The organism is Thermoflexibacter ruber (genome assembly GCF_900113045.1).
Classification (GTDB): Bacteria; Bacteroidota; Bacteroidia; order Cytophagales; family Thermoflexibacteraceae; genus Thermoflexibacter; species Thermoflexibacter ruber.
Window position 1 is genome coordinate 45,786 of the sequence record NZ_FONY01000015.1, and the last position, 57,671, is coordinate 103,456.

The 57,671-nt window shown below is 36.1% G+C and carries 43 protein-coding genes and 1 tRNA gene (1 of these 44 only partly in view); 32 read left to right on the forward strand and 12 right to left on the reverse strand.

Annotated features, from left to right (window positions below; translation table 11 throughout):
• Positions 1 to 7,880 (reverse strand): malectin domain-containing carbohydrate-binding protein (locus BM141_RS09600; protein WP_177217327.1); only part of this gene is annotated, 7,880 nt, incomplete at its 3' end.
• An 818-nt stretch (positions 7,881 to 8,698) separates the two neighbouring features.
• On the opposite strand from BM141_RS09600, the gene BM141_RS09605 reads away from it, so the two are divergent.
• From BM141_RS09605 to BM141_RS09615, 3 genes are read left to right on the forward strand one after another with little or no spacing between them, the layout of a single operon-like run.
• Positions 8,699 to 9,436, forward strand: a complete 738-nt coding sequence (locus tag BM141_RS09605; protein ID WP_091544577.1) for a glycosyltransferase family 2 protein — start codon at positions 8,699 to 8,701, stop codon at positions 9,434 to 9,436.
• Positions 9,433 to 9,825 carry a GtrA family protein gene (locus BM141_RS09610; protein WP_221407659.1) on the forward strand — a complete coding sequence of 131 codons (393 nt, stop codon included), beginning with the start codon at positions 9,433 to 9,435 and terminating at the stop codon, positions 9,823 to 9,825. Before BM141_RS09605 ends, BM141_RS09610 begins: the two co-directional genes overlap by 4 nt.
• Positions 9,826 to 9,840: 15 nt before the next feature.
• Positions 9,841 to 11,112, forward strand: a complete 1,272-nt coding sequence (locus BM141_RS09615) for a cation:dicarboxylate symporter family transporter (protein WP_091544580.1) — start codon at positions 9,841 to 9,843, stop codon at positions 11,110 to 11,112.
• 6 nt (positions 11,113 to 11,118) lie between these two features.
• Here BM141_RS09615 and BM141_RS09620 read toward each other — a convergent pair whose 3' ends face one another.
• Positions 11,119 to 11,601 (reverse strand): lipocalin-like domain-containing protein, encoded by a 483-nt coding sequence (locus BM141_RS09620; RefSeq protein WP_091544583.1) that lies wholly within the window; start codon positions 11,599 to 11,601, stop codon positions 11,119 to 11,121.
• Positions 11,602 to 11,816: 215 nt separating this feature from the next.
• Between BM141_RS09620 and BM141_RS09625 the strand changes: the two genes are divergently transcribed.
• Positions 11,817 to 13,517, forward strand: coding sequence for a hypothetical protein (locus BM141_RS09625; protein WP_091544587.1), 1,701 nt, complete (start codon positions 11,817 to 11,819; stop codon positions 13,515 to 13,517).
• On the opposite strand, the gene BM141_RS09630 is transcribed toward BM141_RS09625, so the two are convergent.
• The 4 genes from BM141_RS09630 to BM141_RS09645 all read right to left on the reverse strand — a co-directional run bounded on the left by BM141_RS09630 (position 13,514) and on the right by BM141_RS09645 (position 18,285).
• Positions 13,514 to 15,697, reverse strand: coding sequence for a tetratricopeptide repeat-containing sensor histidine kinase (locus tag BM141_RS09630; RefSeq protein ID WP_091544589.1), 2,184 nt, complete (start codon positions 15,695 to 15,697; stop codon positions 13,514 to 13,516). The genes BM141_RS09625 and BM141_RS09630 overlap by 4 nt on opposite strands.
• A 324-nt stretch (positions 15,698 to 16,021) precedes the next feature.
• The gene (locus BM141_RS09635) at positions 16,022 to 16,825 is read right to left on the reverse strand and encodes a hypothetical protein (RefSeq protein WP_091544592.1); all 804 of its coding nucleotides are present in this window, start codon (positions 16,823 to 16,825) and stop codon (positions 16,022 to 16,024) included.
• A gap of 108 nt (positions 16,826 to 16,933) precedes the next feature.
• Positions 16,934 to 17,009, reverse strand: a tRNA-Gly gene (locus tag BM141_RS09640).
• An 88-nt stretch (positions 17,010 to 17,097) separates the two neighbouring features.
• Positions 17,098 to 18,285, reverse strand: coding sequence for an FG-GAP repeat domain-containing protein (locus BM141_RS09645; protein ID WP_245764036.1), 1,188 nt, complete (start codon positions 18,283 to 18,285; stop codon positions 17,098 to 17,100).
• A gap of 217 nt (positions 18,286 to 18,502) precedes the next feature.
• Between BM141_RS09645 and BM141_RS09650 the strand changes: the two genes are divergently transcribed.
• The 3 genes from BM141_RS09650 to BM141_RS09660 are packed head-to-tail and all read left to right on the forward strand — an operon-like array spanning position 18,503 to position 21,118.
• Positions 18,503 to 18,985: a hypothetical protein gene (locus BM141_RS09650; RefSeq protein ID WP_091544594.1), complete on the forward strand. Its 483-nt coding sequence runs from the start codon at positions 18,503 to 18,505 to the stop codon at positions 18,983 to 18,985.
• Between the two features lie 35 nt (positions 18,986 to 19,020).
• Positions 19,021 to 20,139, forward strand: a complete 1,119-nt coding sequence (locus BM141_RS09655; RefSeq protein WP_245764037.1) for an outer membrane beta-barrel protein — start codon at positions 19,021 to 19,023, stop codon at positions 20,137 to 20,139.
• Between the two features lie 22 nt (positions 20,140 to 20,161).
• Complete coding sequence (locus BM141_RS09660) at positions 20,162 to 21,118, forward strand: glutamate--tRNA ligase family protein (RefSeq protein WP_091544601.1); 957 nt, start codon at positions 20,162 to 20,164, stop codon at positions 21,116 to 21,118.
• Positions 21,119 to 21,124: 6 nt separating this feature from the next.
• Here BM141_RS09660 and BM141_RS09665 read toward each other — a convergent pair whose 3' ends face one another.
• On the reverse strand, positions 21,125 to 22,060 hold the full coding sequence (locus BM141_RS09665) for a phosphoglycerate dehydrogenase (protein ID WP_245764038.1): 936 nt from the start codon (positions 22,058 to 22,060) through the stop codon (positions 21,125 to 21,127).
• A gap of 69 nt (positions 22,061 to 22,129) precedes the next feature.
• Positions 22,130 to 22,795: an arginine-tRNA-protein transferase gene (locus BM141_RS09670; protein ID WP_091544606.1), complete on the reverse strand. Its 666-nt coding sequence runs from the start codon at positions 22,793 to 22,795 to the stop codon at positions 22,130 to 22,132.
• A gap of 94 nt (positions 22,796 to 22,889) precedes the next feature.
• Here BM141_RS09670 and BM141_RS09675 point away from each other — a divergent pair, with 94 nt between their 5' ends.
• Positions 22,890 to 23,696: a hypothetical protein gene (locus BM141_RS09675; RefSeq protein ID WP_091544610.1), complete on the forward strand. Its 807-nt coding sequence runs from the start codon at positions 22,890 to 22,892 to the stop codon at positions 23,694 to 23,696.
• 26 nt (positions 23,697 to 23,722) lie between these two features.
• Here BM141_RS09675 and BM141_RS09680 read toward each other — a convergent pair whose 3' ends face one another.
• Positions 23,723 to 24,751 (reverse strand): Gfo/Idh/MocA family protein, encoded by a 1,029-nt coding sequence (locus BM141_RS09680; RefSeq protein ID WP_091544613.1) that lies wholly within the window; start codon positions 24,749 to 24,751, stop codon positions 23,723 to 23,725.
• Positions 24,752 to 24,811: 60 nt separating this feature from the next.
• Positions 24,812 to 25,807 carry a GRP family sugar transporter gene (locus BM141_RS09685; protein ID WP_091544616.1) on the reverse strand — a complete coding sequence of 332 codons (996 nt, stop codon included), beginning with the start codon at positions 25,805 to 25,807 and terminating at the stop codon, positions 24,812 to 24,814.
• A gap of 485 nt (positions 25,808 to 26,292) precedes the next feature.
• On the opposite strand from BM141_RS09685, the gene BM141_RS09690 reads away from it, so the two are divergent.
• The 4 genes from BM141_RS09690 (at position 26,293) to BM141_RS09705 (ending at position 35,425) form a co-directional block, all read left to right on the forward strand.
• Positions 26,293 to 29,121 carry an outer membrane beta-barrel protein gene (locus BM141_RS09690; RefSeq protein ID WP_091544619.1) on the forward strand — a complete coding sequence of 943 codons (2,829 nt, stop codon included), beginning with the start codon at positions 26,293 to 26,295 and terminating at the stop codon, positions 29,119 to 29,121.
• 433 nt (positions 29,122 to 29,554) lie between these two features.
• Entirely contained in the window at positions 29,555 to 31,996 is a 2,442-nt protein-coding gene (locus BM141_RS09695) for a TonB-dependent receptor (RefSeq protein WP_091544622.1), read from the forward strand.
• A 243-nt stretch (positions 31,997 to 32,239) separates the two neighbouring features.
• Positions 32,240 to 33,454 (forward strand): PepSY-associated TM helix domain-containing protein, encoded by a 1,215-nt coding sequence (locus BM141_RS09700; protein WP_091544625.1) that lies wholly within the window; start codon positions 32,240 to 32,242, stop codon positions 33,452 to 33,454.
• Between the two features lie 657 nt (positions 33,455 to 34,111).
• Positions 34,112 to 35,425, forward strand: a complete 1,314-nt coding sequence (locus BM141_RS09705; protein WP_091544628.1) for a TraB/GumN family protein — start codon at positions 34,112 to 34,114, stop codon at positions 35,423 to 35,425.
• 60 nt (positions 35,426 to 35,485) lie between these two features.
• Here BM141_RS09705 and BM141_RS09710 read toward each other — a convergent pair whose 3' ends face one another.
• Together BM141_RS09710 and BM141_RS09715 are read right to left on the reverse strand one after the other, a co-directional pair.
• Positions 35,486 to 36,646: a pyridoxal phosphate-dependent aminotransferase gene (locus BM141_RS09710; protein WP_091544631.1), complete on the reverse strand. Its 1,161-nt coding sequence runs from the start codon at positions 36,644 to 36,646 to the stop codon at positions 35,486 to 35,488.
• 55 nt (positions 36,647 to 36,701) lie between these two features.
• Positions 36,702 to 40,013 (reverse strand): efflux RND transporter permease subunit, encoded by a 3,312-nt coding sequence (locus BM141_RS09715; protein WP_091544634.1) that lies wholly within the window; start codon positions 40,011 to 40,013, stop codon positions 36,702 to 36,704.
• 324 nt (positions 40,014 to 40,337) lie between these two features.
• Between BM141_RS09715 and BM141_RS09720 the strand changes: the two genes are divergently transcribed.
• From BM141_RS09720 to BM141_RS09820, 20 genes are all read left to right on the forward strand, one after another.
• The gene (locus BM141_RS09720) at positions 40,338 to 40,532 is read left to right on the forward strand and encodes a hypothetical protein (protein ID WP_091544638.1); all 195 of its coding nucleotides are present in this window, start codon (positions 40,338 to 40,340) and stop codon (positions 40,530 to 40,532) included.
• A gap of 87 nt (positions 40,533 to 40,619) precedes the next feature.
• Positions 40,620 to 41,861 (forward strand): DUF4221 family protein, encoded by a 1,242-nt coding sequence (locus BM141_RS09725; protein WP_091544641.1) that lies wholly within the window; start codon positions 40,620 to 40,622, stop codon positions 41,859 to 41,861.
• Positions 41,858 to 42,316, forward strand: a complete 459-nt coding sequence (locus BM141_RS09730; RefSeq protein WP_091544644.1) for a hypothetical protein — start codon at positions 41,858 to 41,860, stop codon at positions 42,314 to 42,316. Before BM141_RS09725 ends, BM141_RS09730 begins: the two co-directional genes overlap by 4 nt.
• A gap of 240 nt (positions 42,317 to 42,556) precedes the next feature.
• On the forward strand, positions 42,557 to 42,769 hold the full coding sequence (locus tag BM141_RS09735; RefSeq protein WP_091544648.1) for a response regulator transcription factor: 213 nt from the start codon (positions 42,557 to 42,559) through the stop codon (positions 42,767 to 42,769).
• Between the two features lie 181 nt (positions 42,770 to 42,950).
• A complete protein-coding gene (locus BM141_RS09740) occupies positions 42,951 to 43,211 on the forward strand; it encodes a hypothetical protein (RefSeq protein WP_221407660.1) in 261 nt (86 codons plus the stop codon).
• Between the two features lie 96 nt (positions 43,212 to 43,307).
• The gene (locus BM141_RS09745; protein WP_091544654.1) at positions 43,308 to 44,504 is read left to right on the forward strand and encodes a DUF4221 family protein; all 1,197 of its coding nucleotides are present in this window, start codon (positions 43,308 to 43,310) and stop codon (positions 44,502 to 44,504) included.
• 6 nt (positions 44,505 to 44,510) lie between these two features.
• A complete protein-coding gene (locus BM141_RS09750; RefSeq protein WP_091544657.1) occupies positions 44,511 to 44,975 on the forward strand; it encodes a hypothetical protein in 465 nt (154 codons plus the stop codon).
• Positions 44,972 to 46,339: a glycosyltransferase gene (locus tag BM141_RS09755; RefSeq protein ID WP_091544659.1), complete on the forward strand. Its 1,368-nt coding sequence runs from the start codon at positions 44,972 to 44,974 to the stop codon at positions 46,337 to 46,339. Before BM141_RS09750 ends, BM141_RS09755 begins: the two co-directional genes overlap by 4 nt.
• Positions 46,340 to 46,621: 282 nt before the next feature.
• Positions 46,622 to 46,816, forward strand: coding sequence for a hypothetical protein (locus tag BM141_RS09760; RefSeq protein ID WP_091544662.1), 195 nt, complete (start codon positions 46,622 to 46,624; stop codon positions 46,814 to 46,816).
• 220 nt (positions 46,817 to 47,036) lie between these two features.
• Positions 47,037 to 48,077, forward strand: a complete 1,041-nt coding sequence (locus BM141_RS09765; protein WP_221407661.1) for a DUF4221 family protein — start codon at positions 47,037 to 47,039, stop codon at positions 48,075 to 48,077.
• A 503-nt stretch (positions 48,078 to 48,580) separates the two neighbouring features.
• Entirely contained in the window at positions 48,581 to 49,927 is a 1,347-nt protein-coding gene (locus BM141_RS09775; protein WP_221407662.1) for a glycosyltransferase, read from the forward strand.
• A gap of 289 nt (positions 49,928 to 50,216) precedes the next feature.
• Complete coding sequence (locus tag BM141_RS09780) at positions 50,217 to 50,450, forward strand: hypothetical protein (RefSeq protein WP_143090874.1); 234 nt, start codon at positions 50,217 to 50,219, stop codon at positions 50,448 to 50,450.
• Between the two features lie 32 nt (positions 50,451 to 50,482).
• Positions 50,483 to 50,707 carry a hypothetical protein gene (locus tag BM141_RS09785; protein WP_091544674.1) on the forward strand — a complete coding sequence of 75 codons (225 nt, stop codon included), beginning with the start codon at positions 50,483 to 50,485 and terminating at the stop codon, positions 50,705 to 50,707.
• Positions 50,708 to 50,817: 110 nt separating this feature from the next.
• Positions 50,818 to 52,029, forward strand: coding sequence for a DUF4221 family protein (locus tag BM141_RS09790; protein ID WP_091544677.1), 1,212 nt, complete (start codon positions 50,818 to 50,820; stop codon positions 52,027 to 52,029).
• 31 nt (positions 52,030 to 52,060) lie between these two features.
• Positions 52,061 to 52,501, forward strand: a complete 441-nt coding sequence (locus BM141_RS09795; protein WP_143090875.1) for a hypothetical protein — start codon at positions 52,061 to 52,063, stop codon at positions 52,499 to 52,501.
• A 661-nt stretch (positions 52,502 to 53,162) separates the two neighbouring features.
• On the forward strand, positions 53,163 to 53,366 hold the full coding sequence (locus tag BM141_RS09800) for a hypothetical protein (RefSeq protein WP_091544682.1): 204 nt from the start codon (positions 53,163 to 53,165) through the stop codon (positions 53,364 to 53,366).
• A 180-nt stretch (positions 53,367 to 53,546) separates the two neighbouring features.
• The gene (locus BM141_RS09805) at positions 53,547 to 54,677 is read left to right on the forward strand and encodes a DUF4221 family protein (protein ID WP_091544685.1); all 1,131 of its coding nucleotides are present in this window, start codon (positions 53,547 to 53,549) and stop codon (positions 54,675 to 54,677) included.
• Between the two features lie 13 nt (positions 54,678 to 54,690).
• Entirely contained in the window at positions 54,691 to 55,158 is a 468-nt protein-coding gene (locus tag BM141_RS09810) for a hypothetical protein (RefSeq protein ID WP_143090876.1), read from the forward strand.
• Positions 55,155 to 56,561, forward strand: coding sequence for a glycosyltransferase (locus tag BM141_RS09815; RefSeq protein ID WP_091544691.1), 1,407 nt, complete (start codon positions 55,155 to 55,157; stop codon positions 56,559 to 56,561). Before BM141_RS09810 ends, BM141_RS09815 begins: the two co-directional genes overlap by 4 nt.
• Positions 56,562 to 56,637: 76 nt before the next feature.
• Positions 56,638 to 57,671, forward strand: the 5' portion of a protein-coding gene (locus BM141_RS09820; RefSeq protein ID WP_091544695.1) for an efflux RND transporter periplasmic adaptor subunit. 46 nt of this gene lie beyond the right edge of the window; 1,034 of the gene's 1,080 nt are visible here — the first part of the coding sequence; its start codon is at positions 56,638 to 56,640; its stop codon lies off the right edge, out of view.

The window sequence follows — 57,671 nt, forward strand, 5'->3', positions numbered from 1 at the left end:
TTAGTACATTGAGTAAAAGCAACTGCCCCTGCGCCAAAACCGTCATTATCGTTGTCCAGATACCATTGTGTATTTGGATTAATAGCAGCATCATTGTCGTTGCAATCTGTATTGTTTGCTACGTAGCCAGTAGGCTTGGTACAACTTGTCTGAGTGATAGCAGAATTACCAAATCCATCGCCGTCAGCATCACGATACCATGTAACAGGGGTATCGGTAATGCTTGCATCATTATCGTTGCAATCTGTATTGTTTCTTACATAGCCAGTAGGTCTGGTACAACTTGTCTGAGTAATAGCAGGATTTCCAAATCCATCGCCATCTGCATCACGATACCATGTAACAGGGGTGGTAGTGATAGTTGGGTCAGTATCGTTACAGTCTTGGTTATTATTTACATAATTACCCACAGGCTTATTACATTGCGTTGCAAATACTGCCCCTGCACCAAAACCATCTCCATCATTATCCGCATACCATCTTGTATTGGGATGAATGGAGGCATCGTTATCGTTACAATCCGTGCTATTAGCTACATAGCCACTTGGCATAATACAAGCGATTATTGAGTTGCTCGGATTGCCAAAGCCGTCCCCGTCTGCATCACGATACCACATCGCAGTAGGTCTATTATTCGCATCATTATCATCACAATCTCCCCCTTGTCTGATGTAGCCAGTAGGTTGAGTACATTGTATTCTCGTATCAGCATTGTTACCAAAGCCGTCCCCGTCTGCATCGCGATACCATACCGTTAAAGGATTGATACCTGCATCATTGTCGTTGCAATCTGTATTATTTAAGACATACCCCGAAGGTTGAGTGCAAGACTGCACTCTCAAAGTAGTACTTGGATTACCAAAACCATCTCCGTCTGCATCGCGATACCAGAAAGTCTGCGGGTTAATCGTCTGATTTGTGTCATCGCAATCTAAGTCATTGTCCACATATCCAGCAGGGGCTTCGCAGGATTGTACACTCATAAGTGGATTTCCGTATCCATCATCATCATCATCTAAGTACCAAATCTTGTTGGGGGTAACGGCAGCATTGGTATCATCGCAATCTTCATTATTTTCTACATACCCGTTTGGCTTGATACAAGCTCTTACGAAATCACTGCTACTACCAAAGCCATCGCCGTCTGCATCACGATACCAGACTGTTTCTGGATTTATTTCAGGGTCGTTATCGTTACAATCTGTATTGTTAGCTATGTATCCATTGGGTTTTGTACAGGATTGTATTGATTGACTTGGATTGCCAAAACCATCTTCATCATTGTCAGCATACCAAGTAGGTATTACCTGCGAAGGATTATAGACATCAGGACAGTTATCTGTTCCATTGGCTACATATCCAATAGGCTGAAGACAATTTGCAACAGAATTATTAGGGTCTCCAAATCCGTCTCCGTCTTGGTCTCTGTACCATACAGGAATGGTTTGACTTGGGTTAAAAACTGTAGGACAGTTATCTACGTTATCAGCAATACCGTCGCCGTCTGCATCATTGGGAGCAGTAACTGTCAGTGTAAAGTCAGTAAAAGCAGACTTACCACCGGGGTCGGTTGCGGTTACCCTTATAGGATACGCGCCTACTACACTTGCTATACTTACATCAAATCTTCTTAATGCGCCATTAAAAGTAAGCCAAGCAGGGAGAGGATTACCATTAGTAAGTGTAGCTGTGTAGATAAGCGGGTCGCCATCTATATCCGCAAAAGTATTAGCCGCGAAAGTAAAGTTAGTAGCTGTCCCTTGTGTTACTGTACGATTAGGAATAGGATTGGACACAAAAGGCGTATTGTTCACTGCGGATTGGAATGAATGAATTTGTATAGCATTAATAACAGGATTATCCCTACTTCCCTTAACAAAGCTAATATTTAGCTGTCCATCTGTTACATTTACATAAAAAATCCTGCGAATGGCGATATGCCTACCCCCAGCGGTGGCAAACATATCAAAATTATTTAAGACTCTTTGCCCTTCTATGTCCACATGAAAGACACGTGCATTAGTAGCATTGTGAAACATTTCTGCAAAGTGCAATACTACTATGTACCTCCCGTTAGTAACAGTTCTGTTAAAGTGGAAAGTATTTGAACTCCAAGAATATCTTTGATATATAGCTTGGTCATATCCACCCGTATTACTAACCGCTGCAGTTTGGCTACTTCCCGAGATAGTCGCAGGGCTGGTAGGAGTAAAACTTGAGGCATTGCCAGGGGAGAAACTTACTCCATTCGTATTGATTGCAGGACCGTTAGCATTCAAAGCAAAAAGCAGAGGATGGTCTAATGGATTAGGACATGGAGAAGTTCCTATCGCTACGTTACGAGTAGTGCTACAGCCAGTTGCATCGGTAACCGTAACAAATATATTGTTAGAGGCAGGCAATCCAGAAGCTATTGTACCCGTTAAGGTCTCATCGTGACTCCATGTTACAGTGTAAGGAGATACTCCACCTGTGATGTTGCTTACCATAACACTGCCATCATTACCAAAGCAAGTAGCATTAGTAACAGTGGTTGTGAATTGTATGTTAGATACTCGTTGTCCAATAGTAAATACATTAAATACCTCACAGCCATTAGTAACATTTTCTTTTACATAAAAGCTATAAGTTCCAGGAGGGATATTGGTAAATATTGGAGAAGTCTGATACGCTCCAAATTTCCCCATTTTGTATAGTAGTGGATTACTTGTATTATGTGCCTGTAATTCTAATGAACCACCCACATTTCCAGAGCAAGAAGCTAAAGTAATATTGTTAGCCGTCAGAGTTATAGAAGTATTTGTATCGAATCTATATATTTCTACACCACTAATAGCAGGGCGATTCACTTGTGATTTTACTTCCAGATTAAGTGTCCCATCGCTTACAGGAACGATAAAATCTTTGACCAAGGCATGTTTGAATCCAACTTCTTTGAAAATATCAAAACCCGTGAGTACAGGATTGTTTTCAAGGTAAATGTCATTGACCCTTTGACCACTCCTGCTAAAGAAGTTTTCAGCAAAGTGTATCCTCACCCAATATACTCCATTGGGGAGATTTTGGTTAGTAGGAGTTTTAAATTCGTACCTATAACCTACCAAGTCAGTATTGGTCGACATATAAGAGCGATAGAGCGCATCATCTTCGGTAGCGTGTATTTGAGTGCTTACATCGCTGACGTTATCCAGTTTAAAATTGGTACTTTTTCTGAAAGGTTGGTCTGGCACCCACGTTTTGCCATTAATTACCATATTGCCATCGGCTGTATTTCTTGCGAACTTAATCCTATGAATAAGATTAGCATTATAACAATTTGTCTTGGCTATGCCATACAAAGGCACGCGCAAAGGAGAATTAGCACTGTTATAATGTATCAATAAATCCGCATTCTTCAGCCCAATAAGTTTAGGGTTAAACCTCACACTCATAGTAGTAGTTTCTTGAGGCACCAAAGTCGTTTTTACAGGCAGGGAAGTACCAAACTCATCTGCAGTTGCTCCAACTATCTCAACGCGCGAAATAACAATATTAGGGTCCGAAGAACCATCAGAGTAACCAGATAGACCTCCATTTTTAAGAGTAAGATTGATGGTAGTACTGCTTCCTACATCTCTGGCAATGTCATTGTTGCTAAAGTCTATATGCTGAACATTGGTAAGTAAAGGAGAAGAGTGAGCCGAGCCAAACTCAGGACGAATGTTAGAAACTACAAAAGCATCATCATTGTAGTCAAAATTGGCAGTAGCACTAAGATAGTCATGCGACATGATGAAGGTATTAGGCACTATGTCACCTTTGGCATTTCTAAGTTTCCAAACTCTTACACCCACTAATCCTCCATAGTTCAACGTTCTATCTGTATAGTCATTAACAAAACTCATAATAAAGGGGACGTCATCTCCATTAAAAACAGGATTGAAGGTAGCCTCTGCTGGGTCACCAAAATTGCCTTTGGTAGCATTGTAAGTCGTTACATTTCTTCTTGGTAATAAAGACTGACCATCTGCTGCCACATGGCTGGTCAATCGAGTCCTTGTTGTTCTTGGCTGCCCTTTACGATGCCAAAAACTACTCGCCCCACTTGTGCAACAATTATGAAAAGCGGCAAGTTGCCTAACATACACAGGTTTATCTTTATCTACTCTAACAAAAGTAGCTGATACTACCTCGTCTGCAATGGGGGTGTCAATGTTTCCATGTCTTGTTGAGGTGAAACCTGTTGCTGTTTTTAATCCAAAAGCATCAATAATTTCATTGATGTTGGGTTCCATGTTATTTTCATCAAAAAGTTGCCATAGCCCATGCAAATAGATAGTCTTCTCAGGCCACTGTTCTACATCATTAGACTCTATTTTCAGGGTTTCATGCATAACCATACGCTCATAATCTCTATTTGAGGGATTTGTACCGCCTTGAGTTGCGATAAATCTGATTTGTACATTGATAAATTTATCTGGAGCAATGCTTGCTGGCAAGTGCGTATTAGGATTGAATGGCTGTTCATTAAATCTAAAAATCTCGAATCTGGTGGGGTCAGAGATAGTAAGTTTTGAAATAATTAGATTGCCAACCCCATTGTTATGCAATCTAAGTGTTACGATATCATGCATTCCGCCGGGTCCTGTTCCAAAGTTAGGTACAAAGTTTTGTATCCTTGAGAAAGTCAAGTGGTCGTCTTCGGGGAAACCGTCCATATTTTGAGCATAAAGCTTCGCTCCATTAGAAGGCACTCTAATCACAATAACGGTATATTCGTGAGTACTAATAACTTGATTAGTAGCGGTAGTTACCCTTCCAATTAGCTTATACGTTCCCGGTTCGTCAATGATGATAGCCCCTAAGTAATCCCTAAAAGCACCTCCATTCACACTATATTGTGTAGAAACTACATTCAGGCTCGGGTTTAATATATTAATTCTTGCGGTTACTCTATTGCGATATACATTAGGCTCTTGCATAACGCCTTCAAATGTAATATTGATATTTTGAGGGACTCGCAGAAGCGTAATAGTCGCAATACCATTATTATCTCTATCATATTCAGAGACATACATATTCCCTGTTACAGGGTCTTCTGTCACTTCCAATGGATTGTCAAAGGAAGTCATGCCTTGCAAACCCGTAGTTGCTCTAATAATATCTTTAGTGGTTGCATCTGGTTCTAAAACAATCAAATCGCTACCACCGCTAAATCTCGCTACAATAATTTTATTTTTTAGAATACCGCCAAAAGCAATATCATTTTTATATTCTATCACTCCATTAGGAGATTTATTAAATTCAAAATCAAAAGCTGCCCCTCGGTAGTTAATATCTGGAATAATACCCGTTGGAAGTTTAGGGTTATCAATAGAACCCCTATTCATCACATATTCTCCTCTAAGCGGATTAGGATGTCCGTAATAACCTACATATCTTTGCATAGGTGTAGTACCCGTTTTGAAGGGAAGTTTGAATAGCCAATCTCTTTGAACTGGTGCGCCAGTAGTAGCTGGGATAGCAGGTCCGCTGTAAAATGTTCCATCTGGTCTTCGCATGCCTGTTTCAGAGGCAGGGGTATTCCCTCCTGCCGCAGTTCCGTTAGTTGGGGCGTATAAAAAGCCATTGGAATGCCACAACAAATCATAAGTATTACGCAAGCCACTTGCATAAATCGTCAAAGGAGAATCATTTGCATACGGGTTGTAAGTGCCATCTGACATAGTAAGCGAAGTAGTACTTGCCGCATTGATTATACTCCTATTGGAGGTAGTTCTCGCATCAAGTGGCTTTACTGTCAGTTTTTGCAAGTCCAATCTAAGAACAGCCCCACTCAATAGATGCTCGGGACGCATTCCCCATACTGCATCAGGGTCGCCTGCAGCGTTATTGCTCCCTTGTCCAATATACAAAGCTCCATCCGGACCGAAAACCAAACTATTAGTAAGGTGGTCTTTGGTTGCTCTGGGCAAATTAATTACCAAGTCTTCTACTACCTCTAAATCTGCCCCAGAAAGTTTAGTGATTTTTCCATCCCACTCGGGACCGTTTTCTATGGTAGGAGAACTATGAGTTACATAAGCCACTAAATTGGTAGCTGTAGCATCAGGGGCGAAAGTCAAGCCCATAATGAATCTTGCACTATTCCCATTGGCTTTATAGATAGAATTTAATACCTGTTTTTGATAAAGTGTACCGTCTCCATTGACTGACCAACGAGTAATGGTACCATCCATACCTGATGCGTAAAGTTTACCATCAGGACCAAAGGTAAGTGTAGGGTATCTACCTAAGGCAGTAGAACCTAAATTTACTTTATCGAACTTCACCGAAGACAAATCTGTTCCAACAGAAGGAGGGGTTGGAGGAACGCCTACTCTAAACAAGGCATTAAAAGGTACAAATGGAGTTCCCTTAGTAGTAGTTACTCCGTCTGTGATTACAAATCTATACCAAGTATTAGATTGTAAAGGGTTAGCGGCCGTAAATGTAATAGCATCTCCACCACCTGTGTCATTGATAGAAGAAGCCACCACATCTTCTACCTGATTCCCAATACCATCTAATCTGTATAGTTTTATATTAGTTGAATTAACAGAAGAAATTTCTATTTGTGCATCTGCATTGTCTGGATAGATAATACTATTAGCTGATACAGAAAAAGGGAATATAAGGCTTACATTAGTTTGCCCGCTCGCAGGAGAGGATGCCGCTACATAAGGTCGATTTCCTCCTACTATGTCCAAAGTAACATTCATCACGGCTGATTGGTAGCCACTGGCAGAGAAGGTAACTGTACTGGTATGTTGCCCAACAGGTAGCCCTGTACCATCTATTACAAAAGAAAACTCCGGGCTCCCTCCCATCACATGCGAATAGTTATTTAGTGGATTGCCTCCTTTCTTTATCCATGAAGTTGTTGTATTATTAGGATTCCTTGCATCAACATTTATTGTTATTGATTGATTGTTTGAAGTTCCTATATCTATACTACTATTAATAACTTGGTTTTGTGGAATAGAAAATGAAAGATTACTGGAGGATAAAATAATATTAGGGTTAATTGTATTGATGGAAAAATCATCAAAGTTATATACTCTTTGACTGTTGGCGCTTCTATGAGAAGCATAAATACCCGCAAATAACGCTCTATTTGTACTTCCGTTAATTCCTGTTACTATTTTACCATTTAAAATATTATCACTAATGTTATTTATTTTTGCTAATTGACTAAAAGTAACACCATTATTGGTACTATAAAATCCTGTAATGCTCTTTTCTGTTGGATTAATTAACATTCTAAAAATAATACTCCCTCCAGCCGCCACGACATTATTTACTGCACTTCCTGTATTCGTATTGGCGTTGTTCAGTTCATACACTATTTCTACATCATGAGATAAATTACCATCTCTTGAGGTAACATCTAATTTGATATAATTCCCTTCGTCTATGCCAAACCATATTCCTGCCTGCTCAAAAGTATTATTAGTAATGGTAGGAAGGTTCACCAACTTGGTAGTTATCTCGATATTATGACTCGAAGAAGGTTCTAAAGCTACTCCAAGTGCATTTATCTGACTATTTACTGAGTTGATAGCCAAACCGTTAGTGGTAGTGATACTTAGTAATCCACTATTTAAGCTAATTCTTGTAGGGTCATATCCCTTAGCATTAGGCACCGTATTTCCACCATTGGTAGGTCTATCCACCATAGTAAAACCCGTATTGCCCATTCCACCTTCACTCCCATTAAAAGTGAGAGTATAGGGCGTACTCACTTTGAGTTGATTACAGTTTAGGGTACTGATGTCTGGGCATTGAGCAAGAGCGGCAAATCCTGATAAATAAATTATCAGTGATGTTAAAAATGATACTCTAATTGTAAAGTTTTTCATATCAAAAAGATTTAGCACCATTCCATTTAGGTTTAGAAAACAGTATCGTAATATGTAGTAAAATGATATTTAGATGTAGAAACAGATATCGTATTATCTCATTATTTTTTAATATTAATTAGAAAATTTCATAGTAAAACCTGAAAATTCTAAACAAATATAATACATTATTTTTCTTGTAATAAATTTATGAGAAGTTTTTTTGCTGACTGCCTAAAAAAACTTCTGTAAATTATACTTTATATAAAAAAAGTCTAATTGCAAGAATGAGTTTTGAAAACTTACAATTACATAAATTATTAGATATTTACAAAATAAAATTTCTCTATCCTGATGCTATGATAAAGATATTTCTTGTAAACTCATGCTAAGTAACGTAAAAAGCAAGATTATGGATTCATTTTATTAGCAATTTTATTTTAAAAATATTAACATTATAAAAAAAATACAATTACATACTTAGATTAATACAATTAAAGCATAGAATAAAAATTGCATTTTTCTAATTTATAATATAAATAAAATAATAAGAAGTATACTTCTAATTATGTTATCATTACTTGTTTAACAAGTAGTGATGAGATAAAAAATATTCATAATTATAAAAAATATTACTTGCGTCTGATAAATTTTGGGCAGGATATTAAAAATATGATGATACAGAAAAAAATGGTATTTATTTGGAGAGAATGGAAAGAAAATAAAACTAATTGATGAGCTATCAATCTATTTTTGCAGATTATAAATTTGAAATCAATAACTTTGCCTGTTTTTTTACCTATTTTTAACCTTTACCTAAATTTAAAGTAGCTTAACTAATGACTATTCAGAAATTATCTATTGTTATTCCTGCCTATAACGAAGGAAGAACTATTCATCTCATTCTCAATAAAATCAAAGAAGTAAACTTAATCAATAATATTTCCAAAGAGGTAATCATAGTCAATGACTGCTCGAGAGATAATACAGAAGATGCTATACTAAAATATATATCAGAGAATCAAGAACTTAATATCCAATATTTTAAGCATGAAAAAAATAAAGGCAAGGGAGCGGCACTTCATACAGGAATTTCAAAAGCTACAGGTGAGTATCTCGTTATCCAAGATGCAGACTTAGAATACGACCCACAAGAGTACAATATTCTGCTTCAGCCTGTCATGCAGGGAGTTGCAGATGTGGTATATGGCTCGCGATTCATGGGAGGGAATCCACATCGAATCCTATTCTTTTGGCATACGATAGGGAATAAATTTTTAACCTTCCTCTCTAACATGTTTACCAACCTAAATTTAACAGATATGGAAACTTGCTATAAGATGTTTAAAACAGAAATTATCCAAAGCATTGATTTGCAGGAAAAAAGATTTGGGTTTGAGCCAGAGATTACGGCAAAAATTTCTCGTGTACCTAAAATCCGTATCTACGAAGTAGGCATTTCTTATTACGGTCGTACTTATGAAGAAGGGAAAAAAATAGGCTGGAAAGACGGTTTTCGCGCTATTTACTGCATACTTAAATATAATTTATTTAGCAAAAAAACTTTTAAATCATGAGCGAAATCAGCATCACTATCTTGGTCAAATTTATCAAGTTTATTGTAGTGGGTGTGAATGGAATGATAGTAGATTTTACAGCTACTTACTTTGTCAAAGATAAATTGCAGTGGAATAAATATATAGCCAATACTATTGGTTTCTTTATGGGAGCAACCAATGTATATTTTATCAATCGAGTGCTTACTTTTGAAAGCAACAACCAAGATGTTTTTATAGAATACAGCAAATTTATTTCTATTTATGCTATTGGTCTTATTATCAACAATTTGGTAGTTTATCTTGTGCATGGAAAACTCAACATAAAGTTTTACATCGCCAAACTTATCGCTATAGGAATTACTGCATTTTGGAATTTCTTTGCTAATTATTATTTCACTTTTAACTAACAAAAGTTTTATCTGATGAAAAAAATCCTCACCAATCTCACTTTTTGGGTACTTACTGCCATTACCGTTGGCGTGCTTTTAGGGCATTTTAGACCAGATTTAGCACTTTATCAGGTGTTAGACGCTCCTATCAAAGGCAAATTTTTAGGGCAAGAGTTTGAGATTGGAGCAACCTTTAGCGAGTTTTTGGGTAAAACTTTTATCAGTATAGTCAAACTTTTCATCAATCCAATCATTTTCTTGACCATTACAGTCGGTATCGTAAGCATGGGAAACCTGAAAAAGGTAGGGAAAGTAGGTGCAAAAGCCATTTTGTACTTTGAGGTAGTTACTACTTTTGCCCTTATCATAGGAATCATAGTTGCTAACTTGACTCGTCCCGGAGATGGAGTAATCACGGAAAGCATCAAAGGTGGAGATATTTCCAAATATACAAAAACAGCCCAAGAATTTAGTTGGTGGCAGTTTTTCATGGACAATTCTACCTTGCAAGTCTTGGTTTTTGCTATTGTCTTAGGCATTTCACTAAGCAACTACCCCAAAAGGCAGTACATTTTAGATTATCTTGCCCCCATTTCCAAGAAAGTTTTTTGGGCATTGCACAAAGTCATGCTTTTAGCTCCTATCGGTGCATTTGGCGGCATGGCTTTTACCATTGGGAAGTATGGTATTGCGGCATTATTTCCTTTGGCAAAGCTCATGGGTACGGTCTATGCAACTATGGCAATATTTATCTTTGCAGTATTATGGTATATTTTGAAAATGTATAAAATCAAGCTCCTTGATTTTCTGAAATATATCAAAGAAGAGTTGTTAATCGTGCTGGGGACATCTTCCTCAGAAGCTGCTCTGCCCTCACTCATGGAAAAATTGGAAAAAATGGGCTGTTCCAAATCCGTAGTAGGTTTGGTCGTCCCCGCAGGCTACTCTTTTAACTTAGACGGCACGACCATTTACCTCTCTATGGCAGTGATTTTTTTGGCACAAGTCTTTCATGTTCATTTAGATATTGCTCAGATTTTTACTATCATCGGAATACTCATGGTTACTTCCAAGGGAGCGGCAGGTGTAACGGGAAGCGGTTTTATCGTTTTAGCCTCTACGCTTACTGCTATCAAAGTCATACCCGTAGAGGGTTTAGCATTGCTCTTGGGCGTGGATAGGTTCATGTCCGAAGCCAGAGCCATCACCAATTTCATAGGCAACGGTGTAGCCACTATTTGGCTTGCCAACAATGAAAAAGAATTTGATAGAGAGAAAATGGAGAGGGTATTTGGACAATCTTAGCACCTACTACTCCATAGAAACCAGTCTTAGCGAGCTATCATTCTCTGTAGTCGCTACTAATTTATTGTCCGTGAGTTTATTAATAGTGATTACATCTTCTATCTCATCTGACAGATGCAGAGTCAGTGTTTTCCCCTCCAGTTTCCACTTTCCTCTGGTAATTTGCTTACCTTCCCAAACAATGACCAAAGTTCCATTTTTTTTGAACTCAAAAGTGGTACTCCCAATGTGAGGAATAAAGTGCCACATTGCCTCCAAGCCGTTCCGTAGGTTTTGGTAGTGTGCTTTTTCTGAATTGGTGCCTGCGTTTTCTGTTAGAGAGTCTAAAACGAGAGCAGAGGAGTTCATTTCTTTGACTATTTCTACTAAATCAAACTTCCATTTCTTATCCGTAAGTTTGCGAGCCTCTTGGGCTTGGGCGAGAGAAAAAGTAACAAAAAGGAAAAAGAAAGATAAAAAAATAACATTAAAAAGTTGCTTCAGTTTCATTGAGATAGATTAGTTTTTTTAATGCAGGAAAAATTTTAAATCGTAATTGATACGAAGTTCCTGCAAAATTTGTTGCAAAACTACGCATTAATTCTTAAAAAAATTGTACGATTGTGCAAAAAATAAGTAAATTTGGATTAGTCTATTTTATTGGTTACTTACCTTCATCATTTATACTATATTTTTATAAAACTTAGAGAAAAGCGTATTTTAGAATGAAAAATAAAGCCTCATATACTTCTTACATACTTTTTGTACTTTCATCTTTTTTTCGCAAATACCAATCGCCTATTACTTTTTTTATCGTTGTGATTTTCGTATTTTCTTTTGATTTTTTGCTGTACTCTACTCATGACAATATTGCTTCGCAGGAATTAATAAATTTTATCAAAGATACTAAAACAAAACACAACGTGGACCCTCCTGAAATCTGGCTAAGCCTTTTAGCCTTAGTTTTAGGAACGCTCATCATCGTTATTTCTATTGCTTCTCAAAGCACTCCCAAATTGATAGACATTTACCTCAAAGATAGCTACAGCCTATCTTATGTATGGTTTATTACCGTAGGTGCATTGCACAATATTTTTGTAGATTTTTTTGTTACTATATTTTTTATCGAGAGCAGTGAAGGAGAGTATATAAGTCAGGCTAATATAGCTATGCTTAAAAACATCAAATTCAGTGCTTTGCTCAATTCTTACGTCATTTTACCCATAGCACTTATTTTAGCAGTCCCTTATATACTGTATATCCTTCGCTACACACAAACTAAAAATGTAGTAGATAAAATTTACAGAGATAATCACCGCCGTATCCAACGCTTGAAAGTTCGCACTAATTTTGGCTTACTCTCTCGCCCTAAAACTGTAGCAGAGTATCAATTTTGGCTTTTTGAGGGTTTGAATCAACTTGATGACTTGCTCAAATATGTAGATTTCAAAGAGCCTAAAAGTGATATTATTAACAAAATCAGCCTTTTGATGCAAGAATACCTACATATTAAAAAATCCATTAATCAACTTTTTTTCAAAATTAGTGGAAAAATCAGAGGAGACATTTCCTTTAAAACTATTACTGAGCAGTTTAGAGAAATAGAAGAGAAACAGATTTTTTACGAACATAAAACATTTAGGCAGTTTAGCAATGCGTATTGGCACTTGATAGACAAGGGTGAGTTTGACTTGGCTTCTCTATGTGTGTATGAGATTTTCCAATGCGGGAAAGTAGCTATTGACTACAAAGAAGACGAGGTAGTGAGGCTGACGTTGATTCGCTTCAATACGATTCTTAGATTTGGCATCAAACATGGCTTAAAAGAAAATGAAGCCCGAAATATTTATAATGCCGTTTTCTACTATGGGAAATTTGTAGAAGCACTCATCGGCTATCAAAATATAGAACTTATCAAAGAAGGAGCAAAATATCTCAATATCTACCTCAATGAAATTCATCGACATAGTCAAAACAACGATACTTTTGTTTTTTTAGTAGATGTTTTTGCTTGGGAGTTTAAAAGAATACTCATTCGCTTGCACGAAAATCAGGTATCTAATGAATTAGAAAAGAGCATTTTAGCTAACTTCTTAGCCGTTGATAATTTGACAAGCGATAAAAAACAACTATTTAGCTTTAACATTCGCATTTTGCAAGTAGGTCTGGCTTTGTATTATCTTCGTAAACAAACCTTTGAATTGTTGGATACTATCATAGAGGATTTAATCATGGACACGGAGTTTATGAGCAAAGAACAACTTAGAAATCATGTAGAAAGCGTATGCAAACGAATAGAGTCCGCTGAACTTAACTTCTGGGAAGATACAGATAGAGGCAATCTAAACTTGTATTATTCGCCCGACAAAGAACTTACAAAGAAATTCTTAGAACGACTTGATGAAAGACTTAATGCATCATATTAAGCTAAAGGAACTGTAACTTTAAAATTCGTTCCTCTGTTTATTTGGCTTTGCACTTCTATCGTCCCTTTGAGTTTCTCTACTGCTTTTTTGACAATGTAAAGCCCTAATCCGTTCCCTTTAGAGTTTTCACTCCCTCTAAAATACATATCAAAAATCTTAGAATGTAAGACGTCTGGAATGCCCTCCCCATTGTCCTTTACATTGATAATTAGTTGATTGTTTACCTCTTTAATATCAATGTAGATAAAGGGAACTTCTTGTCTTTGATAGCAGATGCTATTTTCTACTAAGTTTTTGAGAATAATAGAAAGCAAATAATGGTTTGTGAAAACAGAAGAATAAACATGATTAAAAACTTGATAATCAATATTTTCTAATTTTTTAGAAAAACTTTTTCTTATTTCATCTAAAAGTATATCCAAATCTACCAAAGAATCTGGTATAGCATTGGCGTAAATGTCATTGATTGCCTGCATTTTATGTAGCATATTGTCCATTTTGCTGGCTATTTGACCCACCAAATCAAATAGATAAAGGGAATCAGCATCTCTAATACTTATTTTCGCTACTTCTACTACTCCAATAAAATTTACCAAAGGCTGTCTAAGGTCATGTGAGGTATGATATAAAAAAGTATCTAACTCATGATGAATACTTTGCAACTCATTTGCCTTTTCTTGCACTGCTACTGTCAGGTCTGCATTAGTAGCAGAAATGACCGAATTTGCCTCTCTGAGTTCTTGTGCCTGAGTTTCTATTTGCGTCTTTTGTTCTGTAATGATTTGATTTAAGTTTCTTAGTTCCGCATTGGTCTTTTTGTCTTTGAGGTGTATCCTATAAAAAAGCCCTGCCAAAAACAAAGTTGTTAGAAAAGCCCCTAAGATAGCTATTCCTATAGCATACTGTTCCTCTATCTTGGCTTGCTGAAGAGCTTTTTCTTTAAGTAAAATCTCGTTTTGTTGCTTATGCTCCAGTATCTCTCTTTCTTTAAGCGTTATCTCAAAAGAAGCTTCTATGTTAGCAATGGTTCTTGCTTTCTCATCATTGATGAGGCTATCTTGGTAGGCGGCACTGAGCTTGTGAAAGTGTAAAGCCTGCTTAAAATCCTGCATTGCCTCATAATTTTTGTAAAGCAAATCGTAACAGTGGGCTATGCCTCTTTTTACACCATTTTCGATAAATGCTTTAAGCGATTTTTGGGCATAGTCAATAGACTTAGCATATTGCTTTTGGTGAAAGTAAATATCGCTCAAGTAAATGTCTAAATAAGCAATATTATACAAATCATTATTTGCCTCCCTTATGGCTAAGGCTTTATTGAAAAATGCTATTGCATCGTTAAAATGCTTTTGGCTTTGATAGATTCGTCCAATCACTGTATAGGCATTGGCTATACCAGATTCGTCATTATACTTTTTCCTTATTGCTAATGTCCTGTTAGCGTATTGGAGGGCTTTATCATACTCTTTGTTGTGCATACAGACCATTGCCAAATTGTTGCTACTACTTCCCTCCATTTTCTCATCTCCGACTTCCCTAAAAGTTTCTATAGATTCCAAAAGAAACTCCTTCGCTTTTTCATAGTTTCCCTGCTCTGAGTAGGCTATCCCTATGTTTTTCAATATATTGGCTGTTTCTGTGTCATTATTTTTATTGATAGCTAAGGCTTTTTTGTACAATTGTAAGGCATTGGCATAGTCCCCACGCATAAAATAATTAAACCCCAATTTTCTGGTAAGGGCTACCTCGTCACAGATTTGATGACCTTGCATAGACAGGTCATAGGCTTCTTTGTAGTGAACAAAGGCTTTGAGATAGTTGCGTTTAGATTGATAAAAATCTCCAATTTGATGATTGGTGATGATAATTCCACTATCGTAGTCGTGCTGCTCAGCTATTTCAAGGGCTTTTTGAGCAAAATAAAGGGCGGAATCTGAATGAGCTATTTCATAAATATGACCAATCTGGTGCATAACCAGCACGCTTTGATAAACCTCAGCGGAAGGAAGCAGTTTTTTTAAGCTATCTATTTGTTTGTAGTTTATCTTGTTTTGAGCAATAGAAAAACTTATTCCTGAAAATAATAGTAAAGTAACTAAACTTAATCTGAGCATTTTCTGCATATCTTGGTGTGCCTTATGATAAAAAAAATATTTATCCTCAACGTAATAATAATTCATTGTCCCAATAGTTTTCAGTAAGGCAAATCCATTTTTCTAAATGACGTAATTTACTTGGGGTGCAAAATTAGCAAGTGCAAAATATTATACAATTTTTATCTATTTTTTAACAGTTCCTATAAATGATTTTCAAATATATGAAAGGGAACATTAAAATTTACTAATTTGTAAATCAAATTTTTAGAATATAAATTAAGTACAATAAAATTCTTAAATAAATGAAATATTACATTAATCAATGGAAGGAAATTAAGCAAAAAGTGCGATATACAAGACCAATGTATATCGCACTCTTTTTGCAAAGGATTTTATTAAAAAATACTTCTATCTCCTGCGGCGAGAAACAGAGCGTTTTGGCGTTGAGGTAGATGGCTTCCTTGATGAACTCGAGGAGGTAGCCTTTGTCTTATCTGAGCTTTTACTTCCAAAACTATTGCTCTTAGTTACTCGGTTAGCTACTCTTTCCTTAAAAGAATTAGCCCCGCCTGTACGCTTGTAAAAATCTGGATTGGCTTTTTCCCCATGCGAAGAGTAAGTACCAAATACGGGTCTGCCATCAGAAAGCTGCCCGTAGTAAGGCTGTCTGCCCATATACCTACCGCGATAGTCGTCATAATAACTGCGGTTCATCAGGTTAGAAGCTAAGCCAAACATAGAACTCATAAAAGCGTACTGCCCGTAAAATTCCCAAAATGAAGTGCCGTTACTTCCTGTTGTCCAGTGACCGTACTGAGGATTGCCCACATAGCGATTGTAGCCGGGAGGGGCTGGCACTTTGGAAACTACACCGTTATTTTTAGAAGCGATTTCCATACCCATATTGTTCTCATTTTGGAGAAAGAAGCCCTTGCTTACCTCGTACCAACCTGTAATTTGTTGCTGAGGGATAGAGTCTTTCTCTGTAATTATTTTATACTGGTGCTTGAAAATGTCTTCTCCAAATGTCTTCTCCTCTATGTCCATGTCATACAAAATAATGCTGAAGTTTTTTTCGTTATCCATTTGCTTAATAATCTCATCTACAGGAGATTTAGTAAATTTCTGCTGGTCAGAGGAGCAGGATACCAACAGAAAAATTAAGCCGATGAACAAAAGATTTTTAAGCAGATTCTTTTTTAGTGATTTCATGTCTATTTCGTTTATTTATTCAAAGTTAAGAACGTAAACCTAATATGAAAAGTTTGTTTTTAATAAATTTAAAGCCACTACAAAGCAAAAACTCTGTAATGGCTTTGTTGGAGCGGGAAACGAGTCTCGAACTCGCGACCTTCAGCTTGGGAAGCTGACGCTCTACCAACTGAGCTACTCCCGCTTTTTTTGATAATTGACAGTTCAAATTTCTACACTTTTTTTCAATAATACAAGCAAAAAAATGTGAAAAATCATAAAAACCTCTTATCTCATCTGTTCCAATAAATGATTAAATTATTGGTGGCTCTTCCTGCCGCAATGATGTCTAACTTGCCATTTCCATCTAAGTCAGCTAATTGCAAGTCCTCACAAGCCATGGTATTATCATCTATGGTGATTACTTGCCAATTTCTCCCATTTTTATCAGAATAAAACAACTTAATTCCTACCTTATTCTCACTATTGGGATTGCGCCAACCTGCCACAATCTGGTCGTAGCCCAGCCCGAGCAAATCCCCACAAGCAAGCGCATGTCCCTGATGGAAGTCTTTGTATAGGCTTTGTCGTTCTTTCTGATTATCAAAAGCATATACACTTAGCTCATTGCCGTGCATGGGTTCTATCCCTGCCACAAATCTTTTTTTCCCACTCAATACACCAGAACGCAGCTCGCCAAATCCATACCCTTCCACTTGCCAGCCCTCATTTTTCCATTTCCCCTCTTTGCAGGTAATTCTTTTAATCCCCTCTCTCCCTCCTAACAAGATAAGCGTCTGTTTATCAAACTCCAACACTTCAAAATTATGCGTAGCGTGCAGGCTCTCATCTAAGAGTGTGTACTCCCATTTGTCTGTTTTAGGATTTTTAGGCACTGAATATGCCATTACTTTTACTCCTGCCTCTTTAGTCGTAGCATCTCGCATCGCTGGTGGAGCATTGACATTATTATTCCTTCCATGCAGAGGAACCACTATCAGCGTGTATTGAGTTTTTCCCGTTTTTACCCAACGCATTCTGTGTGTAGTAGGCTCATGATGTAAGCGTACTGCTTCCCAAGTTTGAGAAGTAACATCTTGGGGACGCAACAGGTAGAATACGCTTCCAGACTTCTGGTCATCTTTGGTTTCAGAGGGATTCCACTGTGCCCCTACTGCTATCTCCACCTTTCCGTCTCCGTCTATATCTCTTGCGGCTATGCACACATTATCAAACTCTGTCAAATTCTCAGCTATCAAAAATCTCTTCCAATCGCCATTCCTGTACCAAACAAATTGCTTCTTATCGGCTAAAATAATATCTGCCTTTCCGTCGCCATCTACGTCCCCTATAGCCAAGCCATACCCAATAGCTACTTGTTTATCAATCGTCTGTGCCTCAAATTTCTGAGCATAAATCGGAGAAATTAATACAAAAAAGGTTAAAGCAAAAAAATAAATTAGCTTAGAGTTCATTTTCATATTTTACTGCGTTTTAATATTTCAGTTATAAAATTACATTTTTTACGGAGAAAGAGAAACGAACAGATAAAATTTTGGGAAACTAAATTTGTAATCTCTATCGGAGTTTCTTTGGAATGTCGTAAATTTCCTAATTTTAGGAAGTTGAATTGAGATTTGCTCGTGAAGCCTAATTAAAAATTAAAGCTATCCTTACAATTTTAACCTTTTCAAAACTATGAAATTTTTGGCTTTTATTTTTATCCTGTTATTTTTTGTCTTTGTTATTCCTTTAAAAGCACAAGAAAACTCGCTGAGAAACAGTATGTATATAGAAATAGGCGGAAGTGGCTTGTTTGCTTCTATCAACTATGAAAGACAGCTAACTAAGCTACCTGCATTAAGCGCAAGAATTGGCTTGGGTTTTTATACAGAGAAGGCTCTTTACACAACTTTGCCCATAGGAATCAACTATTTACTGAAGCTCAGTAAATCTCATTCTTATTTAGATGTGGGCATGGCTGTAAGCTATGCAAATCGTAATCATAGATTTTTTATCCGAGAAAAAGGAAATACAGAAGTTTTTACAAGTTTTATCCCAAGTATAGGATACAGAAAAGATGGAAAAGAAAATTTATTTTGGAGGGTCAGCTTTACACCTGTTATCAATGAGTTTTCTTTTGTTCCTTGGTTTGGATTTAGCTTTGGGAAGAAGTTTTGAGATTCGCTATTCAAAAATATGATAGAACACAGCTTATGCAAACTTTCTCTCTACTTAATTATATGCTGGTCTTTCTATTTTATCTCTTGTCTAACAGCAATTTATATGCTCAAAAAGCATCTCTTGCAAATATAGACACTGTAAATAGTAAGTTCGTCGTAGGTGGCTACATCGATGTTTATTACGGCTATGATTTTAGCCAGCCTAAGGACAAGGACAGAGCCTATTTTGTCAATTCAGCAAGGCATAACGAATTGAATATCAACTTGGCATATATTTCCGTTGAATACACATCTTCCAGAATGAGGGCAAAATTTATTCCCGGATTCGGAACTTACATGAACGCTAACTATGCGGCAGAGCAAGGTACACTAAAGAATATAGTGGAAGGCAATATAGGTATTAAATTATTCAAAAACAAAGAGATATGGTTAGAACTTGGGGTATTAGGCTCTCCCTATACCAACGAAACTGCCATTTCCAAAGACCAACTTATGTACAGCCGTTCTTTTGCCCCTGAGTACGTGCCTTATTATCTGGCAGGAGCCAAATTAGGGATTCCTCTCAGCAAAAAAGTCCATTTTTCTCTTTACCTGCTCAACGGTTGGCAACAAATTAGAGATGTAAACGAAAGCAAATCCATAGGGACACAGTTAGAATATCGCCCTCATAATAGCCTGCTTATCAGTTGGAGTACATACATTGGCAATGAAAACTCTGTCATCAGACCCGATTTTGGAAATCGCTATTTTACAGATGTTTATTTCATTTATAAAAAAGGTAAATTCACTGGAACATCTTGCTTTTATGTAGGTTCGCAAGAAACCAAACATGCAGCAGGGAAAACAGAGCATCAAATTTGGTACAATGCCAATCTGATAGGGAGTTATAAGTTTGCACCCAAATTTTCACTTTCAGGGCGTTTAGAATATTTTAATGACCCTAAAAGTGTGCAAATTTCCCCTATCAACCCAGTCAATGGGTTTTCTTCCGCAAGTGCCTCTTTGTGTTTGAATTATAGTATAGAAAAAAATATTTTAGCACGTTTGGAAAGCCGAAGTTTCTTTTCTGATAAAACAGTTTTCCAAAACTCAGAAAGTAATCCTATGAAAAACAGTCAGCTACTTATTGGAAACATCACGGTTTGGTTTTAGATTAGATTTGTACTAAGCAGCGATGAACACTTACAAAGATAATCATTTTTTTTCTCTTCGCTCTCGGCTTGCCCCCACGCCAAGTGGCTTCTTGCACTTAGGAAACGTTTTTTCTTTTGTGCTTACTTGGCTCATAGTTAGGCAACAAAAAGGCACTTTACTTTTGCGAATAGATGATTTGGACAGTCAAAGAAGAAGAATTGAGTATTTAGACGATATTTTTCAAACTTTGGAATGGTTAGGCATAGACTATGACGAGGGGGCAGGCGGAACAGAAGATTTCCTAAAGAATTTTTCTCAAGAACACAGAATTAGCCAATACGAACAGTTGTTAAATGGACTTCTGAATATTTCTCCACCTTTGGTCTATGCTTGTAGCTGCTCTCGTAAAGAAATACAAAATAACTCGCTAAATGGCTTGTACACAGGATTTTGTAGAGATAGCAAAATCTTAAATCGGCATCTGGTTGCTCAAAAAACAGAAACTGCATGGAGGATAGAAGTCCCTCCAATACCTATTCGTTTTCAAGATGTATTCAAAGGAGAAATCAGCATCAATTTAGCAGAAAAAATGGGAGATTTTATCATTAGGCGCAAAGACCAAATTCCTGCTTATCAAATAGCTTCCTTGTCCGATGACCTCGAGTACAGAATCAATTTTATAGTAAGGGGGGAGGACTTGGTGAACTCTACTGCCGCACAAATCCTTTTAGCTCAATTTCTTAAAAAAGAAAATTTTACAAAAATTCCTTTTCTTCATCATCCATTGCTGTATGAAAAGGGAGAACAAAAAATGTCTAAATCACATGATTCCCTGTCTATCAAAGAATTGAGAAAAAGTTTACTCTCTCCCCAACCTATTTTCCAATGGATAGCAGAGCAGTTAGGCATTAAAAGCCGTATTTTTACTTTACAAAACTTGTTAGACGAGTTTGCACTAAGTAACATCTCCTCAAAACTTTATTTCCCTCGTTGGTAAAGATTTTTACTCTATCCCCATAAATTCAAAAACTAAACTCATAGCTTTTCTACTTGCCCTGATGACTGCGTCTATAGTATTAGAGCCGTTGTGAGAACCAAAAATGGTGTTATCAAACTGTCTTAGGGGGGAGTCCATAGGCAGAGGCTCCACCTCGAAAACGTCTAAGGCAACCGAGTGTACTTTCTTACTTTTTAGTGCTTCTATTAAAGCATTTTCATCTATCAAACCCCCTCTGGACACATTGACGATACGTACTTCATCTTTCATTTTAGCGAGGCTATTTGCATTGATAAGGTGCTTATTTTCAGGGGTCAAAGCACACGCAAGTACTACAAAGTCAGCTTCTTCTAACTTCTCTGGGAAGTTGAAAAAATTATAGTTATCATATCTTTCTCTATCTTTGGCGTATGGGTCATAGATATTCAACGCCATGTCCATTGCCCAAAGACGCTTGGCTACATTTTTGCCAATATCACCAAAACCTATAAGAGCTACAGTTTTCCCTGCTAAAGAAATGCCTGCGGGCTTTGCCCAAACGCCTGCTTTTACTTCTTTATCAATGAGATGCGTATGGCGAGCAAGGGCTATGACGTAGGCTACAGCGAGGTCTGCTACCTCACTCCCAAACATATAAGGGGTATTAGAAAAAGGAATATTTAAGTCTTTTACTGCCTGCAAGTCCACATTGTCCACCCCAATTCCCCACCTTACAGTTCCCTTCAATTTGCCTTTTTTCCCTGCCTCCAGCACTCGTCTGGTTACAGGGTCATCTCCAATAATCCATCCATCAAAATCAGGTAGTACTTGCACAAGCTCTTCTTCTGAAAGTTGTTGCACAAAATTTTTAGGCACGATGACTTCCACTCCTTTTGCCTCGAAGGAAGGTTTGAATCTATGCAGTTGCCCTATCATCGGAGGGCAGGTAAGTAATACTTTCACAGTAGTTTATGGTATTAAAAGGATTTTTAGATTTTTCTTATTCGTAATTTTGCCGTAATAATAGCAAATTTATAAGTCATTCCAACTGCCTTGCCAGTCAAAACCTTGTAATCCCTTAAATTTTTTCTTGTAATCATAAAAGGAAGGAATATCAAAGCAATAGCCATGATAGTAGTACTTACAATCAGTTTTTACAGCAAAATCTATTTCTAATAACATAGTGTAAATTCCCAAACTGCGATTTGCCAATGCAAAATCATACATACCGTAAACACTTGAAACAGCCTCTTTCCCTACATCTAAAAAACTCATGGCTACTAACCTGTCAGCCTGATAGACCCCAACTTCTATGGCAGGGCAGGGAACTTTGGCAGGATTTGTAGAAAGAAAAGTGTAAATACTTTCAGGCATGTTTGCTTTGAACTTTACTTTGTGTTTTTCAAACAAATCTAATACGTTTTGGGTTATCTGGATAGGCTGGACGAGAACACTTAAATCTTGGTTCTTTTTCCAAATTTTTTGCTGATTTTTTGAAAGTGTAAATTTTTGTAAGTCGACTCGCAAAGGAATCACATTGCAAAACTGTCCTTGATAAAAACTTACATTGTAGCGGAAAAAGTATGTACCAAAATGCCTCCACCCATTGGCTAAAACACTATCTAACGTTTCTGCTGTTATTTTCCTTGTGATAAAATATTCATTAATAAGGAAAGGCTTATACGTCCATTCAGACATAGACACTGAAGTATTAAATTATTTTTAAATTTTGAGGAATTTTATTTATTTTGCAAGAACTTTTTATAAATTTATTGAGTAGATTAAAGTTAAGATGAACAAAGATGCCGTCATAAAACTTAGTGAGAGACTTCAAGAAACCACAGGAATCAGCCTCTTGCCTTTGGACAGAGAAGAAATTGCCTTAAAGATAAGGAGTTTGATTCAGTTTCCTAATTACTTTGCTAAGACCATTTTTATTCCTACAGCTGTACTGCTGACCTTAACAGTGTTAATTACGACAGTGTTTTGTTTTCTCGGTCAGTATCTTTTAGGTACGATATTCTTTGTATTAGGAGGAACATTGGCTTCGCTTTGTGGGCTACTGTTTGGAGTAATCTTATTTATTAATCGTCTGTCAAAGGAAATAGAGTCTATTTTTACAGAAGTTCTCAAACAAGTACGTCTGCTTTTGCTTGAGGTTGGGGTAGCTGATGAGGATATGATAGTGGGCTGCATGGAAATTCCCGCACTTACAGAAGTCATAAAAGCAACAACCTTCATGGTAGGTATTTCAAACATAGAAAAAGACATTCAAAAGCGTTTACCTTATCTTTATTATCCTGTTTTCAACCTTATAGAGGGTTTATTTGAGTCGCTTCTCCAACGAGTGGAAACATATCTTGATTATGTAAACACCTCGAGTGAGTACAATCTTATGCCTAAAGCCTCAGGTATCTCCTCCTCCATTCAAAATTACAGCCAAAAAGGTATTTCAGATATAGACCGCTTATTGAGAGAGAGAACACAGCTGGTAAAAAAAGCAACCTATAGAATTAATAAAGTACTGAAAATCATTGTTTTTATTCTTGCAAGTATATCCTTTTTGCTCTGTTCTATCTTTTTAAGTTTAGCGATTTAATCCAATTGACCTATTTTTTACTTAGACTATACTATAGGATAATCTTTCATTCTTTGAACTTGTCCTGTTTTTGCAGATTCGTAAGAAGCAAAAACTAAGTTCAAAGTTTTGATGTTATCCTCTGCCGTAGTTTCACAATTACCACCATTTAACCCTTGCAATATATTCCTGTTGGTATCTACCGCACTTGAATGCGCTACCGCATAGGCAGGGTCAAGCCAAGAATACATCATAGGGGTTACTGTTTTTACAGTAGTCCCATTTTTAGTCGTAATGCGAATTTCACCATCCAAACCAAGATACATACTTCCTTTTTCTGCTTCTACCAAGACAAAAGTTTGCGGAAATCGCTCATTTTCAAGGATAGAGGCATAGGACATCTCTGCGTAGCAGTGCAAGCCACTTTCCATTTCCATAAAGACATTGGCGACGTCCTCGCCTTTGATAGTAGGATTTATTCGCATGGTTTTTGCATAAAGCGTATTGACCTCCCCAAAATAAAAACGCACAAGGTCAAGGATATGTACCCCTAAGTCTGCAATGATGAACTGCTCTAACTCTCTCAGGATAGGTTGGTTATCAAAAACAGGAAAGCTACAACAAAATCTCAGATTAGCTTTGAAAGCCTTTCCAATAATCTGAGTATCTAAGAGATTTTTCAACTCTCGCAGCGGTGCTTGCCAACGGAAGTTTTCGTGTATAAAAAAACGGATAGAAGCCTCTTTCGCCGCTCTAAGCATCTTCAACGCATCTGCTTGATTTTCTGCCATAGGTTTTTGGCAAATAGCGTCTATTTTGTACTTGGAGGCAAGTAGTACTAATTCACAGTGAGTGTTTACGCTTGAGATAATGTCGACAAAATCAAGTTTCTCGTTGCGAAACATCTCCTCTGCCTGAGTGTAAACTGTTGGATTGCCAAACTTTGTCGCTAATGCTTTGGCTTTACTTATATCCTTGTCGCAGACGGCAACTAATTTTACGCCTTCTAACTCGTGCCATGCGGCTACTTGGAAGTGCGACCAGAACCCACAACCTATTACTGCAAAGTTTTTCATTTTCAATGTATTTACTAATTTAGAAACAAACTTAATTAGATAGTTTTTTGCTCTTGATGCCTACTTAGCCAAAATCAGTAATACCAAGCCTATAAAATAAAAGCCAAACATTCCCGCTAATAGTTTGGAAGTACCTGCGGGAGCATTTGCAAATTCTTTCCAAACGAAAATTCCCCAAAGAGCCGCTACTATGGGAGCAGAATTGCTCAATCCGTAGGAAATAGCAAAGCCTGCTTGGTCTGCCGCCATAAAGCTAAACACCATTCCGCAACACCAAATCATACCCCCAAGTATGCCTATAAGATGTTGCTTAGGCGTGCCTTTGAGGTAATCTCTCATACTGACAGACTCTCCTTTAACAGGTTTTTTCATAAAAATAGGATTCAATACCCATGTGCTTAGGTAAGCCCCTACACAAAAGAAAAATACCCCTGTCAGCGGAGTTAGTTTGCCAATTTCAGGATTGGCATAGTCAGAAATCAGGGAAATAGCAACAAAGCGATAGAAAAAGGCAATGAGTACCCCTGCGATAAATGCAAGTATGACTCCCTTATAGGAAACTTCTGCTTTCCCTTGCTGTAGGCGTTGGTAGGCTAAGGTGCAAAGATAGATAGCCAAAGCAATCGCAGTCCCTCCCGCTAAGAGATAATAAGGATTTCCTTCGGGCTTGCCAATGTAATTGACCAAAATACCTAATAGCCAAGCTAAACCTCCACCTATTGGGAAGGCAGTTGCCATGCCTGCTAAGGAAATACCTGCAACTAAAAGCAGGTTTCCAAGATTCCAAATTACTCCTCCGAGCATGGCATAAGCGATATAGGTAGGCGTAGCCTGTGCGAGGCTCTCCCAAAATGTCTGCCCTGTATCACCCATACTACCTATGGTGATAGCCGCTAAAAAAGATAAAAGCAAAATGCCTAAGGCACAGTCCCAATAATAAAGCTCAAAACGCCATGCTAAACCTGCCCAATTTCGAGTATTTTGCCAAGAACCCCAGCAAATCATTGCTAAGATGCAAAAAATCACTGCTAATGGATAATTTTGAATGACTATCATAGTAGAAATGTTATTGATAGAGTAAAAAATCAGGAACGAAAGGCTGTATGACAAATATTAGTTTTTTTGTTTAAAAATTTGTATAATTAAGAAAGAATTTTTAGCAGTTTATAATCAGGTGTTGCTTTCAAATGTATGATAATTTTATGTGTTTAAAAAAATCCGTTCTCATCGGTACAATCTGTGTCATCAGTGTTCCAAAATAGAACACCGATAATACGGATTGGGCTGATAAACACAGATTTTTATTCAAAAAAACACTTTTCTCATCAAATTGATAACAGCAGATAAAATACCATCATACAATTGGAATCATCACCATCAGTACTTTATCAAATTTTTCAAAAGTTTGTGCCTTACCCTATTTGGATTGTAGATTCTGCTAATCAAAAAAATTCGACAAATTTTAAACCTTTCTGAGTTTAGTTAGTCTAAAAGAAATATTTTACTTTCTTTAGACCAACGACTTAACCACTTAAAAAACCATGAAAAAAATTTACTTCATTCTCATTGGCTTGTTTTTTTTGGCAAGCACCTTACAAGCCCAAAATTTAGAACTAAAAGGGACAGTATCGGATAGTTTAGACAAATCTCCCCTGATTAGTGCCAATGTAATCCTTACGGGTATCAGAGATACTACCAAAAAGTTTTTTACCACTACCGACTTAGAAGGCAACTTCAGCCTCAAACCTACTCAAAGACAACCTTATAAACTGAAAATCACCTTTATAGGTTATAAAGACATTGATACCACTATCTTCTTTCGCCAACCTGTGCTGGACTTAGGCAATATATACCTCGCTCCCAAAGTATCAATGCTCAAACAAGTCGAAGTAGTTGGGCAGGCGGCACTCGCCCAGCAAAAAGGAGATACAGTAGAACTAAGCACCAAAGCTTACAAAATGAATAAAGATGCTTCTGCGGAGGACTTGATAAAGAAAATGCCGGGTTTGACCGTAGAGGGAGGAGTAGTACAAGCACAAGGAGAAAACGTAGGGCGTGTATTGGTGGACGGGAGAGAATTTTTTGGGGACGATGCCGTTATTGCTTTGCGGAACTTGCCTTCGGAGGTCATAGAAAAAATCCAAGTTTTTGACCGACTAAGTGAGCAGTCCCAATTTAGCGGTTTTGATGACGGAAATACTATCAAAACGATTAATATCGTTACCAAAGCAGATAGCCGCAACGGTCAATTTGGGCGAATCTACGGGGGCTACGGTACTGATGACCGCTACCAAGCAGGCGCAACGCTCAACTATTTCAAAGAAGCTCGCCGTATTTCTTTGGTGGCTCTCAGCAACAATATTAACCAACAAAATTTTTCTTCTCAGGACTTAGCAGGAGTTTCGGGCAACCAAGGAGGAGGTAATCGCGGACAAGGAGGCAGAGGGCAAGGCGGAGCGGGTAGAGGTGGGCAAGGTGGCGGAAATTGGCAGGGGGGAAACAACAATGCCAATAATTTCCTAATAGGTCAGCAAAGCGGAATCACCAATACACATTCCATTGGCTTGAATTACAGCGATAATTGGGGAAAGAAAGTAACAATTACGGGTAGTTATTTCTTTAACCGCAGCACCAATGTCAATGCCCAAGACTTGGCTCGTACTTTGTTTTTAAGCAATAATACCAATCAACTCTACGACCAAAACAGCCTTTCGGAAAGTGCTAACCAAAATCACCGCTTGAATGCTCGCTTGGAGTACAAAATAGATTCTGCAAATTCTTTGCTGATTACCCCAAGATTGAGTTTCCAACTCAACGAAGCCTCTACTAATCTGACAGGAGCAAATGCTTTAGCCAATGGTGCTTTACTGAATAGAACACAAAATTTGAATCGCAACAATGTTTTTGCGTATAATTTTGGTAATGAGATTCTCTTTCGTCATGCTTTTAAAAAACGAGGACGCACCTACTCCGTTAGCCTTAATACTAATTTTAATAATCGCGACAACGAATCTTTCTTATTCGCTCAAAATGAGTTTTTCCAAGGGAATATCATCAATACTACTAACCAAAACCAGCGCACCGACCAGCTTACTAATGCTTACACTATTGAGGGCAATTTATCTTATACTGAGCCTATCAATCGCCAAAGCGTCTTGCAGTTAGACTATAATATTTCCTACAACAACAACTATTCTGACCGCAGAACCAATGCTTTCAATGAAACAAGCCAAACATTTAATATTTTGGACACTTTGCTTTCCAATACTTTTGATAATGACTATGTTTCTCACAGAGGGGGAGTAAGCTATCGCTATAATAACAGAAAAACGCAGTTTACGGCAGGTATGTCATACCAAAATGCCCAGCTTATTGGGGAACAGCTTTTTCCTATCAACAATACCGTTCAACGCAATTTCAATAACTTATTACCTAATTTTAACCTACGGTACAATTTTTCTAATACCAAAAATATTCGCCTTTTTTACCGTACTTCGGTCAATGCCCCTTCGGTAAACCAGTTGCAAAATGTAGTCAATAATACCAATCCTCTTTTCCTGACCTCAGGAAATCCAGATTTGGTACAAAGCTACAATCACCGCCTTGTTCTGCGCTACTCGGCAAATAATCCAGAAAAAGCCACCACTTTTTTCACCTTTTTTAATGTAAACTATACTCAAAATCCAATTAGCAATGCGGTTACGATTGCTCAAAGAGATACAATCATTGCCAACGAGATTGTCTTAAAAAGAGGTTCGCAATTCTCCCAACCTGTCAATCTTGACAATCAGTTGAATCTGAATTATTTTAGCGTCTATGGGCTTCCTATTAAAAAACTCAAAATTACGGTAAACTTCAATACCAGAGTAGGCTATACCAGAACCCCAAGCCTGATAAATAATACTACGAACATTTCTGATAGCTACGTTATCAGCCAAGGGCTTACTATTGCCAGCAACATCAGTGAAAACATAGACTTTAACCTTTCTTACTCAGGGAATTACGGTATAGTGAAAAACTCTATCCAAGCCCAGTTGGACAATACCTATTACTCGCAAACAACCAACCTCCGCACCAATTTTCTTTTCAGAAACTTTCTCTTGCAAAGCGATATAGGGCATACTTGGTTCACAGGTTTGGCAGGTGGCTTTAACCAAAACTTCTTGCTTTGGAACATGAGCATAGGGCGAAAGTTGTGGAATCAGAAGGGAGAAATCAAACTGAGTGTGTTTGACTTGCTAAACCAAAACAACAGCATAGTGCGAAATGTAAGCGAATCTTACATTGAGGACGTAAGAACCCAAGTGCTTCGCCAATACTATATGCTCATATTTACTTACAATATTCGGAATTTTGGAGGGAAAAAGTAACCTATGACCTATTACTCTGCTGAGGGTAATTTATCTATATCAAACACCAAAGGTGTGCTATATTTGTAGCCACCAAAGTGATTGCCTGACTAAACTCCGAAGAAGTGAAACCTGACTTACACGGCGTATTTGAAGTTCTTTAGGGAGTTTTCTTTGGTAAAGTTTATCTTTACTTATTGGTAACACATTTGTAAAATATAATCTTGTATGTAAATGTCCATAATTTTCTGCAGAGTTCATGTTCCAAAATTAGAATATTAAGCGTCATTCTATTCACCTGCTAAATATGAACAAGTAACAAGCTCAAGCTAATCAGAGTCGCAACAAAAATTTATTTAGAATTAATCTAAATAAATTTTTGTTTTTATAAGTTTGATATTATTTTTGCGAATATAATTGGAATTAGTCTAAATAAAAACAAATAAATTGACCTATGAAAAATTGTTACTATATATTAATATTTTTGATACTTTCTGCTGCTCCCTTTCTTACCTTAGCTCAGTCTATCAAAGGCAGCATCAAAGACCAAAATGATAAACCTGTACCTGCCTTAAATATCGTTTTAGAAGGCACGGGCATGGGTACAATCACTGATACGGAAGGACAGTTTACTATTACTAATATTCAAGCAGGAAAATACAAACTTGTAGTTTCTGGTATAGGCTACCTTAGCCAAAGGCAGAATATTGTTCTTAAAGAGGGTGATGAGTTAATCCTAAACCTTGTAGTAACAGAAAACATCACCGAACTCCAAAGCGTGGAAATCATAGGACGTAAGGAAACAACATATAAAAATGAAAGTTCCTTTATCGCAACCAAAACTGCTACTGCTCTCAAAGACATTCCGCAGTCGGTTAGCTATGTAACCAAAGAGCTAATCCAAGACCAACAAGCCATTCGTACAGGTGAAATTATCAAAAATGTAAGCGGTGTCAATCAGTTTTCTTTTTATGATGATTTTACTCTACGCGGTTTTCGTAGCAATGTACAGCTTATTAATGGACTACGAATTACAAGTGGATTCTGGAAACAGCCTTTAACTATCAACTTGGAGAGAATGGAAGTCATAAAAGGACCTGCTTCTGCTCTTTTTGGGAATACCGACCCAGGAGGCACCATTAACCGAGTTACCAAAAAGCCTTTGGACGAAAAACGTCAGTCATTAAGTTTTACTACAGGTAGTTTCCAAACATTTAGAGCTTTGGCAGATTTTACAGGACCTATGAATGAGCAAAAAACCTTGCTTTATCGGCTCAATTTAGGTTATGAAAATGCAGAGAGTTTTCGCAATATGCAGTTTAATAACAACATCGTTATAGCTCCTTCTATTTCTTTCTTACCAAGTGAAAAAACAAGAATCAATTTTGACATGGTATATAACCGTTCTAAAAGCCGCTTAGACAGAGGACAGGCGGTTTTTGGAACAGGCGACCTTTACTCTACGCCTATTTCCTTTGCCACAGGAGCAGTAAATGATTTTTTAAATGAAGATAACTTATTTATTACTGCTTCTTTAAACCACAAATTTTCTGAGAAAATTACTTTTAATACTTCTTACATGAAGTTCGCTTATGCAGAGGATTTATTAGAGCATCGTACTGCCAATAGATATGCCAAAGATGGAACGGGAAGGGATATTCCAACACTTTTAGAAATGCAAGTTTTCCTACGCCAGCGTAAGCGATTTGTAGATAATTTGACTACTTATTTTACTATTGATTTTAATACAGGAAAGAGTGTAAGCCACAAACTATTAGTAGGTTATGACTACATCCAAGAAACTGTACCTTTAGGCGGTGGCTTCTCTGTAGCAAGTGGCTATCGCAATGCCGCTAATACAGGAATCATCGGGACATTCAATCCTGCTAATGCAAGGAATTATTTGTTGGACAGTCGTGGGAATCCTATCCCTAACGTACCTCATTTTGACTTGGCAAGTGGAAATCCTTACCGAATAGCCGACATAAGCAAGTATTTCTTTACACAAAGTGTAATTGTGCCAAGTTTTTATAGCATTAATGGTTTTTATCTCCAAGACCAAATCAAAATAGGTAAATTACAAGCTCTCATTGGCTTGCGTCAGGAATACTACAATGACTTGTTCAGTTATAAAACAGCAGACGAGCAGAAAATACAGCAAACAGCCCTTATTCCCCGTATAGGTTTGGTGTATTCGCTTACGCAGCATATCAATACGTATCTAACTTACGTAGAAGGTTACAATCCTCAAACGGCTAGTTCTATTGCTAATCCTAATGCAGGAGGTCCTTTTGACCCTTTGACTTCTAAAATGATAGAAGTAGGAGCAAAAGGTGAATTTTTCGATAAAATGTTATCTGCAAATCTGGCAATCTATCAGATTACACAAAATAATATTCTTATCAATGCAGGTAGCCCCACCAATCCCGACCTGCTTCGTCAAATAGGGCAAGAAAGAGCAAGAGGCTTTGAAATTGACTTCATAGGGCGAGTATTGCCAAATTGGAGTGTAGTGATAAACTATGCCTATAACAATGCCATCATCAGCAAAAGTAGTAATGAATCCGAAATTGGAAATCAGAAACCCAATGCTCCCAAACACCAAGGCAACTTTTGGACTAAGTACGTAATAGACCGAGGGAAATTGGAAGGTTTAGGTTTTGGCTTAGGAGGGAATTTTGTAGATGAAAGAGTACCTTCACTGAACAGAGGGCAACGTCTCCCTAAGTATGCTCTGCTTAATGCAGCTTTATATTATAGTTTTAATAAATTTTTGATTTCATTGAATATCAATAATATAGGAAATAAAGTGCACTGGGTAGGAGGTTACGACTATATCAGGCTTTTCCCCGGCGCGCCACGCAATTTCTTAGCTACCGTAGCTTACACCTTTTAATCACAGAATTAAAGATACATACTTACTATATTATGTTAATTTTAGATATTGAATGAATCTCAATATCCAATTACATTGAAAAAACTACTCTGTTTTATGGGGTAGCTTTTTATATTCAAACAAAATTAGTTTGCGAATTTATTTGATTGAAAAAGTATTACTATCCATCTTTTACATCTTACAGGTTTGCGAAATCTATCAGGTGTGAGTATAACTTTTGAATCCAAAACTTATATAACAATTATGAAAAAAATTATTAACAAAGTTCATTTGATATTAGGTTTAACCTCTGGATTAGTAGTCTTCATTGTCTCACTTACAGGCTGCTTATACGTTTTTGAGGAGGAAATCAGAAACCTCACGCAGGCGAAATACCTCTATGTAATACCTGAAAATAAGGAAAAAATAAATGTCAGTCAGGCAATCAGTATCGTAGAAAAGCACTTTCCCAAAGAGAAAATTACCCAAGTTCGTTGGAAAACTGCTCCTGAAAGCACCATCATGGTTCGCACCAAAAGCAACAAAATGATTTCTATTCACCCTTATTCGGGTGCGTTAATAGGTGTTCGGGATATGGAAACTGATTTTCTAAATGCAGTAGAGCATATCCATACCTCTTTGTTGTTAGGGGATATTGGTTCTGAAATCATAAAGTGGAATGTGTTAATTTTCTTTATTTTATTGATTACAGGACTTGTTTTGTGGTTTCCTAAAAATGTACAAGTCCTCAAACAAGCCCTTACAGTTAAGTGGTCAGCAAAATGGAGGAAAGTGAACTACGATTTTCATAGTATTTATGGCTTTTATATGTCTTGGATTTTACTACCTATTGCTCTAACGGGGATTTGGTGGACATTCGACTCGGTCAAGGATTTTGTCTATTGGGCAAGCAATTCCAAGCAGATTTACAAAGAAAAGATAGTTTCAGAAGTTCCCAAAAGTTTGCAAAATATTGATATTCAAAAAACAAACTCAAATATAAATCAGCTCCATGATTTTTTTGATGAAAAAATTATGGAAAGAAAATCTCTCATTCAACAATGCTATCTTCACGCCGCCAAGCAGGGCGAGGGTTTTAATCAGGTTTTTATTAACTTGCCGCAAGACAGTTTGGCTACGATTCGGGTACTTTTCCGATATCCTTATACAAGTTTAGTGCGCAACCAAAGCAATTTTTATTATGACCAATATTCAGGTAAATTACTTAGAGTAGATTTGTACCAAAATTACTCAACAGGCGATAAAATTCGTAGCTCAAACTACGACCTGCATACAGGTAAAATGTTTGGCATAGTAGGTAAGATTTTGGCATTTCTGGCAAGTTTATTTGCTACAAGTTTACCAATTACAGGATTTTTAATTTGGTATAATAAACGTAATTATAAGAAAAAGAAAGAATTGAAAATCGCTGCACCAAAATCTGAACCTTACGTTTTAACATTGCACAATAGAAAATAACTGAGAATTATTCTAAGCAAAATTTGCTTACTTGAGTTTTGATACATATATTTAATCACTTATTCTTAATAAGTCTAAATAAAAACAATTTCACTGATTTGGCAAATGGATAAAAATCAATCGAAGCCTATGAAAAAGCTATTAGGTTTTACTTAGTAGTTTTTTGTTACTAACACCAAGCATAATAGAGATAGATTCATATTTATTGTTATGATAAGGTGAAGTACGCATAAAAACTGTCAGACTTTGTCTGGCAGTTTTTATCTCAAGTAGAAATTTATAGCCTTAGCGATATTTTCTAAAAAGAGATAAAAAAACAAGAGTTATAAAAACCTATCTGGCAAGTAAAAGTGTACTTGTACAAACTCTTTTTCAGAATATGTGTTTCTGTTTCGATAAGCAAGAGTATCAAGAGTTTAGTTTTATACTATCCGTTTCAAGATGTGCTACCACCCAACGCAAAGTATTATTTGAGAATGTTTCGTTAAATTAAATCCACAGTAAAGTTTCGTATATAAAAAAAGCCCTATCTTTTAAGTTTTCTTTAAGTTTTCTTTAGTTTTTATTTCACCAATGGTTTGCCCTAAACTCTCGTTATTTGTACTGTGAAACAATCACAAGTCAAATTTCAGAGTTCTCATCTAAATTCATGAAAAAATGAAATCATTAGTAAAAAAGATTATCGTTTTCTTAGGTTTATTTATGCTCGGATTCTTTATTGGGCAACACATCGCAAAAGCTCAGAATGCGTCCTCAAGCCTGCTTTGGGAGATTTCGGGAAAGGATTTGAAGCAACCTTCTTATCTTTTTGGTACTTTTCACGTACTCTGCCCTCAAGATTTGATGCTAACAGAGGCAATTAAAAGCAAAGTAAAGGCTTCTCAGCAATTAGTGTTAGAGTTGGACATGGACGACCCTAATTTAATGACAGAAATGCAAAAAAGCATGGTCATGTCCAACGGTAAAACCTTGAAGGAGTACTTGAATGAAAAAGACTATGCTGTCGTTGAGCAGTTTTTTAAAGACAGTTTAGGGCTGCCCTTAGACCAATTAGCTACTTTTAAGCCTTTTATGCTTTCTTCTATGCTCTATTCCAAATACTTAGGCTGTCAGACTGCCTCTTGGGAGATGACTTTGGTACAGTTAGCCAAAGCACAAAATGCAGAAGTACTGGGCTTAGAAACCATAGCAGACCAAATGAAAGCCATAGATTTTCTGCCTTATCCTATGCAAGCAAAATCGCTCTTGGAAAGTATTACGGAATATGAAAAATATAGAAAAGAACTCCGAGAAATGCTCTACCTCTACAAAAACCAAGACATAGAAAAGTTGTATGCTATTAGTATTGATTACTTTAACAAAGAAATGCAAGGCATGGAAAAGGTGATGTTAGAGGACAGAAACCGCAATTGGATTCCTAAGATAGAAAAAATGTGTAAGGAAAAACCTACATTTTTTGCCGTAGGGGCAGGGCACCTTGGCGGGGAAACAGGAGTCATCAGTCTGCTTAGAAAACAAGGCTACACGGTCAAGCCTATTGAGAACAAGCAAGAAATAAAAAACAATACCACAGTTTCAGAAAGCAATGCAAATCAGCACAATGAAATAGCTAAGTTACTGATTCGCAAGTGGAAACCTGATGAGAGTGTTATTCCCCAAATGGTCGAAGATGTCATAGAGGGAGTTAGAAAACGAGATGCAGGGCAAGCCAAACAGTTGGAAGGGCAAAAAATGCTATTAGCACAGATGCTGAGCAATGTTACCACAGAGTACAAAACTGATAATACTTTCTTTGTAGATATTCCTAACAATCCTCAATCAGGCACTTGGAAACTTTCCGAAGATAGCAAGCAGATTATCCGTAAAGATACGAATGGAAAAGAAAGTGTCAATGAAATTTTAGAAATTACAGACAAAAAGTTGGTAGTGCTAAACAGTGATAAAAAGAAAATAGTTTTTATTGCTTTGTAAGTACTTAGATTAGCAAAAAATTAGCAATTCTACCTTTTAAAAAAGTGGAATTGCTAATTTTTAATTTTGTCTTACCCTACTCAATGCCTCTTTTAGCACCTCCTCCTTGCTACACAAAGAAACCCGAACATACCTGCTGCCTTTCTCTCCAAAAATAAAACCGGGAGTAATAAATACGTACTTTTCATAGAGCAGTTTATCGACCAATTCTCCCGCATCTCTCAGATTATCAGGAATTTTTGCCCAAATGAACATTCCTACTTGCTGCCTGTCGTATTGGCACTGCAAGGCATCTAAGAGTTGGTAAGCAATTTCTCGTCTTTGTTTATAGATGGCATTTCTTGCTTCGTGCCAAGCTATGGGATTCTGGAAAGCCTTGACTGCAGCAGCTTGCATGGGGAAAAAAGTACCGGAGTCCACATTGCTTTTAATCGTCAAGACGGCATCTATGTAAGGTTTTGCCCCACTAAGCCAGCCTATTCTCCAGCCTGCCATGTTGTGTGTTTTGCTCATGGAGTTCAGTTCCAAAGCTACCTCTTTTGCCCCCTCGATAGACAGCAAACTGATAGGTGCTTCCTGATTCAAAATCAGGCTATAAGGATTATCGTGGCAAAGCAAAATTTTCTTTTCTTTGGCAAAAGCTACCAATTTTTCAAAAGTCCTACGCTCTGCTTTCGCTCCTGTGGGCATATTGGGGTAGTTGAGCCACATGAGTTTTACTTTCTTCAAATTCATATTATTTAAAGCCTCAAAATCAGGTTGCCAATTTTGATTCTCCAACAAAGGATAATAAATCACTTCTGCCCCTACCATCTCCGATACCGCAGCGTAGGCAGGATAGCCCAACTCAGGTACAAGTACCTCATCTTCAGGGTCTAAAAATGCCAAAGAAATATGCGTAATCCCCTCTTTTGAGCCAATCAAGGGGAGAATTTCTGTATCAGGATCAAGCGAAACAGTATAAATATCTCGATAAAAATCTGCCATTGCCTTGCGGAGAGCGGGAATACCCTTATAAGGCTGATAGGCATGGTTATTAGGGTTGTTAGCAGAGCTAACCAATTCATCTATCGTAGCTTGCGAAGGGGCAAGGTCAGGGCTTCCAATGCCCAAGTTGATGACAGGCTTGCTTTCTGCTTGCATTTGGCGAATTTCCGCTAACTTGACTGAAAAGTAATATTCTTTGAGCGATTGAAGCCGCTTTGCTTTTGGAATAATCATGAGGAACGTACTAAAAGTCTATTGCTTTGAAAACTGAGCCTCAAAATTAGAGATTCTACTTAGATTTTGATACGAGTAGGTGTTTTAATTTTTTAATCATGTTTCCCTTTCTTTGTAAAATGTCATGAGAAGGCAAGGCATATTTACCTAAAAATATCAAAGGCAAGTAGAAGAAAATAACAAGCACCGACATCAGCAAACCGCCAATAGTCCCTGCGGCAAGAGCAAACCAAAAGGGTTCGTTTTGTCCATAAATCAAAAAAGGAATAAAACCTACTACAGTAGAAAGCACGGTAAGCAAAATCGGAATAATTTTATGGTGATAGGCTTTTAAGTATAGCTTTAAACTCGTCTGCTGTGGGAATAATTTTTTTAGGTGATTAAACTCTGCAATGATAAATATGCCTGCATTCACTACAATACCGCTTAATAAGATAAAAGATGCATAGCCACCTTGGTCAAAATTGAAATCAAAAAGATAAAAGGTAGTAAAAACTCCAATAAAAGAAAATGGAATCAGCAATATTAAGGCGAAAGGTTGCCACAAAGACTCAAAGGTAATCGCACAGATAATATAAATTAGCAAAATTACTAAAGCGATTAGTCCGTATTGTTTCTTTGCATTTTCAAAATACCAGCGGTAACTCATTTTTTTGGCTGAGTAACCCAAAGGAAAAATGGCTTCCATTTCTCTCAATTTCTCATCTAAAAATTTTTCTCCGAAATTGGCACTCCCGAAATACTCAAAGCTAATCATTCGCAAGTATTGTTGGTTTTCTTTGTGGATTTCTGAGATAACTTTTTCTTTTTTGACCTCAGCTATATCTGCGAACTTTGCAGGCAGGATAATTGAGCTATCTTGATTTTGACCTACTACTTGGAAAGCCTTATTCTTGAGCTGCCAAACGTCAAACTTTGACACTTCAGAAGGTATAATTTTGATAGGGATATATTCCCCAGTAAGCAATTGGTAGAAATCAGGGCGGGGAAGTACATTTTGTTTTTCTAATAGCGAATATGATTGCGTATTGTCCAAATTTTGCACTATCAATTTTTGGTGATTGATGTCAAAAATATACTCGTAAAGGTTTTTATTTCCCCACCAATTCGGGCTTTTGTTGATATTTACCTCTTGGATGCGTGGGTGTGCCTCCAATTTTTTCTTTAAAATCAGGGCTTGCCTTTCCAACTCGTTGTAATTATAGCCCCAAAGTTGTACGTTGAAAGTAGGTGTGCTGTTCTCCTCGGCATTTTGGCTGAAGCCCTGTCCTACCCCAAAGATGTCCCAACTTACCCCACTCATTTCAGTAGATAGGGCTATACAACGATTTTTCAAGATGTAGGGGAAAGCTCCCTTATCATATTCAGGTTTAAAATAAACGACGATACTTGCTTGTTGTCCGCTTTGTACGTTAGTAATAAATCGGTCTATTTCAGGAAATTGGGTAAGGTAATGCTCAAACTTGAGCATGATGTCGTTCATTTGGACTAAGGTACTTTGATTAGGCAAACCTGCTATTAAGTAAAGGGCTGTTCTTTCAGGTTTGGAATAATAGGATTTTTCGTAGGTATAATGCACAAAAAGCCTTAAAGTCCCTCCTAAAAGTTTGTTAATATAAGGTTGTATGTTCTCTACATAATATTCACTTCCTAAGATTTGGTTATAAGATTTTGCCCAAAAACTTTCTCCTTCTATTTTATTTGGTAAAAAAAATACAGGTAAGCCGAAAAGTAAAATAATAAAGGTAATAGCCGCTTTGCGAAAACGAAAAAGAAAATAAAGGATAGAGGTGTAAAATTTTGTAAAGAGGATTACTCGTCTTTTTTTCCTTTGGAAAAGTGAAGACTTCCCTTCAAGGGAAGCCTTCGCTTGGTTTAAAAAACCTTTTTCTATCACCGCAGGAATGAAAAATAAAGCCACTGCTAAGGAAACACCAAGCGTAATGACCATAACTAAGGCAAAGTCAATCAAATCTATGCGGTTCTCCTCAGGGAGAAAATAGATGACACTAAGTCCTGCAATCGTAGTTAAAGTAGCCCCTAAAAGTGCAGTAAAAACGTGTAAGTTTCTATAACGGCGATAGTGGTCTATCATCACTATCATATTGTCCATAATCATTCCCAGTGAGGTAGTTATCGCCGCCAAAGAATAGAGATGAATCTCTACTTTGAAAAAGTAAAACAAGATGAAAGCTAAAGCCAAGTTAGCAACTGTACCCACAACAATCAAAGTAGTATAAGCAAAATTTCGGGTAGTAAGTAACACAAAAAGTACCAAAATAAGCACCGCCAAGCCTGATTGTACGCTTATTTTATTCAAATTTTCTTGGATATATTCCGTAGCATCATAGTCGATGCGAATATGATAAGTGGGAGGTAGTTGGCGATTAAGCTGGGTTAAAGTCGCTCTAATTTCTTTGGCTAAGTTAAGTTGGTTTGCCTTACTATCGGCTGTGATAGTTAGGTTTACTGCATTTTTCCCATTGATGCGATAGAACGAAGTAATAGGCTGTTCTTCTTTGCTAATTTTTGTTACATCAGTAAGATAAATTATTCTTTGACCTATTTTTTTGATAGGAATACTGTTCCAAATTTCTGTTTCTGCCCCACCCCAAGAGGAAGATGTATTGTTTTCAAGTCCTTCTCTTACAGGGAAGGATTTAGCTTGGGGCAGATTTGGGTTTAAAACCACCCCTAAGCGAGAGCCATCTGCTTGCAGGGCTACCCCTAAGTTTTGTTGCTGAAAATGCTGCCTAACTGCTTGCACTATGTCGCCTTCTTGTAACCCAAAGTAAGCCAACTGCTCCGTTTGATAACGCAGTACCCATTCTTGCCTATTTCCTCCTGTAACGTTGATTTCATAAATCCCTTCTATTTGAGCCAATTTGGGCTTAATTTGTTCTTCTGCATAAATTTGCAAGGCACTTTGGCTTATATTCCCATTGAACTGTAAGGTCATCAAAGGTTTATACTTATCTGCTTGGTCTGGGGTATGCAGGCGAATGGTAGGATAAGAAAGCTCGACAGGCAAGGCGGGATACAACTGCCTGATAAGCATAGCTACTTCAAAACGAAGTTGGCTTATATCCGCCTTTTTATCAATAGAAAGTGTAATGTAACCCGAGTGATACTGTGATACCGAACTTACTTTGGTAATGCCTTGCAAAGTGCTAAATGCCCCTTCTAACTTGGCTGTTACCAAACGCTCTATGATGTCTGGAGAAGCAGAGGGCATGGTATAGCTGATAGTTAGGCTATTTTGTCCCTGCGAAGGATTGAGCTGTACCGATAAGCGGGGCAGGAGTGCCAAACCCGCTAAGGTAAGCAAGCAAAAGGACATCAGGATAGCGAAACTACGTTTTTGCATCTATGCGTTAATCTGGAATCTTTTAATCTGGAATTTGAAATGATAAGTCTGAGATAAAATACAAACTATATTAAACCATATCAAACTATTTCAAACAACCTCAAACCCTTATCAAATATAAAACACAGAAAACTTACTAAACCAATAAAAAGCAAGCAAAAAGTAAAAATTAGTAACCTTTTCCTATAAAAATAGGAAAAGGTTACTAAAAATCTTCCAACAATTCTATCTTACTTTGTAGCGTACTTTGGTACTTAGTTAAGTGAATTTTGAGTTCTTAAAATTATCAATCTTTAAAAAGTCAAATTTAAAAAATTTAAAAACATGAAAAATCATAAAAAGTTAGCAAAGGGAGTATTGGCACTCTCTATGGCTCTAAGTCTGGGTACAGCTATATTTATTGATACACATCTGGCTACAGCAAAAACCAAAGAACCTAATAGGACATACAATAGAGAGTGGTATTGCTGTGAAGGAAGTCCCACTGATTGCTTAGATTATATTGGCTGCCCTAAATAGTTAAAAATCTCAAAACTTAATTTTTAAAGAGTATCTCGTAGGTATAGAGATACTCTTTAGCTAATATCAACAAATGTAATTGAAAATATGAAAATCCAAAAAACTAAATATCTCATTCAATTCATGTTTGCAAAGATAGTTTTTTTTCTCATAACTGTTCTTTTTTATTCCTGTCAACAGCAAGCCAAAGAGAAGTTAGAATCTACTAATACCGAGTGGATTAATCTGAATTCTGAGCAGCTTTTTAAACTAAATAATTACTTTTCTGAAAAGCAGGCTACTTTGGAACAATCTGAGATTATCAATATTCCTATAGACTCGGTAAGTTTAAATTATAGTTTGTATCCTGTATATTACGATGCAGATACAGCACATTACTACATTACAGCCAACAGGAATCTACATAGTTTAGATTTCTATGACCTTAGTAAAAAGCGATTAGCTAAACGTATAAGATTTGCTAAGGAAGGGACTGATGGAGTAGCAGGTCTAAGTTTTTTTCATATAAAAAACTTAGATACACTTATTTTTCTTCCTAAAAATTCAAAACATGCTATAATTACAGATTTAAAAGGCAAGGTATTAAAACGTACTTACATTGAAATAGATGATGAAGATGATTTAAGACATTCTATGGGTGCTCCCCTTGCATTTAGAGATAGTATGCTAATTGTTTCTAAAATGAAAATAAAACCTCCTATGTCTTTAGTAGGCATTAATACAATGTGTGGCATAAACATACATACAGGCAAGGTAACAGAATACGGACCTCGCTTACCTATTGCTTTCAAAGAAAAACAAGCACCTGTTGGCAAAGAATCTCCCCTCTTTGCTTTAGTGGATAATAAAATTAATGTTCGTTTTGGTTTGCTTTCTGTTATTTATCAGTATAATATGGAAACAGAGGGAATGAAGGTTATTCCTCTTAAAAGTAAATTTCAAAAGCAGCCAATTACTTTATCAGAATATACAGACTTTGTAAACATGGTTCATGAAGTAGGGGAAAAGCAAGATTATGAAAAATCAAGCTATCAGAAACTAATGTATGACCCTTATAGAGAAGTCTTTTACTCTGTTTTTGTGGAAGGTATACCATTGATAGACGAGAAAACAGGTAAAAAAAATGACTACGAAGACCGCCCTATCTCCATCATCATTGCTGATAAGGACTTTCGCTATCTGGGGGAAAAATACTTAGGAGTGGGATATTTTAGAAACTTCTTAGTTACTAAAGACGGATTACTCGTATCTAATGCTCACTCAAAAAACCCTCATTACCAAGAAGATGTACTTAGTTTTACCCTTTTCAAACTTAAATACCAAGAATGAGAAAAATAATTTTAATGCTCCTCATACTCTTGAGTGCTTGCCAAGCAGACCAAAGCATAAAGTGGGAAAGTGCCTTAGCAAATCTAAAAAAGGAGTTTAATTTTTCTCTGCAAGAGGGCTATTGCTTAGTCATTTCCTTTGAGGGTTGTTCTTCTTGCAGGCGCAGAGCTATTGCCTTCTTAGAGAAAAATTTTGCTTACCCAAATATAGTATATATTCTATCAGCCAAGCAAAAGCGTATCATTGGGTTTTCTGTAAGCAAAGAAGCCTTAGCCAATCCTAATGTGCTGATAGATACCAACTATCATGCACATAGTTTGGGGTTGGTCAGTGATTTTCCTACACTTTATCACATTAAAAACGGTGTAATAAAGGAAGTCAAAACGCTTTCCGCTACAAACATTGATGAAGAACTACACCTTTTAGAGCTACGTTTGCAAAAGAAACTCCTATGACCCTCCTCCACTCCCTCTGGAATGCTACAAGTAATGATGAGCTGGGCATTGAGCAGTAGATGGGTTTGAGAGCTACCTAAACTATTAGTTGTTTTTTCCCACTTCCCTGCTTTTTAACATTTCCCTATTTGCAAAAGTGGCTAAGTTTGCTTAGCTTTGAATTACTGCAAATAAATACTACACGCACATAGAGAGGTTACACACAGATAGTTCCTTTTACTAAAACCTTTTTTCTTTCCTATGTTAAATCCTGCAAATCCGCTCACTAAAACTGAGCAAAGAATCTTTGAAGTGATTGGAAGTGGCATTATTAGCAACAAGGCTATTGGGAACAGGCTGAGCATCAGCCAGCATACTGTCAAGAACCATAAAGAAAACATCAAAGCAAAATTAGGGGTACAATCTTGCAAAGATTTGCTTCAGTTAGCGGTGCAAAATGCCCTCAAAAAGTAAAAATTAGTAACCTTTTCCTATTTTTATAGGAAAAGGTTACTAAAAATCTTCCAACAATTCTATTTTACTTTGTACTGTACTTTGGTACTTACGTAAGTTATTGTTGCAATTTTAAAATTAAAAACCTTTTTGGAATTTTAAATCATTTAAATTTATGAAATCAAATCGCACCGTCGCACGGTTGAAGAAAATTGGGATGATTGCCTTGTTTTTGGTAACGGGTAGCCAAGAGCAGGTAATGAAAATGTTTGGTGAAAGCCCTGCCCCTGTTTCTAATGAGGCAAAGGCGCAAACTTATAATCCAACGAATTATTTTATATTCTCTTACTGCACTATACCAGCAGGAGGATATTGGTGTTACCCATGTTTTCCAGGACCTCGTGTTGGAGGACAGTGTGTAACCCAAGGCGGAAATTGTTTGACATACAGTTCTTGTGGATAAAAGCCTAATTAAAACTACTAAATTATTTCATTTTACCTAAAACCAAGATGATAAATAAAATATTAATCTTGGTTTTACATACTTTTAAAAAGATTTATGCAAAACACATTATTCTATGTCTTAATCACCCTATCAACAATAAGTACATTTTATTCTTGCAACACAAGTAAAGAAGCAAATAGCCATAATAACTATCAATTAGTGTTAGCTGATAGCATCTATTTTCCTATAGATAGTTTGACTTCTTTTAATAATGGAAATGATGTATCTTATAAAAAGATAGAAGGCAAAGACTACCTCATCATACTCAATAGAAAAATTAATGCTATACAAATGCATGATTTGGAATCCAAAAAGATGACCAAGCGTATTTATTTAGAGCAAGAAGGACCTAATGGAGTAGGCATTCCTTCTTATATTCTCTTCCAATCCTTGGATTCTATTTTTGTACTATCAAGTTTTTTATATAAAATTTCTTTAGTGAATGCAGAGGGAAAACTATTGCAAAAGTATTCATTGCTTAATGCAGGTGTCAAATTTGATGAAGCAACAGGACAAGCTCCCAAAGTTCCAGAAGATAGCTATGCAGGATTACCACAAGGAGGCACTAATACAATGTTCATTGTGAATAATGAGTTATATATGGGTTGCATCCCAAGCATTACTCCATTTATAAAAGAATTTTATACAAAAGGGCAAGTAGGATTGAAACTAAATTTGAGGACTAAAAAAATCTCCTACTTTATGCCTTATCCAGAGGTATATCGCAAGAAAATGTTTTTCCCATTAGCTTATCTTACCGAATTTGGTTCTGCTTATAATCCAGATAAAAATACCCTCACGTACAGTTTTCCATGTGATGCTAAGGTATATGAAATGGATTTGAATACCAATAAAATAGCATCTTATCAGGCAAGTAGTGTTTATTTTAAAGAAATAGAGATATTTTCAACTAATCCAGCAGAAGACCCCAATAGAGCAGAAAAAGAGTTTGATTTTGCAGTGAGCCATCCACATTTTGAGCGAATTAGGTATGACCCTTATCGCAAAGTTTATTATCGCAATATCTTTCTCCCAAATGATAAGAAAAAAGAAAAAAATGATTGGCATCCTTACGTAAGGTCTAATTATATCATTTTAGATGAAAACTTTAAGGTATTAGGAGAAACCTTATTGCCAGAGTATGTAGGTTCAAGCTATTACTTTATCAATGAAGAAGGCTTATTCTTGCAAGGGCTTTCCAGAAATGAAGATGAAATTTGTTTCTATCGCTATGAACTTGTTAAAAAATAGAACCTTATGAAAAAAGTTTTCATTTATCTTCTGTTACTTTTGTTAGTTGCTTGCCAAAGTCCACCTTTTCAAGACAAGGAGAACAAACTCAAAAAAATGCTTGCCAACTATCAAAAGCCCTCTATTTTGGACAAGCAGGTCTATCTCATAACCATTACAGGCGGTTGTGGCGGTTGTATGCAAGTAGTAGCAGACTACATCAAAGAAAATATCGCAGATGAAAAGCATTACTTTATTGTCAGTTGTCCTTCTCAAAAAGAGGTAAGTTTTACATTTAACTATCAAATAAGGCATCATGCTAACTTCTTGATAGATAACCAAATGATAGCAGTGAGAGATGAATTGGTAGGAGATATTCACCCCAAAGTCTATTATTGCAAAAATGGGAATATCATAAATGAAGAGGAAATTACTTTTACCAATGCAAAACAAGTATTTGCTAACATTAAAATCTTCTTAGATAGGCAATGAAAACTATTTTATTGATTCCTTATTTTTTTGAAAGTCATTTGTATCCTACCTTCCAAACAGCCAAAACCTTACAAAATCAAGGCTATCACGTAGTTTATGCGATTCATGGAGCATATCATATACATACAAAATCACAAGGATTTGATAGCGTAGAGTTAGGCGGACTTCCCTTTGGCTATGGCTTTGAGAAAGATAATAGAGAGTTTGAAAAAAGTACAGATTTGTACTTGGACATACTCCTTGACAAAATTACCAATCGTATCTATGAGGACAGAAAAGCAAAACTTACCAAAATAGTAGAAGAAGTGCACCCACATTTGATTCTGATAGATACATGGGCAAGCACAGATTTTATTATCCTCTATCCCCTTGCTCAGAAATATGGTATTTCGCTTGCCTTTATGCACCTCATGCTTTCTACTTATCGCAAGCAACATTCCTCACCACTTTTTACCCCATTTTTACCCAATGAGAAAGAAGTCATACAAAAAACATGGAAACAATTGGCTTGGCAAAAGAAAAATCATAATTTCAAACAAGCTATCAGGTATTTAGGGCATCACGATAGCAAAAAAATAAAGCAAAAATTTAAAGAAAATCTCTTGCCTGACAAACATCAGATTTTATGGGAAGAAAATCCTTATAACTATGCCTTTGCAGGTGTGCCAGAGTTGATATTTTCCGCAGAAGAATTGGAGTTTCAGCCTTCTGAAAAGCGCCCCCATCAGCAGTATTTGGGTGGAATTATCTATGCCAATCGCAAGCAAACTGATATAGATGAAAAGTATGAAATAGTTTTGAGCCAAATCATAGAGAAAAAGCAACCTTTGATGTATTGTGCTTTTGGGACACTACAAAAGAAATTTGTAGGTAGGATAATTTTATTTTTACAAAAACTGTTTTTTGTTTTTCAGCAAAACCCTCCTTGGCAACTCATCTGTACGGCAAGCAGGGAGGTCAGAGATGCCTTCCAAAACACAGAATTACCTAATAATATTCATCTATTAAGCAAAGTCCCCCAATTAGCCTTATTGCCCAAAGTAGATGTATTTATTACGCATGGCGGTTTAAACTCTATTCAAGAAGCATTACATTTTCAAGTCCCTACCTTAAATTACCCTCTGAATTTGGATTGCGACCATGTAGGCAATGCCGCCCGCATCTTTTACCACCGCTTAGGGCTTAGAGGCGAGATTAGCCAAGACAGTCCAAAAGAAATAGCAGAAAAGATACAAGAACTGCTCACCAATCCCATTTACAAGCAAAATCTACAGGCTTTTAAGGAGAAAACGGAGGCAAAATATACAGAGGAAAGAGTGCTGACACTTTTTGAGGAGTTGATGAGAGAACCTGCTTGGGTTTAGGTAAAAAATCTATTAAAAAAACAACCATAACATACATCATTCCAAAGCAAAATACAAATCTTGTATGTAGAAACCATATAAAACTTAAAATATTAATAATCAACAAAATAATTCATAATTCATAATTCATAATTCATAATTCATAATTCATAATTTTCTTGTTAAAAAGTTTGCAAAATACAAAATGCTTACATATAATTGTAGGGTACTTTGGTACTTCGCGAAGGCATTATCGTAAACGTTACTTTTTTATTTTCAAACGCTTAAAAACATTTAAAATTTATGAAATCAAAATTGAAGAAAATTGGTAAAATAGTTATGCTTCTTCTGGGAAGTAGCCTATTGAGTATTGGCACCATAGAAAGTGTAGATGCTGGTTGTGAAAAGGGTAAATATCCATCAGGAGATTGTGTAACTGAAAATGGTATAACTTACTGTAAATACTCTACAAGCACAGCATGCTCAGTACCTGTATAAATCAATAGTAGGCAAAGAGTTAGAGAAAATGAATCTCTTTTCTAACTCTTTATTTTTTATTAATGACATTAAAAATTTTACTATGCATAAATTCATTTTTTTTTATATTAGTTTCTTTTTTATTATATTTTCTCTATATTCTTGTAATACTAATAAAGAAAAGAAAGAACAACATAACAACGATATATACACTTTTAAAAAACAAGGTATTAAATCTTTTTTGTTAGACAGTGTCACTGCACCACACAGTACATGTATTCAGTACTTAGAAAACTTTTTTTTAGCAGAAAAGCAAGCTGATTTTTTAGCTACATTAAATATGAATGATAACAGCATCATATTCTATGATTATGAGATTGGGAGTATGAAAAGTAAAATAAAGTTTTTTAAAGAAGGAGAACAAGGTGTAGGGAGTATATTTGGCTTTTCTATTATTAATCAGGATTCTATATTGATACATCGATATCATGGAATGCAACTTTATTTGGTAAATAGCAAGGCACAGGTATTGAAAAGCTATAAACTTTCCTCTGATAATTTCCCTTTTTCTGTATTCCCAGCAAGTACCTCTAACCCAATCAATAAAATACATAATTACGTGTATATGAATAGTGATGGGAAGCTTGACCCCAATAATGCAAAAGTAGACTTAAAAGGCATTGTGGCTTGCATAGATATAAACACTGGAAAAATCGTTCCTAAACTTTACTACCCTGAAATTTACAAAATTGGAATATGGACTCCTGAGTTTTTGACCTCTTATCATACTCCTCCTTTATTTAAGGAGCAAGTAGTTTTTAGTTTCCCTATTATAGATTCTATCTATGTGACCGACTACAATGATTATGTGGGAAAGTATTATGCAGGCAGTAAGTTCCAAAATTCGCCTATAAAACCACTCTCTACTCAACTTGGTAGTGGCTTGCCTCCTTATGAGCAGAGAGAAAAATATCGCCTCTCTCAGCTATACTATGGTGCTATTTACTATGATGAATTTCAAAAATATTACTATCGCTTTTGCTTTCTACCAATTAGTGAGTCTGATTATGTATCAGGAGTTCCTCTGAAGAGTAAGGAGCAGAAAGTGTCAATTATTATTTTGGATAGCTCTTTTAACAAAGTAGGTGAGGTTGATTTAGAAGCATATAAGTATAATCCGTATATGGTTTTTATTAACAAAAATGGTTTACATATTGCACTTAAAGCTAATGGAAATGAAGATAACCTTATTTTTGAAATCTTTAAAGTAGTAAAAAAATAAATAACAATGTGTCGTGTTTTTTGGGTAATCATACTTTTACTAATTTTTAGCTGTAAAAATAGGCAAGAAGTATTGCAAGAAAATTTTGAAAAAACTTTGCGTTTAATGCATAACAATAATATTTCCCAATACAAAGCATATCTCGTTATTCCCAATGCTGGCTGTGAGGGTTGTATTAGTTCTGCGGAGAGATTTGTGATAGATAATATTAAGCAGGAAAATGATTTAATGGTTATTTTCACAAAGATAAATTCGATGAAAATATTGAAGCTAAAAATTAAAGAAGTTATTAACAGCCCTAATATAATTTTTGATAAAGATAACCTGATGTACTCGAATCATGTGGAATCCATATATCCCATGATTTTTTATGTGAAGAATAGCCAGATTAGCAATATGGAATACATAAGCCCTGATAATGTCAATGGTCTAACAAATCTTAAAATATCGTTAGCAAGCCAAGATTCATTCTAAAAATGTCTAATAAAAATTTATGCTTATTTTTGATTTACAATTCATACAGCCACCTTAACGCTGTGTTTGCTATTGCAAAAATTATTAAAAATTTGGACAATGATGCTGTTTTCATTTCAAGCAAGTATAATAAAAACCACATAGAAAATCAAGGTTTTACGTTTAAAAATTTGCTTTCTTTGCCTTTTGCAATGAGTTTTGAAGCAGATTTAACTCAACATGAACAAAAAAGTAGTGCTTACTTAGACAACCTCATAAACCGCCTTTCCTTCCGTATTTACCAAGACCGAAAGAAAAAATTAGAAGCTCTAATAGAGGAAATAAAGCCTAATGTCATTTTTTTAGATTCTTTTCTTTCTACTGACTTTATTATCCTTTACCCTCTTTTAAAAGCCAAAGGCATTAAGTTAGTATTTTTACAAACTATGCTATCTACCCTTTACAGCCAATATTCTCCGCCCCTTAATACCAGTTTAACCCCTGAAAATCAAAAATTAGTAAAAAAAGCATGGAGTAGCTTATTAAGGCATAGAAAAAAGTTGCTATTCAAAGATAAAATCAGGTACTTAGGTAAAGATGACTTAAGCATGGTCAAGCAAAAGTTCAAAGAAAATAAGATTCCTGAAAAGTATAAAATTATTACAAAAACTTCATTCAGAATTAGTTTTGCTGATATTCCAGAGTGGATACTTGCCCCAGCAGAGCTGGAGTTCTTTCCCGAAGGAAAAGCCACTTGGCAGACCTATATAGGGAGCATGATAGACTTAAATCGTAAAGAAGTTGGAGATGAAAAATTTACAGTTATTGAAAAGCAAATTTCTGCACTTCAATTAGAAGAAAAAAAGATAATTTATTGTTCTTTTGGTACACTATACGATAGCCAAGAACAAGAAGTAATGATGTTTATGGAAAATCTACTTCATATTGCAAAAGAGAAAATAAACTTTCAATTTGTAATTGTACTAAAAGAAAACCTACAAGCCAAACTTGATAAAACACCTAATAACATACATCTTTTTTCCCAAATCCCTCAGCTATATATTTTGAGCAAGACAGACCTATTTATTACACATGGAGGTTTGAACTCTGTGAAAGAAGCATTACACTTTATAGTTCCTATGCTTATCTATCCACTTAATTGGAATTACGACCAGCTTGGCAATGCCGCCCGAATCTTTTACCACCGCTTAGGGCTTAGAGGCGAGATTAGCCAAGACAGTCCAAAAGAAATAGCTGAAAAGATACAAGAACTGCTCACCAATCCTATTTACAAGCAAAATCTGCAAGCCTTTAAGGAGAAAACAGAAACAAAATATACAGAGGAAAGGGTGCTGACACTCTTTGAGGAGTTGATGAGAGAACCTGCTTGGGTTTAGGTAAAAAATCTATTAAAAAAACAACCATAACATACATCATTCCAAAGCAAAATACAAATCTTGTATGTAGAAACCATATAAAACTTAAAATATTAATAATCAACAAAATAATTCATAATTCATAATTCATAATTCATAATTTTCTTGTTAAAAAGTTTGCAAAATACAAAATGCTTACATATAATTATAGCGTACTTTGGTACTTAGCTAAGTGAATCTGGAATCTGAAAATTATCAATCTTTTTGAAATTTTAAATCATTTAAATTTATGAAATCAAAATTGAAGAAAGTGGGAATTCTTGTGCTATTTTTCCTTGGCATGGGTATGCACTTTGTTAGTAATAAGTTGATTAATAATGTAAAAGCAGATATACCCGAAGGAAGAACACCGACTCCGCTCTCAGGTCATTGGTCGCCTTCAGTATGCCCAACTTTATGGCAAGGAATGCATAAACCAGCGTGTTATATCACAGACCCTCAAGGACCATGCGATGTAAGGCGCAGATGCCCCACTGCACCTTAAAATCTTAATCTTAAATCTCAAACTAAGTTATTATGAAAAAAATATTGTATCTTGTCTTGTTGCTGATGGTAGCGAGTAATATTACTCCAAATTTATCTAACCAAGTAACTGCCCAGAATAAGGAAGGAATAGAGAATAAACGACATGAGTTGGGTCTATGTTACAAAGATGATAAAAATGATAGAGACGTAAGAGCTGGTTGCATTCATCCAGATGATTCAGGGCCTTGTTATCGCTATCAAGCCTGTAAATGGTAGAAAATTTTGCTAACATTAGAGAGTAGAGTGGCAACCCACAACTACTCTCTAACTTAAGATTTAGTTAAATAATTACGATTTATTTTCCTCTATTTTCTCTTAAATATTTTATGAAAAATTTTTTTATTTTTGTATTTGTATCATTTTTAGTTAGCCTATTGTCTTGTAGCTATAAAGAAGAAGATACATCAGAAATACAGCAGGAAGAAAAAGGCGGCCTAATACTAAGCTATGACTCTATTGCTATATCCATAGACTCCTCATATCTAAGGTTTTATAATCCACATTCTTTTCTCAAGATTAAAGACACTTTATTGTATTATGGCTATAATCACCACAATCATAGCATAGACTTATTTTCACTCAGTAATATCAGTATAATTAAAAAAATTAATTTGGACAAAGAAGGTCCTAATGGAGTTGCTGAAGCTCATTCTTTGTTTGTTTCCTCTCCAGATAGCTTGTTTATCTCAAATGAAAATGAAAGTACTTTATATCTTGTTTCAGGTAAAGGAAAAGTATTAAAAAAATGGGCTTTATGGAAGATTCTTCCTCAAAAGTTTTATGAAAAAAATAGATACAGCGCAACGCTTGAGTATCCTTTGATATATGACAAACATCAAAATACTGTTTATATACGCCTCTTTGATTATGAATATGGGAGTAAGAATCCAGATTATCAAAAAGGGTTTCAAAAGGCTATATTAGGAAAATTAAATCTAAGCAATAGCCAATTTACCATCTTACCCGTCTTTTATCCTGAAGATATACAAAAAAATTATAAGGGCTATTTACAGCATATGATGTGTATTTTCCCTTTATTAGACGAGGAGAATCGCCTTCAAAAGTTGTTTTTTACCTTTGCGGCATCTCCCAATATATCTTACTACGATGTGCAAAAGCAGCAGTATATAATAAGCGATGGTAAATCTACACTAACAGAGAATGAAATAGAAAATCTAAGTTGGGCAGATCGCCGTGATGAAGATAAAAAAATGCAGCACTTTGTAAAGCAAGTTAATTTTATGTTCACTGCTTTTGATGCTTCTTGTAATAGAGGGTACCGATTTCACTTAGGCAAGCTGCCTGAAGGAATTACAGATATGCGAAATTCGGTATTGAAACAAAAATTAGTTCTAACTATTTTCAATGAAAATCTTAAGATAATGAAAGAAGTAGATTTTGCTGCCCATCGCAATGTAGGACTCAGGTTTTTCTATCCTTTTAATGGTAAACTCTATATTCCTTGCTTTGATGAAAAACGAGAAGACTTGCTAAAATTCTTAATTGTTCAATTCAATGAAAAAGATTTGCAAAAATAGATTTCCAAAGATACTATTTTTTATACAAACTTTGTTTATTGTTTCTTGTATAAGTACAAGCAAAGACCCAGAGCAAGAATACATTAATTTTAAAAAGTTTCTTCAGGAAGAAGTAAAACTGAGGCAGAGCAGCAAGAATAGATATTTGATATTTTTGTTAAGAGAGGAAAATTGTTCTTGTAAGGAGGCTAATCTTCATTTTGTTAATAAAATTATTGAAAATAATACCGACTTTGATATAGTCATTATTGTCAAAAAAGAGAAAGATAGCAAAATACAAAACGCCTTTACTGCCAAAGACAGAGTGCTTACCTATTTTGAGGACGAAACAAAACTTTTGGAAAAGCACGGAAATATCTTTGTCGTAGATAAAGTTTTCGTTTTGGAAAATGAGAAACTTACTCGTGTATTCCATTTAGATAAAGAACATTATGAAGACATAGAGAAGTTTCTGAATGTGGCTGATGAATGATTTTGGCAGCCTTACTGTTGGTTGATTCATTAGCTTTTATTGTAATATCCTTAATGTTTCTTGAGATGAACCTGCATATCCAAGTATATTCTATTCCGAACTTAACTATTTCTATGGAAAATAAGTGAATGTTTGTCTATTTTAAACTGAAAAGGCAATGCCACCCGCATCTTTTACCACCGCTTAGGGCTTAGAGGTGAGATTAGCCAAGACAGTCCGAAAGAAATAGCAGAAAAGATACAAGAACTGCTCACCAATCCCCTTTACAAGCAAAATCTACAAGCCTTTAAGGAGAACACAGAAACAAAATATACAGAGGAAAGGGTGCTGACACTCTTTGAGGAGTTGATGAGAGAACCTGCTTGGGTTTAGGTAAAAAATCTATTAAAAAAACAACCATAACATACATCATTCCAAAGCAAAATACAAATCTTGTATGTAGAAACCATATAAAACTTAAAATATTAATAATCAACAAAATAATTCATAATTCATAATTCATAATTCATAATTCATAATTCATAATTCATAATTTTCTTGTTAAAAAGTTTGCAAAATACAAAATGCTTACATATAATTATAGGGTACTTTGGTACTTAGCTAAGTGAATCTGGAATCTGAAAATTATCAATCTTGTTGAAATTTTAAATCATTTAAATTTATGAAATCAAAATTGAAGAAAGTAGCATTACTTGTTCTCTTTTTTATAAGGGGAGGAATTCATTTTTTTAGTAGTGATGTCAGTAATAAAGCAGGTGCACAAACTAAAAAAACAAAAATCTGTTCTATATGGACGGTAAACGGATCTTCGTATAAAAAATGTGATGGAACAGGAACAAAATGCAACACCAAAGATGATTGCTAAAAAATAATTCACTAAATATAAAGAGTAGTGGATAGAGTTTGCCGCTACTCTTTGATTATATATGGTTCAGTTTTTATCTTTAAAATATTAATTATAAATAAGTTAGGAGTTTAGAGATTATATTTATAATTGCTGATGCATTTATAGAAAATCAGTAAATTTTTAAATTTCAAACAAAATATGAGAATTATTCTTTATACATTTCTTGCTACAATTCTTTTTTCTTGTCAAAAAGATAAACCTAAAAATACCATTCCTTCACAATTTACAGAGCAAGTTTTTCTTTTGGAAGACAAGGTGATTAATTTTCAACTCGATTCTTTAACTCCATTTGGTTCCCAATCCTTACAATTACTTTTAGAAGGAGATACTTCATATTTGGCTTATCTTAATGAACAGACTGGAATAATTTATTTGTATAATATTGAAAATCCTAAATCTGTTAAACAGATTGCTTTTCTTGAGAAAGAAAAGTATTTTTCTAAGATACATGGTATGTATATACATTCTTTAGATTCAATTTTTATTCACAATGGGTATAGACTTTTTCTGGCTAATGGGAAAGGGCATATAATTAGAAATTACTCCTTAATAGATAAATCTGCCTATAGTGTAAGTTCAAATCCTTCAATTGGAACATTAACTCCTGCAAAATTGATAGGAGATACATTATACATTAGTGCTATGCCAGATAAAGATTTTTACAATCCCAAGTATTTTGAAAGTGAAGAATTAAAAATACTATTAAATGTAAAAGATGGGCGTTTTAGATATACTTTTTCCTATCCTAATAGCTACCAAGGGTATATATGGGGTACAAACTTAGCTTATTTTTTTCATACCTATAATGAAAATACTAATAACTTCGTATATAGCTTCTCAATAGATGAAAAAATATATGTAACTAATCACAAGAATTCACTAAAATCCTTCTATGCGGGTAGCAAAAGTTTTACCAATTCAATGCCTATGACAACATTAACAAAAGATTTTCAGGAACAGTTCGAGTATTATTTAAGCCAACCCTCTTACTTTGCCATTTATTATGACAAATATAGAAAACTATATTATAGAATAGCTCACCACCCAGCAAAAGAAGAAGATATAATTAGTAAGAGTTATATTAAGCAAGCGTCTATTATAATTTTAGATAGCAGTTTCAATAAAATAGGAGAAACACTATTACCTAAATATGATTTCACGGAAACGATGTGTTTTATAAACAAAGATGGTCTTTACATTGCTAAACCCAATAAAAATGATGAAAATACACTCTCTTTTGTACTACTCAAAGTGGTTAATAAAAATTAATATTTATCACTTGATGCTTCTTCCTATCATGTTTCTTTTGCTGTTTTCTTGTAAAAAAGACGAAGACTTAAAGTTATATACTCAAAGAATAAGAGAATTTTATGATGCTACAGAATCTAATTTAAACCCAAATGTAAAAGGAATATTAGTAGTTCAATTAAATGGAGGATGTTCTGGATGTACAGGAACAGGTCTAAGTTTTATTAAAGAGAACTACAATAGTCCTAACGCCAATTTTATAGTAAGTAATTGGGGCAGTAAAATGATTAAGCTAAAATTGGGGAATGAAAAATTATTTATGAGTTCTCAAATATTAAAAGATGGACAGCAAATTGCTGTAAAACTAGGACTTATAAATACTTTTCCTGTTATTTATTATTTAAAAAATGGTATTGTAGTAGAAAAGATAATACTTGATGCTGAAAATATTTATGAAGAACTCGCTGAATTTAAACTTAGAATAACGCGCGACATAAAATGAACCTAAACATTATTCTTTTCCTCATCCATACCCTCGAGAGCCACTACACCCCCACTTTCCAACTTGCTAAACTACTCCAATCACAGGGCTATCAGGCAGTTTATGCCGTTCCAGAACGCTACAAGGCATACATAGAGGCACAGAGCTTTGCCACCATAGAGTTAGGAGGCTTCCCCTTCGGACTTGGCTTTGAACAAGACAATAGAGAGTTTGAAAAAAGCCAAGACCTTTATTTAGATGTACTTCTTGATAAAATCTCTAACCGCATCTACGAGGACAGAAAAGCAAAACTCTCTCAAATAGTAGAGGACTTACAACCCACTCTTATCTTGATAGATATGTGGGTAAGTACAGATTTCATTATCTTATACCCACTGCTTCAGAAGTATAGTATCAAAGTCGCTTTTCTCCAACCTATGCTTTCTACCTACCGCAAGCAGTTCTCCCCTCCCCTGTTTACTCCTCTCTTACCCAATGACAAAAAAGCAGTTCAAAAAGCATGGAAAGATTTTGAGTGGAAAGGGAAAATAAACCAACTCAAGCAAGTCATCTGCTACTTAGGGCATCACGATAGCAGGAAAGTAAAACAAAAATTCAAGGAAAATCTCTTACCAGAAAAGCACCAAATCCGCAAAGACAACCTGTATCACTACACCTTTGCAGGTATTCCTGAGTTTATCCTTGCCCCCGAAGAGTTGGAGTTTCCACCTTCCGAAAAGCGAGAAAACCAGCATTATTTGGGCAATATCCTATACCTTGACCGCAAGCAAACCGATATAGATGAAAGGTATGAAATGGTTTTAGGGAAAATCAAACAAAATAAAGCTCCCTCTCCTTTGGGAAGGGATGGGGTGGAGCAGCAACCTTTGATTTACTGCACTTTTGGTACGATGCACGAAAAGTATGAAAGTCAAATCATCTCTTTTTTACAAAAATTATTTTCAGTATTTTATCAAAAACCAGATTGGCAACTCCTCTGCACTGCCAATAAGCAAGTCAGAGATGCCCTTCAAAACACAGAATTACCCAATAATATTCATCTATTAAGCAAAGTCCCCCAATTAGCCTTATTGCCCAAAGTAGATGTATTCATTCATCATGGAGGTTTAGGTTCAGTCAAAGAAGCATTGCATTTCCAAGTGCCTACCCTCGTTTATCCTATCACCCCCACCTTTGACACCGAAGGCAATGCCGCCCGCATCTTTTACCACCGCTTAGGACTTAGAGGAGAGATTAGCCAAGACAGTCCGAAAGAAATAGCAGAAAAGATACAAGAACTGCTCACCAATCCCCTTTACAAGCAAAACCTGCAAGCCTTTAAGGAGAAAACAGAAACAAAATATACAGAGGAAAGGGTACTGACACTCTTTGAGGAATTGCTCAGAGAGCCTGCTTGGGTCTAAGCAAAAATTAGTAACCTTTTCCTATTTTTTCTTTCTCCTTAATTGCTTACTTTTGTTAGTAAATCTTACTTTTCTTATGCTCAAATCTATTTTTTACTATCTTGCTATCACAGTCGCATTTTCTGCCTGCCAAGATGCCTCTTCTATGGAAGAAGCCGCTAAAACCCTCTCTCAGACCTCTCCCCAAGAAAGAACTACCCTTGTGCAGGTAGCTATCTCGGAGGAAAAGCCCTTCCACTTGCAAGTGCTTGCCAATGGCAAGGTCAATGCCTTGCTGCAAAGCCAACTCTACTTCAAGGCACAGGGAACGATAGAAAAGATAAACATAGCCAATGGAGATAGGGTAAGAGCAGGGCAAACCTTAGCCGTATTGGACAATAGACAGCAAGCAGTTGCCTTAGAGCAAGCCCAAAACCAATACCGCAAGGCAGTGAACGACCTTAACCTCGAGATAGTAAACTATGGTGGTGTTGATAGAGATACTAACAGTGTAAAGCCTCACATTTTAAATGTGTTGAAAATCAAAGTAGGCTATAACGAAGCCCTGACCGCCATCAAAAATGCCCAAGTACAGTACGATAATACCTACCTGATAGCCCCTTATGGCGGTATCATTGCTAACCTCAAAGCTCGTCCTCACAATCCCGCACCCCTTAACGAGCCTTTCTGTACTTTGCTCAACAGGGACAACTTGGTGGTAGAAATCGCCATTTTAGAATCAGAGTTGGCTCATGTTCAGCTTGGGCAAAGTGCTACTATCCAGCCCATTACCTACCGTAGCAAGCATAGCTACCAAGGTAGGGTATTGGAAATAAACCCCATCGTAAGCGAGCAGGGGTTGGTGCGGGTAAAAGTAAAGATAGCAAACCCTGATGCCGAACTCTTAGAAGGCATGAACGTCAATGTAGTGATAGAAAAAATACTCCCTAAGTATGTCCTCGTCCCTAAGACGGCAGTAGTAGAAAGGTCAGGACGTAAAGTAGTCTTTACCCACGAAAAAGGATTGGCAAAATGGCACTATGTAACTGTGGTTCACGAAAATAGCCAAGTCATAGCTATCAGCGAGGGACTGAAGGCAGGCGAGCAGGTCATCATAGACGGCAACCTCAA

Bases quoted from the DNA above. Each gene is read 5' to 3' on its own strand.
- BM141_RS09605 (WP_091544577.1), top strand. From the start codon at position 8,699: ATGACTATTCAGAAATTATCTATTGTTATTCCTGCCTATAACGAAGGA.
- BM141_RS09610 (WP_221407659.1), top strand. From the start codon at position 9,433: ATGAGCGAAATCAGCATCACTATCTTGGTCAAATTTATCAAGTTTATT.
- BM141_RS09615 (WP_091544580.1), top strand. From the start codon at position 9,841: ATGAAAAAAATCCTCACCAATCTCACTTTTTGGGTACTTACTGCCATT.
- BM141_RS09620 (WP_091544583.1), bottom strand. From the start codon at position 11,601: ATGAAACTGAAGCAACTTTTTAATGTTATTTTTTTATCTTTCTTTTTC.
- BM141_RS09625 (WP_091544587.1), top strand. From the start codon at position 11,817: ATGAAAAATAAAGCCTCATATACTTCTTACATACTTTTTGTACTTTCA.
- BM141_RS09630 (WP_091544589.1), bottom strand. From the start codon at position 15,697: ATGAATTATTATTACGTTGAGGATAAATATTTTTTTTATCATAAGGCA.
- BM141_RS09635 (WP_091544592.1), bottom strand. From the start codon at position 16,825: ATGAAATCACTAAAAAAGAATCTGCTTAAAAATCTTTTGTTCATCGGC.
- BM141_RS09645 (WP_245764036.1), bottom strand. From the start codon at position 18,285: ATGAAAATGAACTCTAAGCTAATTTATTTTTTTGCTTTAACCTTTTTT.
- BM141_RS09650 (WP_091544594.1), top strand. From the start codon at position 18,503: ATGAAATTTTTGGCTTTTATTTTTATCCTGTTATTTTTTGTCTTTGTT.
- BM141_RS09655 (WP_245764037.1), top strand. From the start codon at position 19,021: ATGCAAACTTTCTCTCTACTTAATTATATGCTGGTCTTTCTATTTTAT.
- BM141_RS09660 (WP_091544601.1), top strand. From the start codon at position 20,162: ATGAACACTTACAAAGATAATCATTTTTTTTCTCTTCGCTCTCGGCTT.
- BM141_RS09670 (WP_091544606.1), bottom strand. From the start codon at position 22,795: ATGTCTGAATGGACGTATAAGCCTTTCCTTATTAATGAATATTTTATC.
- BM141_RS09675 (WP_091544610.1), top strand. From the start codon at position 22,890: ATGAACAAAGATGCCGTCATAAAACTTAGTGAGAGACTTCAAGAAACC.
- BM141_RS09680 (WP_091544613.1), bottom strand. From the start codon at position 24,751: ATGAAAAACTTTGCAGTAATAGGTTGTGGGTTCTGGTCGCACTTCCAA.
- BM141_RS09685 (WP_091544616.1), bottom strand. From the start codon at position 25,807: ATGATAGTCATTCAAAATTATCCATTAGCAGTGATTTTTTGCATCTTA.
- BM141_RS09690 (WP_091544619.1), top strand. From the start codon at position 26,293: ATGAAAAAAATTTACTTCATTCTCATTGGCTTGTTTTTTTTGGCAAGC.
- BM141_RS09695 (WP_091544622.1), top strand. From the start codon at position 29,555: ATGAAAAATTGTTACTATATATTAATATTTTTGATACTTTCTGCTGCT.
- BM141_RS09700 (WP_091544625.1), top strand. From the start codon at position 32,240: ATGAAAAAAATTATTAACAAAGTTCATTTGATATTAGGTTTAACCTCT.
- BM141_RS09705 (WP_091544628.1), top strand. From the start codon at position 34,112: ATGAAATCATTAGTAAAAAAGATTATCGTTTTCTTAGGTTTATTTATG.
- BM141_RS09710 (WP_091544631.1), bottom strand. From the start codon at position 36,646: ATGATTATTCCAAAAGCAAAGCGGCTTCAATCGCTCAAAGAATATTAC.
- BM141_RS09715 (WP_091544634.1), bottom strand. From the start codon at position 40,013: ATGCAAAAACGTAGTTTCGCTATCCTGATGTCCTTTTGCTTGCTTACC.
- BM141_RS09720 (WP_091544638.1), top strand. From the start codon at position 40,338: ATGAAAAATCATAAAAAGTTAGCAAAGGGAGTATTGGCACTCTCTATG.
- BM141_RS09725 (WP_091544641.1), top strand. From the start codon at position 40,620: ATGAAAATCCAAAAAACTAAATATCTCATTCAATTCATGTTTGCAAAG.
- BM141_RS09730 (WP_091544644.1), top strand. From the start codon at position 41,858: ATGAGAAAAATAATTTTAATGCTCCTCATACTCTTGAGTGCTTGCCAA.
- BM141_RS09735 (WP_091544648.1), top strand. From the start codon at position 42,557: ATGTTAAATCCTGCAAATCCGCTCACTAAAACTGAGCAAAGAATCTTT.
- BM141_RS09745 (WP_091544654.1), top strand. From the start codon at position 43,308: ATGCAAAACACATTATTCTATGTCTTAATCACCCTATCAACAATAAGT.
- BM141_RS09750 (WP_091544657.1), top strand. From the start codon at position 44,511: ATGAAAAAAGTTTTCATTTATCTTCTGTTACTTTTGTTAGTTGCTTGC.
- BM141_RS09755 (WP_091544659.1), top strand. From the start codon at position 44,972: ATGAAAACTATTTTATTGATTCCTTATTTTTTTGAAAGTCATTTGTAT.
- BM141_RS09760 (WP_091544662.1), top strand. From the start codon at position 46,622: ATGAAATCAAAATTGAAGAAAATTGGTAAAATAGTTATGCTTCTTCTG.
- BM141_RS09785 (WP_091544674.1), top strand. From the start codon at position 50,483: ATGAAAAAAATATTGTATCTTGTCTTGTTGCTGATGGTAGCGAGTAAT.
- BM141_RS09790 (WP_091544677.1), top strand. From the start codon at position 50,818: ATGAAAAATTTTTTTATTTTTGTATTTGTATCATTTTTAGTTAGCCTA.
- BM141_RS09800 (WP_091544682.1), top strand. From the start codon at position 53,163: ATGAAATCAAAATTGAAGAAAGTAGCATTACTTGTTCTCTTTTTTATA.
- BM141_RS09805 (WP_091544685.1), top strand. From the start codon at position 53,547: ATGAGAATTATTCTTTATACATTTCTTGCTACAATTCTTTTTTCTTGT.
- BM141_RS09810 (WP_143090876.1), top strand. From the start codon at position 54,691: ATGCTTCTTCCTATCATGTTTCTTTTGCTGTTTTCTTGTAAAAAAGAC.
- BM141_RS09815 (WP_091544691.1), top strand. From the start codon at position 55,155: ATGAACCTAAACATTATTCTTTTCCTCATCCATACCCTCGAGAGCCAC.